The following is a 49,506-nucleotide window of genomic DNA, read 5'->3' on the forward strand; positions in this document are numbered from 1 at the left end:
GGCATAATCCCGTTCACCCTGTCCTGCCGAACCGGCGAAGCCGGGAGGCAGAACCAGGGGGGCGCGGGGGGAATTATTTCCCCCGCATGCCTTTCCTGCCTTTCTGTCTTTTCTGCCTTTCCTGCCTTTCTGCCTTTCCTGCCTTTCCTTGGGCTCTTCCGCTTGGAGGGGGATTAGGGTAGAGTTTTGGGGAAGGGCAGGAAGTTCAGCAAGGAGGTTGGTCATGGACTGGATGGACAGTTTAGGCACGGTTCTGATTATTGTGCTGGCGCTGGTGGCGACCATGGTGATTCGCTGGGGCGGGGGCACGACGTCGTGCTGATTCCGGGTTGATCCGCTGAGCATGCGTGACATGCGAAAGAACGACACGGAAGGAACGAAAAAGGACGAAGCGGGCAAGGGGAGCGGGCAAAAGCGCTGACTGCGCACTTGCTCTCACATGCAAGCTGATTTATGCTCAAGGCTCCGGGCGTTATGACGTTCGGAGTCTTGTTTTTCCGGATCGGCACCTTTCCGCTGTCGCGGCGGAACGGGGGGCGGGGTGCGTCTTTCGTTTGCGTTGCGGCTCGCCGTTCCGGCAATCCGGTGGGCCCGTTTGCCCAGACGAACAAAGGATACCGCCATGAAAGCCCGTTTTCGCCTTTTCCTTCTTCTTTCCGTGTGTCTTGCCATGCTTGTATCCGGCTGTTCGCTGCTGGAGAAGCAGCGTCTGCCGTTCCAGAGGCAGGACGAAGTCACGATGTGGATCAACAGCATTGCCGGGCTCCCAGGCGTGGAACAGGGGCGGCGCGCCGAAATCGTCTGGAAGAATCCTTCGTCCTCTCAGGCGCTGAAGATTCGCGCACTTTCCATTGCCGCGAGTCGTCCGGGCAGGCAGGGATATCCCGCCAGAAAGGAACTTGCCTCGCTCTACGCCTCCGCCACGGCCGATCAGCGCTCCACCTGGGAAACCATGTACTGGGCCGACCTCGACGCCATGGACAGCGATTCCCTCAGAAAGCTTGCCTCGTCCGTGTCCGCCGATCAGGAAAAGAGCTTCCCCTGGAACCTCGTCATGCTCAAGGCCGCGCGTCGCGGTCTGGTTTCCGATCCTTCGGCGGTGCTCTCGCGGCTGTCCAATCCCATGCTCTACGCCTCTCCCTCCCTGCTCGGACTCGGACAGGTTCCTGAAGTGAGTCAGAGCGGCCCGGTGAGCGTGGCGCTCGTCATTCCTCAGACGGGTTCCGCCTCGGCCCTCGGCCGTCAGGTGGCCGCAGGCGCGCAGGCCGCCGTGGACGATCTGCGCCTCTCCGGCAAAAACGTGGATCTGCGCATCATCGACACCGGCCTCACCGGATGGCAGCAGGCCGTGCAGTCGCTGCCGCCTCAGTTCGTGATGGTGGGCGGCCCGCTCATTCCCGGCCGCTACAAGGCCGTCAAGGCCGCCGCTTCCGGCCGCGCCCTCTTCTCCTTCACCGCGTCGCTGCCTTCCGGCGACGAAGGCGTGCGCGCCTGGCGCTTCTTCGCCAGCCCCGAAGATCAGATCAAGGCCCTGCTCGACGGCGCGTCCTCGCTCGGCATCACGTCGTTCGGTGTGTTCAGTCCCGGCGATTCCTACAGCAAGCGCATGGGCGGCCTGTTCATGCAGGAAGCCGCCGCCCGCGGCTACTCCGTGACCTCCGGCTCCTACACCGCCGGCCAAATGAACGCCTGGCCCAAGGAAGCCGGCGCCTTCGTGAAAACGCAGGTGGGCTCGCAGCGCGGCAGCATTCCCGTGGCCACCGCCGACTTTCAGGCCATCTTCCTGCCCGACAGCTGGAAAAACATGGACATGCTCGTCTCCAGCCTGCACTACAGCGGCGCGCAGAACCGTCTCATGATGGGAACCTCCATCTGGGAACAGAGCCTCGGCCCCACCAGCCGCAACAACGCCGCCACCTTCGCCCTCACCATTTTCCCCGGCGTGTGGAACGACAGACTTTCCGGCCCCGGCGTGAGCGCCTTCCGCAACGCCATGGCCGCCAAAAATCAGCGCACCGACGACTGGTCCGCCCTGGGCTTCGACTTCGTGCGCTTCGCCGCGGCCCTCAATCTGCAGCCCGGCTGGACTCCCGCTCAGCTCAACCGCGCCCTGGCCTCCGCGCCTTCCCTGGACTGGGCTTCCGCTCCCATGCGCTGGGACGCCTCGGGCAAGGCCAGCCGTCAGCTGTTCCTGTTCCAGCCTGCGTCCACCGGACACATTCCGGCCGACATGCAGACGATCAGAGACCGCCTCGCTTCCGGCGACCTCTCCGTTTCCGAACCCGCCGCGCCCGCCGCTCCTCAGCGGCCCGTGAGCTTCGATCAGCTCGTGGATTCCCTCAGCAAGTAACCATGTTCCGCGCAACGCCCACAGCGCTGCGCGGAACGTCCCCGCGCGAAACACTCAGCGCCCCCGACGCCGACGTCAACGCGCCAGTTTCGACAGAACAAACCACCCTGTAAAAGAGAAAAAACAGCATGTCTCTCGACAAAAACGACTTTCTGCACCTGTGCCGCCTCTCCCGGCTGGCCCCGGATCCCGCCGCGCAGGAGGAAATGGCGCAGCAGTGCTCCAGCATTCTTGCCTACATGGACAAACTTTCCGAACTCGACACCACCGGCGTGGAACCTTTGTATTCGCCCGTGATTCATGAATGCGCCTTCCGCGACGACGTTGCCGTGCGCCGCTGCGACCGCGCCGACATCCTCGCCGGAGCTCCCGCCACCGACGGCGCGTTCTTCATTGTTCCCCGTATCGTGGAGGGAAAATAAATGGCCGAACTGTTTGAACTCTCCCTCTGCGAGGCCCGCGACGCCGTGCGCCGCGGCGAAACCAGCGCGGAAGAACTCACCGCCGCCTGCCTCAAGCGCATCAACGAAACCGAACCCAGAATCAACGCCCTGCTCGCCCGCCGCGACGAAGAGGCCCTGGAACAGGCCCGCGACATGGACAAAAATCGCCCGGCCGACCTCTCCGACAAGCCTCTCTGGGGCGTGCCCATGACCGTGAAGGACGCCATTACCCTCAAGGGCCTCCCCACCACCGCCGCCTCGAAAATTCTGGAAGGATTCCTCTCCCCCTACGACGCCCTCGTGGTCGAACGCCTGAAACAGGCCGGAGCCGTCATTCTCGGCAAGAACAACATGGATGAATTCGCCATGGGTTCCACCACCGAGCACTCCGCCTACAAAACCACCGCCAACCCCTGGGATGTTGCCTGCGTGCCCGGCGGCTCCAGCGGCGGTTCCGCCGCCAGCGTGTCCGCCTGCCAGTGCTTCGCCTCCCTGGGCTCGGATACCGGCGGCTCCATCCGTCAGCCCGCCTCCCTGTGCGGCTGCGTCGGCATCAAGCCCACCTACGGACGCGTGTCCCGCTACGGCCTGCTCGCCTATGCTTCCTCCTTCGATCAGGTGGGCCCGCTCGCCCGCACCGTGGAAGACGCCGCCGCCGTGCTCCAGGTCATTGCCGGTCACGACGAACGCGACAGCACTTCCTCCCCCGTGCCCGTGCCCGACTACCACGCCGCCATGACCAGCCAGAACGACCTCTCCGGCCTCACCCTCGGCATGCCCCGCGAATTCTTCGGACACAAGGGCCTCGACGAAGGCGTGGCCGCCGCCTGCAACAAGGCCGTGGAAACCGCCAAAGAACTCGGCGCCAAGGTGGTGGAAGTCTCCCTGCCCCACACGGAATACTCCATCGCCAGCTACTACATCCTCGCCGCCGCCGAAGCCAGCTCCAACCTCGCCCGCTACGACGGCGTGCGCTACGGACACCGCACCGCCAATCCCAAAAACCTCGAAGACATGTACACGAGCTCCCGCACCGAAGGCTTCGGCCCCGAAGTGCAGCGCCGTATCCTGCTCGGCTCCTACGTGCTCTCCGCCGGCTACTACGACGCCTACTACCGCAAGGCCGCTCAGGTGCGCCGACTCATCCGGCAGGACTACCTCGACGCCCTCAATGCCTGCGACATGCTCCTCGCCCCCGTCTCCCCCGTCCCCGCCTGGCAGATGGGACACATGTCCGACGACCCGCTCCAGATGTACTTCATGGACATCTTTACCCTGTCCCTCAACCTCGCCGGCCTCCCCGGCCTCTCCATCCCCGTCGGTAAAAGCGGTCACCTCCCCGTCGGCATCCAGCTCATGGGCCGCGCCTTCGACGAAGGCCGACTCTTCCTCGCCGGCGACAAGCTCACCCGCGCCCTCGGCACCCATAACCAGCACGCCCCTGTGTAAAGGCAGAAAAGGCGGAAAGGCAGAAAAGACAAGAAAGACAGGAAAGGCATCGGGGGAGATAATCTCCCCCAAAAATGCTGCGGGACGAACCCTCGCGGGTCCGTCCCGCAGCATTTTTGGGGGAATCGGATGCGTTTTTCCCTCGTCTTCCTGCCTGTTTTTTGCCTTTCTTCTGCTCCGTTCCTCTTTCTGTCCGCGTTCCTCTCAGCATTGCTACACGCGCCGATTTCCCCGCTTTCAACATTTGAAAAGCACTTCCTTCGACACGGTCGGCCGGAAACCGCCAGCACAAGACACGCTGTACGGTCTGCGTGACTTGAACGACGGCGGCTGCGTTTAACGCCGGAAATGAATTCCGGCTACTTACCGCCGTCGGCGGAATCAGGGGGGCGCGGGGGGAATTATTTCCCCCGCATGCCTTTCCTGCCTTTCCTGTCTTTCCTCTCTTCCTGCCTTTCCAGAGCGGGGGAAGGGAAAGGGCCTTGACAGGGCGTGGGGTTTCCACGAAAACGCTTGTTATGTTTCAGGTACGGACGGAGGGATTCGTCCGGCGAATTCTCCCGGGAGGGAGGGGGCGGGGAAGGCAACCATGAGCGGAAAAGCGTCTTCTCCGTTCATGAGTTTGCTTTCCGCGCATGATATGAACAGCTTCAAGCCCTATGCGGCCATGCCTTTTTATCCCGGCCCTGTTTCCGTTCATCCCGATGTTGCCCGCGCGCTTTCGCGCGACTACGCTCCGCCGCGCATGGGCACGGAATATCTTGAACTTTACAAGTCGGTACGCGTGCGACTTCAAAAAGTGCTCGGCACGAAGGAAGACGTGCTCATGGGCACGGGCGAAGGCATGCTTGTGTTGTGGGGCGCGCTCAAGAGCTTGCTGAAGCCCGGCGACACGGTGCTTACGGTGGGCACGGGCGTTTTCGGCGACGGCTTTGCTGACATGGCCGAAGTCATCGGCTGCAAGGCCGTGCGTATTTCCGAGCCCTACGACCAGACCATTTCCGCCTCCACGCTGGAAAAGGTGAAGGACGCCGTCAAGGAGCATCATCCGGTGCTCATGACCGCCGTTCACTGCGAGACGCCTTCCGGCACGCTGAATCCGCTGGAAGAGCTCGGCCGTCTGAAAAAGGATCTCGGCGTTCCCTTCCTGGTGGTGGACACCGTGGCCAGCGCGGGCGGCGCGCCCGTACACGCCGACGCATGGAATGCCGACTGCGTGCTCGGCGGCTCTCAGAAGTGCCTGGCCTGCCCGCCCGACATGAGCTTCATGAGCGTGAGCGAGGCTGCGTGGGAACGCGTGCGCGAAGTGAACTACACCGGCTATGATGCCATTCGTCCTTTCGATCACGCCATCGAAGACCCCATGCGCTTCCCCTACACGCCCAACTGGTGGGGCGTGGCCGCGCTGGACGCTTCGCTTTCCGCGCTGGAAAAGGAAGGTCTCGAAAACGTGTTTGCCCGTCATGAAGCGGTGGCCCGTCAGTGCCGCGAAGGCGTGCAGGCGCTCGGTCTCTCGCTGTGGCCCGCCAAAGACGCCGTGAATTCCCCCACCGTGACCGCCATCCGCGTGCCCGAAGGCTGGGCCTGGAACGACTGGCGCGTTGCCCTGGCCGAACGCGGTCTGTACGTGGGCGGCAGCCTCGGCCCGCTCGCCGGCAAGGTGTTCCGCATGGGGCACATGGGAACCCAGGCCAACGCCGAAGCCATGACCTCGGCCCTCGCCGTCATGAAAGACATTCTCTCAAAATAACAAAGGATCAGATGCATGAGCTACACCAAGGAAGACGTGCGCCGCTATCACGGCCTGCCCCGCCCCGGCAAAATTGAAGTGATGCCCAGCAAAAAGGCCACCACTCAGGACGACCTCACCCTCGCCTACAGCCCCGGCGTGGCCGAAGCCTGCCGCGACATCGTGGCCGACGAAGCCGCAGCCGCCAAACTCACCGGCCGCAGCAATCTCGTGGCTGTGGTCACCAACGGCACCGCGGTGCTCGGCCTCGGCAACATCGGACCGCTTGCGGGCAAGCCCGTCATGGAAGGCAAAAGCATGCTCTTCAAGCTCTTTGCCGACGTGGACGCCTTCGACATCGAACTCGACTGCTCCGATCCCGATCGCCTCATCGACATCGTGAAGGCTCTCGAACCCACCTTCGGCGGCATCAACCTCGAAGACATCCGCGGTCCGGAATGCTTCTACATCGAGGAAGAGCTGAAAAAGTCCATGAACATTCCCGTGTTCCACGACGATCAGCACGGCACGGCGGTCATTACCGGCGCGGCGCTCATGAACGCTTCGCGCATCACGGGCCGCGACATTGCCGACATGAAAATCGTCGTCATGGGCGCGGGAGCCGCCGGCATGGCATGCGCCCGCTTCTACGCCTCCATGGGCGTGAAGAAGGAAAACATTTCCATGTTCGACATCAAGGGGCTAATCCACACGGGCCGCACCGACCTGTCCGACGTGCAGATGACCTTCGCCCAGAAGGAACCCGCCCCCGGCGCGTCCATTGCCGATACCCTCTACGCCGCCATGGAAGGCGCCAACCTCTTCCTCGGCCTCTCCGGCCCGGGAACCCTCAAGCCCGACATGCTGAAGGGCATGGCCGAAAAGCCCGTAATCTTCGCCTGCGCCAATCCCGTGCCGGAAATCGGCTATGAAGAGGCCAAGGCCGTGCGTCCCGACGCCATCATGGGCACGGGCCGTTCCGATTATCCCAATCAGGTGAACAACGTGTCCGGCTTCCCGTTCATCTTCCGCGGCGCGCTCGACGTGCGCGCAAGCAAGATCAACGAAGAAATGAAAATCGCCGCCGCCCGCGCTCTTGCCGATCTCGCCCTCGAACCCGTGCCCGAAGACGTGCGCGCCGCCTATCACGGCCGCGACTTCACCTTCGGCCCGGAATACATCATTCCCATGCCGCTTGATCCGCGCATCATCGAATGGGTGGCCCCGGCCGTGGCCAAGGCCGCCGTGGACAGCGGCGTGGCCCGCGGCAGCATGGAAGACATCGGCGGCAGCGTGGAAGCCTACCGCCTCATACTGCGCGAACGCATGAGCAAGGCCAAGGCCCGCATGGCTTCCTACTGGGAAAGCTACAACAAATAAATCGGACGGCGCGGAAACGTCCCGCCTCTCGTGAACCGGGGCGCGTCCGTCATGGGCGCGCCCTTTTTACTGTACGGAGCTTTCATGATCATACGCCTCATAGAACACCACAAAAAACGCTTTCTGCCCCTGCTTCTGGAAGCCGACGAACAGGAAAACATGATAGAGCGCTATCTTGAGCGCAGCGAACTCTTCGTGGCCTTCGACGAAAAGGATGAAGCCGTGGCCGCCGCCGTGGTCACGAAGGAAGACGACGGCCTGTACGAACTCAAGAACATCGCCGTCGCCCCGGAACTGCGGAGGCAGGGCCTCGGCCGGGACATGATCGCTTTTCTTTTGAACCGCTACCGCGGCAAAGGCATGCTGCAGGTGGGCACCGGAGAGAGCGAGGCTACGCTCGGCTTCTACAACGCCTGCGGCTTCACCTTCTCCCATGTGGAAAAGGACTTCTTTACCAAGAACTACGATCACCCCATCGTGGAAGACGGCAAGGTGCTCCGGGACATGATCTATCTCAGGCAGCACCTTCCGGACTGAGCGCGCCTTCCCCGTCCGCCTTTTCAGCAGCAGACGCGACCACCCGCGTTTTGGCGGAGCGTCTGCATTGCCTGCGGGGCGGATCACCTGCTTTTCCGCAGGCAGGGCGTCTGCTTTTCTGACGGCGGATGGTCTGCCTTTTCCGCTGATGTTTTGTCTGCGTTTTCTGCCGAGGGATCGCCCGTATTTTCCGCCAACGGCTCGTCTGCGGAGAGATGCCGTCACTCTTCGAGGCTTTTCACGCTCTCCCACGACAGATTGAAGGAACGCAGATACTTGTTGAGTCTCGCGGTATCGTCGGCGCTGGTTTTTCGGAGTCTTGAGCTGGCAAAGAGGAGGCGTCCGGCTTCGGAGCGGCGATTGCAGGAAAGGCAGACTTCAAGCACCTTTTCAAGCTGCACCTTGTCGAAAAGGTCGAGCTCCCGGTCTATGAGATGGGAGGCCCGCGCAATGAGCGGGAATTCCACGCCTTCCAGTTTTTCCATCCGCCGCCGCCAGAGGGAACGCAGATAGGCTATTTCCTTTTCCACGGTCTCCTTCGTTATGATGCCCTGAAAGGCGTAGGTGTGCATGCGCTCCAGACTGCTCGACAGCGTGCGGAAGTTGCCCGGCCACGCGGCTTCCGGCGAGCGGGCGAAATCGAGATAGAGTTCCCGCGCTTCGGGAAGAAAGTCCGCAAAAATGCCGCGCTTTTCCGAAAGCCGCTTGAGCTCGTAGTCAATGTTCGACTCGATGTCTTCCGGGCGCTCGCGCAGGCTCGGCAGGCGGAAATACCACAGATTGATGCGCGCAAAAAGATCGGTGCGGAACTTGCCGTTGCGGGCGTCGTTGAACAGATCCCGATTGGTCGCCGTGATGAGCTGAAAATTGCTGAACACCGGCTTGTCCGAACCGAAGGGGAAAAATCTCTTTTCCTCCACGGCCTTGAGCAGCAGCGCCTGCACGTCGGGGCCGAGTTCTCCCACTTCGTCGAGAAAAAGAATGCCCGAATGCGCCATGGCCAGCATGCCCTTGCGCTCGGACGTCGCGCCCGTGAAGGCCCCGCGCACGTGCCCGAACAGCGCCGACATGGCCGAATCGCCGCGGAAGGAGGCGCAGTTCACCTCCACCAGCGGCCCCGTGACCATGCCGGTCTGGAGCCTGAGCTCGTAAATGCGCCGCGCCATGATGGTCTTGCCCGTGCCCGTGGCCCCGTAAAGCAGAATGGGCGCCGTGGAATGACGCGCCACGTGCTCGATGTCCTTCACCAGCTGGTTGAACACCGGATTCTTCGTGCGGATGCCCCCGCGTATGATATCCTGCGACTGCTTGCGCTGTTCGATGTCGCCGATCTTGGATATCCAGTTGTTGATGGCGTTGTCGTAAATCTGAATGGTCGAATGGATGCGTCCGAAACGATCCTTGGAACTGCGCAGCTGAATGATGCGGCAACGTATGCGCTTGATGTTCACCAGCATCATGATCATGAACGAATGCGCAAACATGTTGCCCGGGCCGAAGTGCAGATAGTAGTCCTCCTCCTGCTCGTTGAAGGAAAAGGAACTGAAGAACTGATCGAAGAAAAGATAGTTCTCCGCAAAGGACTGCGGCGAAAAATTGCTTCTGGTGTCGATGACCACGGGCACCACTTCGGTGTGCGGGGCGAGCTCTTCGAGGTCCTTCTGCAGGGCGTTCAGCCTGTCCTTGAGCGACGGCGGAATGAAATAGTAGAGCCGGTGAATGAAAAATTTGCGCACCTGCACAAGTTCCACGAGCGGCCGCCAGAGCTTCCAGCGGGAATCGGCGTCCGCAATGTCGTGATCGATGGAAATGGTGCTGAACACCACGTTTTTTTTCATGCCGCCTCCTGGCGCGCGTTTCCGTTGTCCGGGCAAGGCTTCCGATGCGGAAGACGCCTTCCGTTATAGCACAGGACGGATCCGGGGGAAAACGGGCTTGCTTAAAACATCACAAGCAAAACGCCGTTTCATTAAATCTATTTTTCACGAACCGCATTTTTTATCAAAAAATCATCTTTTTCTCCGATAATCAAATATTTTTCTGAAATTCTCCTGAAATTCATCGAGCATCTTGCACAACATGGCGTTTTTCCAGCATATTATTTTTCGCGGATCTGGCACGATTCTTGCTCTTTTTTTGTCATGCAATCACGCATCTGTCACCAAGGAGCATATATGAAATCCGTCAAACACGATTGGGGTACTCTTTACGAGACCGATGTGCTTATTCTCGGCACCGGCGCTTCCGGCATAGGCGCGGCCCTGAACTCGGCCGGCAAGGGCCTCGACGTTCTCATGGTCGGCAAGGGCACGCTCGAAAGTTCCGGCTCCCTCGGCGGCGGCAACGACCACTTCATGGCCGTGCTCGACACCGACGAGCCCTACGACAACAAGGAAAGCTTTGTCGCCTTCTACATGAAGTCCGCCTACGGCTACCGCGAAAAACAGATCGAACAGTGGCACGACGCCCTCAAGCCCTGCGTCAAGATTCTCGAAGAGTGCGGCGTGGAATTCCTCCGTCGCGACGACGGCTTCTACTTCCGCTCCGTGGGCTTCGGTCAGCCCGGCGCCTGGTGGCTGCACATTCCCAACGGCAGAAAGATCAAGCGCGGCCTCGCCAAGCGCGTGCGCTCCCTCGGCGTCACCGTGCTCGACAACTTCCAGATCACCAGGCTGTTCAAGAAAAACGGCAAAATCGCCGGCTGCATGGGCTTCAACGTGCTCACCGGCGAAGTTTCCGCCATCCGCTGCCGCGCCGCCGTCAACAGCCTCGGCTGGCACGCCCAGCGCTGCACCAACAACTCTTCCCACAACCCCTACAACTGCTGGTTCACCCCCTTCACCACCGGCAGCTACTTCACCCTCGCCTACGACATCGGCGCGCCCATCGTCAACGCCGACATCTCCTGCCGCGGCACCATTCTCCCCAAGGGCTGGGGCGCGCCCGGCATGAACGGCATCAACAACATGGGCGGCCACGAACTCAACGCCCTCGGCGAACGCTTCATGTTCAAGTACGATCCCATGGGCGAAAACGGCATCCGCCGCAATCAGATGATGGGCACCAATCAGCAGCAGGTCGAAGGCTACGGCCCGCCCTTCTACATGGACATGCGTCACCTCAACGAACACGACGTGCATCATCTGCAGTACGTGCTCATGCCCGCCGACAAGGCCACCTATCTCGATTACTGCAAGGCCCGCGGCATTGAATTCAGCAAGTATCCGCTGGAAGTCGAAGTGGGCGAACTCAGCCTCTCCGGCATGCTGCTTGCCGACGACAATCTGGAAACCCCGGTGCGCGGCCTCTACGCCGGCTGCAACTTCACGAGCTTCTCCGGCGCCATGTGCGGCGGCTTCGTGGCCGGCGGTCACGCCGCCGAAAACGCTCCCTCCCTCGAAATGGCCGGCCCCTCCGACGAGGAAATTCTCGCCGAACGCGACCGCATTCTCGCGCCCCTCAACAACACCTCCGGCACCATGACCCACAGCGATTTTGAAGATCCCATCCGCCAGGTCATGGACTACTACGCCAAGTTCCGCCGCAACATGCCCGGCATGGCCGTGGCCCTCGATCGCCTCAACTTCATCAACGGCTACAGAGACCGCGTGCGCGCCGACAACCTGCACGATCTCATGCGCATTCACGAAGCCTTTGAAATTCTCGAACTGTGCCGCATCCACCTCGACGCCTGCCTCCAGCGCAAGGAAAGCGGACGAGGCATGTACGTGCTCACCGACTATCCCGAAAAGGATCCCGCCCTCGCCAAGGGGCTCGTGGTCGTCAAGGGAGACGAAGGCCCCGTCTTTTCCTGGCTCGAACCCGCCGGCAAATAATTCCTCTGCGCCCGGCTCCCCCTTCGCGCCGGAGCCGGGCCCGGACGCGCCGCTCATGCGCTTCCGACTTCCCCGGGTTCCTTTTCCCCGCCAAACGTCAACATCAGGAGATCACTCATGCCTCCCGTATTCCATGAAGAGAAATGCATCCGCTGCGGCATGTGCGTCAGAGACTGCCCCGCCTATATCCTGGCCCTCGACAAGGAACACGACAAAACTCCCCACGTCATCGAAGAATACAAACACGAATGCTGGCACTGCGGCAACTGCCGCATAAGCTGCCCCAAGGACGCCATCAGTTTCGAGTTCCCGCTCTACACCCTTGTCTGACCGGAGGAAACGCATGAACAGGCTCTCATCCCTTCTGCTCGGCGCCGCCATGATCCTGACCGCCGCCATTCCCGCGAAGGCCGCGGACTATGTGCTTTCCCTCAATCTCGCCATTCCGCCGGTCCACAACCGCTGGACCATGGCCATCAAGCCCTGGGCCGACGAAATCACCAAACGCAGCGAAGGCCGCATCGTCATCGAACCCTACTTCGCCCAGGCCCTCAGCAAGCAGGCCGAAGTGGTGGAATCCGTGCGCACCGGCGTGGCCGATCTCGGCGAAGCCACGTTCACCGTGGGCGGCCTCGGCCGCTACCCCTTCCATGAACAGATCCTCAACCTCGTGCGCCCCAGCCTCTGCACCGTGGACGCCGCCAACCTCGTGCGCTCCCTGCACGAAGCCTTCCCCAAGGAAGCCATGGAAGACGTGAAGGGCACGCATCTGCTCTTCGTGGAAGGCCACACCATGGGCATGCTCATCGGCACCCGCGACAAGCCCGTCAAGAGCCTTGAAGACCTCAAGGGCATGAAGATAGGCGTGTCGGGCGGCGGCATCCGTCTGGAACGCGCCCGCGCCCTCGGCGCCACCGTGGTGGGCGTTTCCCTGCCCGACATGTACATGTCCCTGGAAAAGGGCGTCATCGACGGCGCCGTGGTGGACTGCGAAGTGCTCGTTTCCCGCAAGCTCGGCGACATCATCAAGAACCTCACCCTCGTGAACCTCGGCGGCTCCGTGTTCTACTGCGTCATGAACCAGGACACCTACGACAGCATGCCCGCCGATCTGCAGAAGATCATCGACGACGTGTCGCGCGAATACGCGCCCAAGCTCTTCAGCGACTTCTGGAACGACATGCAGTACAACAGCCTTGAACGCTGGCAGAAGGAACAGGGCGGCAAGCTTCACATGCTCTCCGACGCCGACTACGCCAAGGCCGACACCCTCGCCGAACCCACCTACGCCGAATGGATCCAGTTCACCAAGGACAAGGGTCTGCCCGCCGAAGCCATTCTCGCCAAGTTCCGCGAACTCGAAAAGCGCGACATGACCCCCTGGGCCCAGTCCCGCGCCGCCCAGTACGTGGAAAAGTAACCCTTTCGCCTCAGCCGGGGGAATTCTTCCCCCGGCCCTTTCCCTCTTTCCGGGCCGAAACTTCCCGGCTCGTTCTCCAACAATACTCCCGCGTACTGCGGAAAAACGCGGTTTTTCCTTGTACCCGGATGCGGCCTTGCCGCATCCTCCAGAGCGTCATGCCGAAACACACTACGCTCATTGCATAACGTCCAGGAGTCTGTCATGGCATCATCAGCAACCAACCTCTCCCCCCGGCCCGCCGGTCTGGCGCCTGTGCGCGCATGCGTCGACATTCTGAAGCATCTGGAAACCGTGTGCCAGAAAGCCAGCGCCCTCGGCATGTTCTTCTTCCTGCTCATGGTGCTCATCACCACGCTGGACGTTCTGCTCCGCTATTTCCTTTCCAGGCCCCTCAGCGGCACCATGGAACTCACCGAGTTCTTCATGGTCATCGTGTTCTTCACTTCCGTGGCCTACGCCCAGTGGACCGGCGGTCACATCGTCATGGACGTGGTCACCGCCAAGCTCAGCGAAAAAACGCAGACCCTGCTCGCCGTGGTCACCACCTTCTGGTCCGTCACCACCGTGGCCGTGTGCCTCGCCGCCATGATGCGCTATGCGAGCACCTGCGAACTCTATTCCCCCACCCTCAACCTCCCCGTGGCTCCCTTCGTGTGGTTCGCCTCCGCAGGCTGCCTGCTCCTGCTGCTCACCCTCGTTCACGACTTCCTCGCCGCCATCCTCAAGGCCCACGACAACTACGGCACCACCGCCACCGTGCTCGCCGTCATCGTGGCCTTCGCCTCCACCGCCGCCTTCGTCTGGTTCGCCATGCACAGAATGCGCGGCGTTCCCAGCGTGGTGCTCGGCGTGTGGGGCTGCGTGTTCATGTTCTTCCTCTTCTTCTCCGGCATGCCCGTAGCCTACGCCCTCATGGCCTCCGCCGCCGTGTTCATCTCCAACATGCGCGGCACCATGGCCGCCTGGAACATGCTCGGGCAGTTCTGGTACAACACCGTGGCCAGCTACGACTGGTCGCCCCTCATGTTCTTCCTGCTCATGGGCTACGTCTGCTTTGAAGGTCAGTTCGGTCAGGATCTCTACCGCGCCGCACGCTCCTGGATGGGACACTGGCGCGGCGGCCTCGCCACCGGCAGCGTGTGCGCCTGCACCGCCTTCGGCGCCGTGGTCGGCGACTCCCTCGCAGGCAGCGTGGCCATGTCGGCCATCGCCCTGCCCGAAATGCGCAAGAGCCATTACGACGACGCCCTCGCCATCGGATGCCTCGCCTGTTCCGGCACCATCGGCAGCCTCATTCCGCCTTCCACCACCTTCATCCTCTACGGCGTGCTCGCCGAACAGTCCATCGGCGAACTCTTCATTGCCGGCGTCATTCCCGGACTTCTGTGCATGTTCTGCTTCATCGGCGTCATCGTGGTGTGGGCCCGCATCAATCCCGCGGCCGCGCCCGCCTCGCCCCGCGTCTCCCGCCTCGAAGCCGTCACCTCCCTGCGCTCCGCCCTGCCCATCATGGCCATCTTCATTCTGGTCATCGGCGGCATCTACGGCGGCATCTTCACCGCCACCGAAGGCGGCGGCGTGGGCGTGTTCGGCATGCTGGCCCTGGCCTACGCCCTGCGCCGCATGACCACCAAGAAGCTCTCCTCCGCCCTCAACGACGCCGGAAAGTTCACCGCCATGTGCTTCGCCCTGCTCGCCGGTGCCAACCTGCTCGGCAACTTCATGACCCTGAGCCGCATCCCCATGGTGCTCGCCAACTCCATCGCCGCCCTCGACCTCGCTCCCATGCTCGTCATGGTGGCCATCATCCTCGTGCTCTGCTTCCTCGGATGCTTCATCCCCGCCATTCCGCTCGTGCTCATCTGTGTGCCCATCTTCGTGCCCATCGCCAAGGTGTTCGGATGGAACCTCGTGTGGTTCGGCGTCATTTCCACGCTGGTCAAGAACATGGCCTGCATCACCCCGCCCTTCGGCATCAACCTCTTCGTCATGAAGGGCATTGCCGACGTGCCCATCGGCCTCATGTACAAGGCATCGCTTCCCTACGTGGTGGGCCTGTTCGTGTGCGTCGGACTCATCGTGGCCTTCCCGCAGCTCAGCCTGTGGCTGCCTTCCATGATGCACTGATTCTCCTCAACACGCTCCCTGAAGCTGCCACTCCCCCGGTTCGCGCACGGAAAACCCGCTGCGCGAACCGCCCCCAGGCCCTCCCCCACCGGAGGGCCTGCCTGCTTCCGGGCACTGGGGAAAACACCGCCGCTTTTCCCGACAAAACGCCGTGCCGGTTCCGGGAACGCTGCGCCTGACGCGGGGAACGCCGAGTCCGATGCCAACGCGCGGAACCTGATGCCGGAAACTCCGCCCGGCGCCGATGAGGCCGGAGCCGACACGGAAGACTTCGCGCCTAATTCCACGGATCCGCAACGCGCCGGGGCTCATGCGCTGCGCGCATTCTTTCCGCGGCGCACGAAAAACGACGGGCAAAATCGAGGAGTTGCCCGGAATCTTCGGCAACGCCCGACTGCGCCCGGCAAAACGCCGATCACTCCGCCGCGCTTCCGCCGCGTCTCCCCCCGCTTCCGCACACCTCCTTCGCTCTCCCCGACCGCGGAGCTCCCTATCGCCGCTCCCCGGGCCCCTATTTCCGGCAGACGATTCAGCGTGCCGCGCCCCCTTTTCCTGCCGACAGAGGGCAGACGGACAGTCCCGCCCCCCGGACAGCGTTCTCCGCCCGGCAAAGAACCGCTGCCGGAAAACTCTTCCGCCCCTTCCCCCGGACACGAAAAATCCCCGCGCGGAGTCGCCTCCGGCGGGGATGATTTCAGCGTTTATCGACGTTCGCACCGACCGCACGCACGGCCCGGCGCAAACGCAGCCGCGTCAGGATCAGGCAGAAGCCTCCCTTCTGTCGTGCAGCACGTTGAGCAGCAGAAGGAAGATCACCAGCAACGCGCCGCTCACGAGCAGGCAGATCCAGGGGCTCGAGCTCACGAAGCCCGCCACCAGATAGCCCACCGCGCTGCATCCTGCGGCGAGAAGCGCGTAGGGAAGCTGCGTGGACACGTGTTCAATGTGGCTGCATCCCGCGCCGGCGCTGGACAGAATGGTGGTGTCGGAAATGGGCGAACAGTGATCGCCGAACACGCTGCCCGCCAGCGTGGCGGAAAGCGCCACCACGAGCAGATCGGGGCAGATGGCCTGCGCCACGGGAACCACCAGCGGAATGAGAATGCCGAAGGAGCCCCAGGCCGTGCCGGTGGAAAAGCTGAGGAAACCGGCAATCACGAAAATGAGGAAGGGAAGCATGCCGCCCACCATGTTGCCGCTCGTGACCAGCGATTCCACGAACTTGTTGGTCTGAAGCATGTCCTGGCAGACGCCGCTGATGCCCCAGGCGAGCACGAGAATGAGGTTGGCGGTGAGCATGGCCTTCATGCCTTCCACCGCGCCGTGCATGAATTCGGAAAGGCTCATCAGGCGACGGGGCACGTAAAGCAGCAGCGCCACCACCAGACCGCCGAAGGAAGCCCACACCAGCGCAGGCGACGCGTTGCAGTTGCCGAGCGCGGCGCGGAATTCATGATAGGCCGGATCGGAACCCCAGTAGCCGCCGCTGTACATCATGGCGAGCACGGCGAACACGATAAGGCTGCCTATGGGAATGAGCATGTCGAACACATGGCCGTTCTTGGTTTCGAGGCCTATTTCGGACTTCTGCGCCATGACACCGAGATCGCCGTGTTCGGCGCGCTTTTCCGCCGCGCGCATGGGACCGAAATCCCACTTGAAGAGGCAGAGCAGCACCACGAGCGTGAGGGAAAGCAGCGAATAGAAATTATACGGAATGGCCGCAATGAAGGCTGCAATTTCGCTCTCAAACGCGCCAGTGGACTTCAGATTGCTGCCCACGGCCGCAGCCCAGCTGGAAATGGGCGCGATGATGCACACGGGCGCGGCCGTGGCGTCGATGATGTAGGCCAGCTTGGCGCGGGAAATCTTGTAGGTGTCGGTGACGGGCTTCATCACGGTGCCCACGGTGAGGCAGTTGAAATAGTCGTCGATGAAGATGAGGCCGCCGAGGCCGCAGGTGGAAAGCATGGCCGTGCGGCGGCTCTTGATGCGTGACGTAGCCCAGCGACCGTAGGCGCGGGAGCCGCCCGCCATGGAAATGACGTACACCAGCGCGCCGAGCGCGGAGCAGAACATCACGATGTCGAAGTTGAGCCGTTTGCCCATGATGGCAAAGGCCGACTCAATGGTGTTCATGATCACGAAATCGGCTCCGGTGCCCACGGAATAAATGAACGTGCCGGTCAAGATGCCGATGAGCAGAGAAGAAATAACTTCCTTGGTAATAAGCGCAAGCACAATGGCCGTGACGGGAGGCAGAAGCGACATCCAGCCAGCATAATAAGGTTCCATAAATCCCCCACAGAAAGCTAGGCGCTCCCCGAAGGAAGCGCAACACATACCGCGCGCCCGCGTCACGCTCCATGACAGGGCCGCGCCTCGGGCCGCGAACGCACAACGCTCGCGCTCCCGCAAGACACTCTTCACATTCTGACGAGACTACCAGATTATACAACGCTCTTCAACAGTTTTTCCGGACGAGTCCGAACCCGAGAAACATCGCCGTGCGCCGAGTCCTGCGCCTTCCGCAGAGCTTCAACATTGTTGCCGAATTTCACGATGCACAGCTTGTTTCAGCACTGTCCGCCGCGCGGAAAACGGCGCAGGTTGCCGCGCCCCGTCGCAGGGCCGCCGCCGGAAGGGATGGCCGCATCGTCGAACCCTTCCCCGCCCGCGCGGAGGACAGGAACAACACCGTCCGGCGCGCTCCCAGGACGCCCGCCGTCTGCCCGACATCGTCCCGCGGCAACGCCGTGGCCGCTCTCCCCGCCCCTCGGCAGCATTCCGCGCCGCAGCGCATAAAAAAGGGAAGAAGCGCGCCTCCGCCCTTCTTCCCCGTTTATTCGTTCCGTCCGATCCGCGGACGGGCCGCTTTACGCCTTCTGCGCGCGGTCTTTCAAAATGGCGTCCACCACATGATCGGCATAGCGTTCGTACACCTTTTCTCCGGTTTCCGCCGTGGCCGCCCGCGGATCGCCGAGATAGGCCAGCACCGCCCCGCAGCCGATGAAGTCGTTGCCCGCGGCCAGCCTTTCGGCAAAAAATTCGCCTTCCCAGTTGGGTTCCAAGGTCTGAAGCATGTCCATGTCCACAAGGTCGGGACGACGATTGAGCATGAGCGCGGTTTCGCTCTCCCCGGCGTGAATATCCCATTCCGGATGTTCACAGCGCAGAAGCTCCCCGATCCCCGAGCCGAGCAGCCAGTCGGAAACCTCAACGCGCATGGACGGATTGCGCTTCACGGCGTTTTCCGCCGCCTCCTTCAGCGCCTCGATGTTGCGCGGCTCCGCATGACCGCACATGAGAATCACATGCGTGAAGCCCCATTTGCCGAGTCCCACGCACACGTCTTCCACCACGGCCACCACGGTTTCGTAACGCAGCGTGATGTTGCCGACAAAACAGTTCACCGCGTCGGCCAGGGCATAGTTCACGGGCGGCGCAATCAGAGTTTCCACGCCGCGTTCGGCAAGCTTCCGGGCCGCGCGTTCGCACACGTCGATGGCGCTTTCGATGTCGGTTCCCACGGGAAGGTGCTGGGAATGCACTTCCGTGGGCCCCACAGGCAGAAAGGCGATATCCGTTTTCCGGGCAAGTTCCTGAATCTGCCGGGTGTTCATCTCATACATATAATTCAGCTTCATGTTTCCTCCACGCGGCGATGTTTCCGCCAGCAAAAATGTTTTATGACAAATTTTCTTTATACACTCTTCATTTTTCTGATCGTTTCTGATCATAAAGTAGTAACAATATCACATCTTTTACAGCAATATTTATCAATAAATAACTATAATAATTTATATAATATTAATACAAATTGTCCAATATTATTCTTTTATTAATAAATAATTTTATAATTAATTTATAATTAAATTAGTTCTGAATTCATAACAACAAGATATTTAGCATTTTTTTGATATTTATTTTCAAGTTCAGCTCTATCAATATGCGAACATATATTCAAAAAACAGCTTTCCTCATCCAATATTTCCAAAGCTACAGGAAGAGCTACCATGAACTTGTGAAGATAGCTGTTTGGATCTTTTTTTAAACGATAAATTTGAATAGCATCAGAAGTAGGAATAGAATTAAATAATTTATGAGTATAACTTTTAATAATTGTTTCCAGTTTAGCAAATAATGCCTGATAGCGTTTAATTATATCATAAATATTTTTACTTTTTAATAAATATGCAGAAAAAATATGACATTGCATCGTAGAACACAATATCTTAATTAAAAAAGAGCAAGCTTTTTCATCTGCCAATATTTTTTCTACCGGCATATTTTCAAAATAATTTTCAATGTCTGCACTACAGTTTCTAGCGTGTTTGAGAGCATCTTCATAATCTTTTTCCTGATAGGATGCACATGCCCGATAATACTCTTTTGCAAGATTAACTATATTTGATACATGCAGCAAATTAACAATATTTTTTATTTCATCAAGTGATTTTTGTACAATATCAATCTGCTTTTGTATATTAGCAATCTGACTACCTATATATACGAATCCAGCCATACATATCATAGATACACCGGCAAGCCCTCCCATTGTCAAAATTTGCATGCGTTCTACGCCTGCCAACTGGGCTCCAAGATCCTCTAAACCTTTTGACAGTTCTTCAATTTTATCTGTTGCATCGACTTCTTTAAGAAAGCAAACTATCTTTCCTGTACTAGTTTCACGTATTACTCCACCAACTTGACTAAGAACTCCAGTAGCCAGCCCCTGTTTTATCTGTTCAGGAAGCTCAAAATATACAGATATTATAGACATAGTTACTCTTCCGATTCTAGCTGTAATCTAATCATTGCAATACTGACAACTGAGGGAATCGTTTTTCGATATGCTGGTCCTGCGATATCAACCAAAAGCCATATTCCCATCAAAATATTCACAACTGGAATAAGCATTCCTAAAATAGTTCTAGTCCCCTGGATCACTGCCTGACGAGTAAGCATACTTCCCAGAACTTTTAATACTACTTGTTGTGTTGCTTTTATACCTATTTTAGATATAAGTATTGGTACAATATTACCCCCAAGCTTAAGAAGATTAATAAGAGATTTAGGATTTACAGCTATATCTTTTAATTTATGTATATTATTAATTATATCATCTCGTTCTTGTTCTGATAAATTTTTCCAAAAATCTTCAATTAACTTTCCTATAATCATTATTTCATTCTTTTGCATATTATTCTTATCAATATTCTCATCTTTTACACCAATTTTTTCTGCAACATCCCTCACAACTTCATCATAATGTACAGGTGTCCAACCACGAAAAATAGAAGCTATTGTATTTGATCCATCCAGACAAATTTCTTTTAACAAATCTTCTGGTGTATATTTATTATGTCTTTTATAAAGATCTTCAAGTAATATATAACACTCTAAGTTTTTATTGTTTGCCTTTTTCAATAATTCAAGAGTTTCTTTATCGTCTATTACAGACATATCGTCACTCCCAATAAAAAATTAAAAAATTCTAAAAATTTCAATGTGCTATAACAACTAATTGAATTATATCACAAAGTTATATATAGTCAATTCAGTGTTAAAAAAGTGATAAAAATATATTATGCAAACATTATTCTCAAATTCGATAGATAAAAAAAACTACATTAAACGACGAAAGGCCGGGGAAACCCGGCCTTTCAGATCCGCTCACCCTATCGGAGCGGGGCAAAAACATCCCAAATGCTACTTATTTTGGGCTTTGAGCTGTTCTTTGACGTAGTTGACCATGCCGCCCTTGTCGATGAGGGTCTGCATCATGGGCGAGAGGGGGGGAATACGGATTTCCGCGCCGTTGTCGAGGTCGCGGATGGTTCCGTGTTCGGGGCTGATTTCGAGGGTATCGCCGTCGTTGATCTTATCGACTTCGTCGCCGACTTCGAGGAGCATGAGGCCCATGTTGAAGGCGTTGCGGTAAAAGATACGGGCGAAGCTGTGGCCGACCACGGCGCGGATGCCTGCGCCGATGATGGCGAGGGGCGCGTGTTCACGGGAGGAACCGCAGCCGAAGTTGCGGCCCGCCACGATGATGTCGCCTTCGTGGACGCGCTTGACCCAGCCGGGTTCGAGGCCTTCCATGCAGGCTTCGCCGAGCTTGCGGGTATCGGTGGTGACGAGGAAACGGGCCGGGATGATGGCGTCGGTATCAATATGCGCGCCGACCTTATGAACTTTTCCGGTAAAGGACATGGATGACTCCTGTATTTCCCTTTCGCGCAGGGCGCAAAAGGCGCGGGGCACGCCCGCAGATATGCATGCAGGGCGGCTTTTTCCGAACGCGCCGGAAAGAGCCGCCGCGGGGCGCGGATTACAGCGCGTCGGGCCCGGTGATGACGCCGGTCACGGCGGAAGCGGCCGCCACGACGGGGCTTGCGAGGTAGAGTTCCGACTCCAGGCTGCCCATGCGGCCGCGGAAATTGCGGTTCGAGGTGGAAATGCAGCGCTCGCCGTCGCCGAGCACGCCCATGTAGCCGCCAAGGCACGGGCCGCAGGTGGGAGTGCTGATTACGCAGCCTGCGTCCGAGAACACGTCGAAGAGGCCTTCGTCCATGGCCTGACGCCACACGGCGGGCGTGGCGGGAATCACGATGCAGCGCACGCCCTTAGCCACCTTGCGGCCGCGCAGAATCTCGGCCGCGTCGCGCATGTCGGAGATGCGGCCGTTGGTGCAGGAACCGATGACCACCTGATCCACGGTCACGTCGGAAAGTTCGGAGACCGGACGCGTGTTTTCCGGCAGATGCGGGCAGGCCACCACGGGTTCCATGCCGGTGACGTCCATGGTCACCGTGCGCTCGTATTCGGCGCCCTCGTCGGCGGCAAGACGCATGGGATCGGGCGTGCCGTGGGCGCGGCAGTATTCGGCGGTCAGATCGTCGGAGGGGAAGAGGCCGCATTTGCCGCCCGCTTCAATGGCCATGTTGGCCATGCACAGACGCCCTTCAATATCCACGTCCTTGAGCGCGGAGCCGCCGAATTCCAGCGCGCGGTAGAGCGCGCCGTCCACGCCGATTTCGCCGATGAGGCGCAGAATGAGATCCTTGCCGCGAATCCAGCGGGGCATCGAACCTTCAATGTTCACCCGGATGGTGGCAGGCACCTTGAACCACAGCTTGCCGAGCACCATGCCGCAGGCGATGTCCGTGGAACCGAGACCCGTGGAAAACGCGCCGATGCCGCCGTAGGTGCAGGTATGGCTGTCCGCCCCGATGACGAGATCGCCGGGCTTGACGAGGCCCTTTTCGGGCAGGAGCGCATGTTCCACGCCCGCGCAGCCGCCTTCGTAGTAATGGGTGATGCCCATTTCCCTGGCAAAGCGACGGGACACGATGACCTGATTGGCCGAGGCGATGTCCTTCTGCGGGGTGTAGTGATCCATCACCAGAAACACGCGATCCTTGTCGAACACCTTCTTGGCGCCCATGGCGCGGAAGGATTTAATGGCCAGAGGGCCGGTGATGTCGTTGGCGAGCACGCCGGAAAGCGAACATTCCACGATCTGACCCGGTTCGCGAATCTCTTCGTCGGTGTGCATCTGAAGTATTTTCTGGGCAAGCGTCATTGCCATGATTCCATCTCCAGGAAAAAATGCGATTTGCGTTTCGCCCCTGCGGGGAAACGGGCGCTCTCCCTGCGCGGCGGCGGGGGCGCAATGTTGTGTGCGCTCTGCACCGACGCTTCGCGCGGCAGGGCGCGAGGCAGCCTTCGTCAGAACGCGGGCTCTGCAAACCCGCGCCCCGCTCCGAATCATCGTTGCGGGGCGCTCCGGAATGACCGGCCGTGAGCTTAGTCGACGGGGTTCTGCTTGTAGCTGATGACGTCCTTTTCCTTGTGTTCAAGGCGGTTCAGGGCGTCCACGTAGGCCTTGGCGCTCGCCACGATGATGTCGAGGTCGGAGCCGCGGCCCGTGGCGGAATACTTGCCGTCACGCAGATGCACGGACACTTCGCCCTGGGCGTCGGTGCCGCCGGTGATGGCGTTCACGGAGAACTTTTCGAGTTCGGCCTTGGTGCCGCAGATCTGGGAAATCACGTTGAAGGCCGCGTCGATGGGGCCGACGCCGAAGCCCGCCAGACGCACTTCGTTGTCGCGATCCTGCATGACCACGGCCGCGGTGGTGGGCATGGTGGAACCCATGGTGGTCTGCACGCAGATGTTGCTCAGACGGAAGCGATCCGGAATGCGCATGCGGTACACTTCGGAGAAGACGAGGGCTTCGAGGTCTTCGTCGTGAATGCGGGCCTTCTTGTCGGCAAGTTCCTTCATGGCGGCGAACACGGCGTTGACCTGATCGTTGTCGAGCGTGTATCCGAGCTCCTCAAGACGGGTGCGCACGGCGTTGCGGCCGGAATGCTTGCCGATGACGATGTCGGTGGACTTGCGGCCCACGGCCTGCGGGGTCATGATTTCGTAGGTGTTGCGGTTCTTGAGCATGCCGTCCTGATGGATGCCGGATTCATGGGCAAAGGCGTTGCTGCCGATGATGGCCTTGTTGGCCGGAATGGGACGGCCGATGATGAGCGAAAGCAGATGGCAGGACGGATAAAGCTGTTCGGTGACGATGGAGCATTCCACGCCGTAGTATTCGGGACGGAGCTTGAGCGCCATGACGAATTCTTCGAGGGAGGCGTTGCCCGCGCGTTCGCCGATGCCGCTGAGGCACAGTTCGGCCTGACGCGCGCCGTTCTTGACGGCGGCAAGGCTGTTGGCCACGGCCAGACCGAGGTCGTCGTGGCAGTGAACGCTGAAGATGGCCTTGTCGGAATTGGGCACGTTCTGGATGACGTAGCGGATGAGCGCGCCGAATTCGTCGGGCTGGGCGAAGCCCACGGTGTCGGGAATGTTGATGGTGGTGGCGCCGGCTTCAATGGCGGCGGTCACGATGCGCACGAGGAAGTCGGGATCGGAGCGGGAAGCGTCTTCGGCGGAAAATTCCACGTTGGGAGTGTAGGAAGCGGCGCGCTTCACGGCGGCGACGGCGAGATCCACGACTTCGTCGGGAGTCTTGCGCAGCTTGTATTCCATGTGAATGGGGGAAGTGGCGATGAAGGTGTGGATGCGCGGATTGCGGGCGAACTTCACGGCTTCCCAGGCGCGGTCGATATCCTTGGCGTTGGCGCGGGCAAGGCCGGCGACCTGCGCGTTCTCCACGCTCTGGGCAATGGCCTTCACGGCCTCGAAGTCGCCTTCGCTGGCCGCGGGGAAGCCCGCCTCGATGACGTCGACGCCCAGCATTTCCAGCTGACGGGCGATGCGGATCTTTTCACTGAGATCCATGGTGGCGCCGGGGGACTGTTCCCCGTCGCGGAGCGTGGTATCGAAAATAATGACGCGGTCGGACATGGTTTTCTCCTTGCGTTTTCAGGCCGTTATCCCGCGGCCTGCGGCGTTTCATCCCTGGGCCCCCGCCACTCGGCGGAGGCTATAAAAAAGGCTGCTCCGACTTCCGACGGAACAGCCTTTTGCCTGTCATTCGTCAGAAATCACGATATATCCGGGCACAGCAGCAGACCGGACAGTCGTCCACAAAGAAGAGCGCACAGCAGCAGAGAAGAAGCGAAGCGAACTTCGTTCTTCGGAAGAGCAGCGGCGGCATTGCGGACGTTCATCATGATTTCCTTTTCGCCTTTTCGGCGTCTTTTTTGGAAGAGTACGAAATGCGGATGCTTTTTTCAAGAAAAAATGTGAAGGAAGAGAAAAAAATCCGTTGCGGCGTCGGAAAAGCCCGGCATCAAGGAGAAAAGTTTCCGACAGAGAAGCGCTTCCGCACACGTCTTTTGCCTGCGGCCGGAGCGCCTCAGGCTCGACGCGCACGCATCGACAGTCTCTGCCCGGTGAGCGCAGCGATTCATCCCCGGCTTGCGGAGCGCGGCCCTGCCGAAAAACGGCGGATTCTGCGCCCTCCCGGAGAAAACGCGCCCTGCCCTATCCCTTTTCCGCGAGCTCCCGGGCCTTGCGGTAGTCGAACTTGCCCGAGCCCAGAAGCGGAGCCTGCTTCACGCTCACGATGCGCTTCGGCGTCCACAGCGGCGAGAGGCCGCGGCTGGCAAAGTGCGCCGCAATGCGGCTCGTGGTCACGTCTTCCGTGTCGATGACGAGCGCGAGCTGCTCGCCCTTGCGCGGATCGGGTATGGCCACCACACCGAGCACCGATTCGGGCCAGATTTCCTTGAGCGCGTCCTCCACGGCGGCAAGCGACACCATTTCGCCGCCTATCTTGGCAAAGCGCTTGGCGCGGCCCCGGATGAAGATGAAGCCGTCCTCGTCCATGTGAACGATGTCGCCGGTTTCGTACCAGCCCGAGCCGTCGTCGCCCTCGCCTGTGAGCGCAAAGCGTTCGGCAAGCGCTTCGTCCACGGGCGGTTCCAGCACGCCCGGCGCGGCAAAGCGCATGTAGCCGAGCATGACGTTGTCGCCCTTCACCCACAGAACGCCGGTATTCTCTTCCGTAATGCCGGGCACGGGCGCAAGGCGGCAGGCAAGGCCGGGAATGGGCCGCCCCACGCTCCCCTCCCTGCGGTAGGCGGGCGTGTTCACGGAAATGAGAGGCGCGGTTTCCGTGGCTCCGTAGCCCTCGAAAAGATCCACGCCGAACTTCTCAAGCCACACGCGGCGCGTGCTCTCGCGCATTTTTTCCGCGCCTATGATGACAAGCCGCGCGTGACAGAAGTCGTAGGGGCGGCCGTAGCGCGCGTAGCCCGCGCAGAAGGTGTCCGTGCCGCAGATGATGGTGGACTGGCTCTCGTAAAAGAGCCTGGGCACGATGCGGTAGTGAAGCGGCGAAGGATAGAGGAACACCCGCACGCCGGCGAGCACGGGCAGCAGCGTACAGATGCCGAGCCCGAAGGCGTGGAACATGGGCAGGCAGTTGAACAGCTTGTCGCCGGAGCCGATGGTGAGCATGCTGAGCGCCTGATAGCGGTTGGCGATGATGTTCACGTGACTGAGCAGCACGGCCTTGGGCACGCCTTCGGTGCCCGAGGTGAACATGACCGCGGCCGGATCGTCGGCCGGGGTGGACGGCGCCACGCGCAGCCACGCAAAAAGCGCGCCGAGGGCCTTGTCGCCGAGGGTGAGCCTTTTGGCCACGTCTTCAAGGTACACGATGCGCAGCCCCGCATCCTTGAGCGCCTGTTCCATGGCCGTGAGATCGGCAAGGGCCAGAAAGCGGCGCGAGGTGAGCACGGACGAAAGCTTGACCGTGCGGCAGCAGGACACCACCGAGGATATGCCCGACGTGAAGTTGAGCATGGCCGGCACGAGCCCCGCCGAATGCAGACCGAAGAAGGCCACAAGTCCGGGCAGGGACGTGGGCAGAAGAAAGCCCACGGTGCTCTCGCCCCGGAACAGACGCCGGAAGGCGCGGCCGAGCACCGAGAGCTTGAGCAGGAGCGAGCCGTAGGTGAGCACGTGCCTGTCCTGATCTTCGGCAATGGGGAAGCGGCGACCGGAAAGGCGGACGGCCTCCACGAGCCCCTGCATGAGATTGCAGTGTTCCATGCTCGAGCGGTACTCAAGTTCGGTCATGATGTCGTAAAGGCGCTCGCCCATGCGGCGGCGACGCTCCCGCGGCGTCACGCCTTCCGCGGAACGGAACTTCTGCACTTCGAGCACGCTCACGGTGACGCGCGGAAACCAGCGGCGGCGGCCCTTGTGGCGCAGATAGGAAAACACGGTGCTCGACGCCCCGTCGATGCGCACAGGCAGGAGGGTGGCGTCGGCCTTTTGGGCAATGACGCCCGCAGCCTCCAGAATGCGGATGTAGCGCGGATCGTTGCCGAGACTGCCGCTGTGAAACACCATGCAGCGGCCGTTTCTGGCCAGCGCGTGAACCAGCGACACCGTGGCCGCGGGACTGGAAAAATCAAAGAACTGCGTGTCGGCGAGCGCGCAGACCGGACGCATCCACCACTTGTGTTCGAGCGCCCTGTCGGCGAGCAGCGTGACGCGATGCGGCAGCACGGCGGCCAGAATCAGCGGATCGAGAATGGATCCGGGGTTGTAGATGATGAGCGTGCGCGGACCGGCGGCATCGTAGTGCTCGCGGCCGCGCAGCTCCACGCGGTAGATGATTCTGAGAAGAAATCGGACTAAGGCTCCAAGCATGCGGGCTCCTGGATTCTTCGGCACGTTCGTTCCGCCGGACGTCGCTCCGGCACATTCTTGTCATCATGCCCAAAGGCGCGGCCTTTGTCGAGAGCGGTCATCGTCCGGCGGGGAATCCGGAGCCGTCCGTTCTTGCGGATCGTGCATAAATATGGTAATGAATCCCCCCATGTTCGACTCAAGCATTGCAGCAAAGATATCGTATCTGGCCGTGGCGTTCGTGCCCGTGCTTCTGGGCATCATTCTGCACGAAGTGGCCCACGGCTGGGCCGCCCTGCGCTGCGGCGATCCTACGGCGCGCATGCTCGGCCGTCTCACGCTCAATCCCATCCCGCACATCGATCCCGCAGGCACGGGCATGTTCGTGTTCACGGCCCTGTTCTGCCCCTTCGTGTTCGGATGGGCCAAGCCCGTGCCCGTGAATCCGCGCTACTTCCGCGACTACCGCAAGGGCATGCTGCTTGTTTCCGCCGCAGGCCCCCTCGCCAACATGGTGCTCGCCATGGTCTTTGCCGTGTGCCTGCGCCTTCTGCTCTTCGCTCCTTCAGAATTTCTCATCGGCACTTCCGCGGGCAAGTTCCTGCTCCAGATGTTCCAGACGGGCATCGCCGCCAACTTCGCCCTTGCGTGGATCAATCTTCTGCCCATCCCTCCGCTCGACGGAGGACACATTCTGGAAACCCTGCTCCCCGGGCAGATCGCTCTTCAGTTCCAGCGCGTGGAGCGCTACGGTTTTCTCCTGCTCGTGCTGCTGCTTGCCAGCGGCGTACTGAGCTCCCTTCTCATGACTCTCGTCCGATGGTCGTGGAACCTCGCGCTTACGGCCGTGGGTCTTTGAGTTCTTCACCTTCACTTTTCTCATTTATCTCATCAGGAGACACGCCATGACGGCGAACGATCGCACAGTTTCAGGCATGCGGCCCACCGGGCCTCTTCACATCGGTCACTATTTCGGAGCCCTCAAGAACTGGGTCGAAATGCAGAAGACCCACGAGGCCTTCTTCTTCGTGGCCGACTGGCATGCCCTGACCAGCAACTACGCCGATACTTCCAAGCTTCCGCAGTTCGTCAACGACATGGTCGTCGACTGGCTCTCCGCCGGTCTCGACCCCGAACACTGCGCCATTTATCGCCAGTCCGACATCAAGGAAACCGCGGAACTGCATCTGCTGCTTTCCATGATCACCCCGCTCGGCTGGCTGGAACGCTGCCCCACCTACAAGGAACAGCAGCAGCAGATCACCGACAAGGATCTCGGCAACTACGGCTTCCTCGGCTATCCCGTGCTCATGACCGCGGACATCATTCAGCATCGTCCTCGCTGGGTTCCCGTGGGACAGGATCAGCAGCCCCACCTCGAACTCGCCCGCGAAATCGTGCGCCGGTTCAACACCATGTACAACACGGAAGTCTTCCCCGAACCCGAAGCCAAGCTCACCCCGGCCGCCAAGTGCCCCGGCCTCGACGGCCGCAAGATGTCCAAGAGCTACGGCAACGGCATCTTCCTGAAAGACACGCTCGCCGACCTTGAACCCAAGATCAAGGGCATGTTCACCGACCCGGCCCGCCTGCGCAAGAGCGATCCCGGCAACCCCGACGTGTGCAACCTCTTCCCCTACCACGTGCTGCTCGCCGACAAGGACACGCAGAACGAAGTGCGCGAAGCCTGCACCCACGCCACCATGGGCTGCGTGGCCTGCAAGAAAATCTTCATGAAGAATCTGCAGAACTTCCTCGAACCGCTGCATGAACGCCGCGAAGCCATTCTCGCCAAGCCCGGCCTCGTGCAGGAAATACTTGCAGACGGCGGAAAAAAGGCCAGAATGTCCATCAACGCCACCATGGAACTGGTGCGCGCCGCCATGCACATGGACTGATCCGCACGAAGGCCGACGCCTTCGCATAGATATCCGGAGTGCGGAAGACCGGGTCTTCCGCACTCCGCCCGTTTTCGGGGCCGGGCAGGAGACAACGCTTTCCCCGCCGCATGACGTTTCCGCCATCCTGCCGGAAACGCAGAAAAATCCGGGGAGCTCTCTGCGGCAGAACGGCGACGCCATGACGTCGCCGGAACATCGCCGGGAAAGCCGCTTCCCGGCGCTCGCAGGCGAACGCCCGCCGGTGCGCAGGAATCCGCGCACGGCAAGAAGGACGCGCCGCCCCGGCCTCCGGCAGTGCTCCGAAGGCGAACGCCGCGCAGGCCAAGCCTCCGCCCGTGAGCGCGTCCGGCATCTGCCGCAGAAGCGAGCGCCGCAACGCGCCGACTTTGCCGCGCAACGAAGGGTTCGGGCTTCGCCCGCGCAGAGCGGCGAAGAAATGCGCAGGAAGGCATGCCCGAAGCGCGCAGAGGGCCCGGTCAAGGCGCAAGGGACGGAGCCGACGCCCCCAATCCGCCGCGCAGGAGCCCCGCAGAATTTCGGCCGAGGCCGAGGGGCAACATGTGTCATCCGCAGAAGCCGGGCGTCCACCCCGCTCGAACCGGGCGTGAGCCCCCGCGCAGGATGACGAATATTTCTCAGGGCGCTTTGCATCGCCGCCCGCGCGGCCCTGCGGAAGAAGCGCCCGTTGCCGGAACGCGGCCGACGAGAAGCGCCGGACGAAAGACCGGCTCCCCGGACAGCGCTCCCTTTCGGGAGCCGCCGTGCGGGACAAGCCTTCAGTGAGGAACCATGCAGCCTGCCTTCGACATTCAAAAAACGCAGCGCACGATTGTTGTCCGGGCCTCGGGCTCCTGGTCGAGGCAGGACGTGGCCGCCGCTCCCCGAACGCCCGAAGCCATGATTGCCGCGGCCCTCGACGCCTTCGACGACGCCGACGCCGTGCGTTTTCTTGCCGACGTTTCCGCTTGGGACAGCATGCTGCTTGCCGCCTTCAACGCCGTTGCGCAGAAGGCCCGCGCCCGCGGTCTCGCCGTGGACGCCTCGGCCCTGCCGGACGGCATGGGCCCCATGCTCGACATGGCCCTCGCCGTGCCCCCCAGAGACGGCGGCGCAAGGCAGCAGGAACCGGGGCTTCTGGAAATCATCGGCGAAAAAACTCTCGCCTGGCCCGGCATCACGCGCAGCGTGGTGGAATTCGTGGGCGAAGTTTCGCTCAGCATGGCGCGCTTCTTTTCCGGCCGCGCCTCGTGCAGTTCCCGCGATCTCTGGAACGTGCTGCGCGAATGCGGCGTGGACGCCCTGCCCATCGTCACGCTCACCAGCCTGCTGCTCGGCCTCATTCTCGCCTTCGTGAGCTCCATGCAGCTCAAGCTCTTCGGCGCGGAAATCTACGTGGCCTCGCTCGTGGGCGTGTCCATGGTGCGCGTCATGGGGCCGGTGCTCACGGGCATCGTGCTCTCGGGCCGCACGGGCGCGTCGTTCGCCGCCGTCATCGGCAGCATGCAGGTCAACGAAGAAGTGGACGCCCTCACCGGCTTCGGCATTTCCCCCGTCGATTTTCTCGTGCTGCCCCGCGTGCTCGGGCTGGCCGTCATGACGCCCCTGCTCACCCTCTACGCCGACATCGCAGGCATCGCCGGCGGATTCCTCGTGGGCGCGCTCATGCTCGACATCTCCCCCGCCGCCTACATCAGCAACACCCTCCAGTTCATGACCCTCGGCTACGTCTGGACCGGCCTTCTTCACGCCTTCGTGTTCGGCTTCATCATTTCCCTGTGCGGCTGCTATCAGGGCATGCGCTGCGGCCGCAACGCCTCCGCCGTGGGCCGCGCCACCACCGCCGCCGTGGTCAATTCCATCGTGGGCATCATCGTGGCCACGTCCGTCATCACCATCATCCTCACGGTGCTCGACATATGAACTTCGTTCCGGACAACAACGCCGCCGTCACCGCACACAACGTCACCGTGGCCTACGGTTCCCGCGTCATCCAGAGCGGGCTCTCCTTCACCGTAAGAAAGGGCGACATCTTCATCATCATGGGCGGCTCGGGCTGCGGCAAAAGCTCCCTGCTGCGCGTGCTCATGGGCCTCACCCCTCCGGCCGAAGGCTCCGTGTTCTACGGCAAAACCGATTTCTGGGGCGCTCCCGCCGCCGAACGCGAAGCCGTCATGCGCCGCACCGGCGTCATGTTCCAGAGCGGCGCGCTCTGGACTTCCCGCACCCTCGCCGAAAACGTCGCCCTCCCCCTCGAATATTACACCAGCCTTTCCCCCCGCGACATCCGCGCCCTCGCCTCGTTCAAGCTCTCCCTCGTGGGACTCGCGGGCTTTGAAGACTTCTACCCCTCGGAAATAAGCGGCGGCATGAAAAAAAGAGCCGGTCTCGCCCGCGCCCTCGCCCTTGATCCCGACGTGGTCTATTTCGACGAACCTTCCGCCGGTCTTGATCCCGTAAGCGCGGCAAGACTCGACGAACTCATCCTGCAACTTCGGGACACCCTGGGCATGACCGTCATCGTGGTCACCCACGAACTGGCAAGCATCTTCGCCATCGCCAACAATTCCGTGTTCCTGGACGCCAAAACCAAAACCATGACCGCAAGCGGCGATCCGCACGAACTGCTCAAAAGCGGCCCCGACGAAGTGGTGGAATTTCTTACGCGCGGCAAGGGCCGCGTCCGCGGAGGAAATCAATGACGGAACGCAGCACTAAAACTTTCATCGGCGCCTTCGTGCTCGGCGCGCTGGCCCTGCTTGTAGGCTTCATCCTGCTCCTCGGCTCGGGCTCCTTCGGCAACAAGAATCCCACCTTCGTGCTCTACTTCAACACCTCGCTCAAAGGCCTCATTCAGGGCTCGCCCGTGTACTTCAAGGGCATACGCATCGGCAAGGTGAACTCCATCCAGATTCGCCCCGAAATCGGCACCGCCAAGTTCTATACCCCCGTCATCATCGAAATCGAACGCGACAAGGCCATGGCCCTGCTCGAAGACGGCAGCGAAAAGGATCTCTTCGACGATCCCGACATCATGAACCGCCTCATCAAGGCCGGTCTGCGCGGCAAGCTCGGCATCACCAGCATTCTCACCGGGCAGCTCTGCGTCGAGCTCGACATCCTGAGCAACGCCGCCCCCGTGGATCTCGCCTCCCTCGCTCCCTACAAGGGCTCGCCCCAGATTCCCACGCAGCTCTCCTCCCTCGACGCCGCCCTCAGCACCCTCGAAAACATTCCCATTCAGGAAATTCTCTACGACGTGGTAAGCAGCGTGAAAAGCATGAGCGAACAGCTCCGCGACATCGACGCCTCCGGCCTCGTGGCCAGCCTGCGCGAAACCAGCGACTCCATCCGAGAGGAAGTGCGCTCCTTCGGCGCGCTCAGACAAAGCGCCGACTCCACCATGACCGCCTACGCCTCCCTCGCCGGTTCCCTGAAAAAGGATATCCACAACACCCTCGCCGGCGTCAACGCCGCCCTCAGAAGCATCGACAGCCTCGCGTCTTCCTCCGAAGGCGTGGTCCTCGAAGCCCAGAACGCCATGAAAGGCCTGCGCCGCACCGCCGATACCGCAAACAGCCTCTTCAGCGAAGACTCCGCCCCCGTGCTCGAATTCAGCCAGACCATGCTCTCCCTCAGACGCGCCGCCCAGGCCCTCTCGGAACTCGCCACCCTGCTGGAAATCAAGCCCAACGCCCTCATCTTCGGGAGAAACAATTGATGAAACCCTTCCTCTGCGCCCTCGTCCTCGCCCTCGCACTCTCAGGATGCTCGCTCCCCGCGCAGCTCAAATCCTCCCCGACCGTGCGCTACTACGTGCTCTCTTCCCCCCTGCCCGCATCCTCGGCTTCCGACACCGCCAGCATCGGCGTGCTCCCCGTCACCCTGCCCGGATACCTCACCAGACAACAAATCGTCCTGCGCGAGGCCGACGGCGTGAACATCACCATCCATGAATTCGACCGCTGGGGCGAAAGCCTCGGTCAGGGCGTCTCCCGCGTCCTCTGCGACGCCCTCGCCGTCCGCGGCGTCTCCGCCCTCCCCCTCCGCACCGGCGCCAAAGTCGACGATAAACTCATGCTCGATATCCGCAGACTCGACGGCCCCCTCGAAGGCAACGTCACCCTCGACGTCGTCTGGAGACTCCAGAGAGACGGCTCCGTCCTCAACTCCGGCCACCTCGTCAAATCCAGACCCGCCGGCGACTCCATCCAGTCCATGGTCGAAGCCCAGTCCCTCCTCGTCCAGGACCTCGCTTCCCATATCGCCAACGCCCTCAAAAGATAGGAAAGGCTGAAAGGCAGAAAAGACAGGAAAGACAGGAAAAGCAGAAAAGGCAAGAAGACAGGAAAGGCATCGGGGGAGATAATCTCCCCCGAACCCCCATAATTTGCGGGACGACCCCTTCCGGGGCCGTCCCGCAGCATTTTGGGTGTACGTGAAAATTCCCCGCCCGTCGGGTTTGAAATCGTTTTTCCCTGGTCCTGAGCCCTTTTTCCACCCCAAAAATCTTAAAATCCGTAAGAGTGGACAATCCGGCCGCGCGTGCCACAAAATTTTTCAAAGAAATCTGGAAATCCCTTCCTTGCTCACGAGAGCCCCTGCTCCGCCACGTCCCCACGCGGTGCAGTCTGCATTCTGACGTCGCCCGGGGCCCCGGAGCGTTGAGAGAATGCCTTCCGGAGGCACGCCCCCCTTCGCCCTTCGCTTCGGGCATAATCTTCCCGTTCACCCTGTCCTGCCGAAGCAGCTTTAGCTGCGAGGCAGAAACAGGGGGGCGCGGGGGGAATTATTTCCCCCGCATGCCTTTCCTGTCTTCTCTGCCTTTTCTGCCTTTCCTGCCTTTGCGGTTATCCGAAGAGGAGGTGGGTGCCGTTGGCGAGGATTTCGTCGATTTCGTTGTCGGAGAAGCGGGTGCGTTTCTGGAGGGCGTCGATTTCGTCCTGGGGGTCCATGATGGGGTAGTCGGTGCCGAAGACGAGGCGATTGCGGGGGTGTTTTTTCAGGATGGCCTTGAGGGTATCGTCGGAGATTTCCTTCATACAGGAGGAGGTATCCATCCAGACGTCGCGGCCGGCGAGGGCGTCGAGGGCGTAGGACCACTGGCGGAAGCCGCCGAGGTGGGCGGCGACGACGTTGAGGTGGGGGAAGTCGTCGAGGATGGCGGCCATTTTATAGGGGCAGGAGGGATTTTTCTCCGGGGGGAGGCTGTCGCCTATGTGTATCATAAAGATAAAATCCCTCTGTGCTTCCTCGAAGATGGGGTAGAGGCGGGGATCATTGAGCCAGAAGTGCTGGAAATCCGGGTGGAGCTTGATGCCGTGGACGCCCATGGAGCGGAGCCAGTCGAGCTGCTGTTTCCAGTCCGTGCAGTCGGGGTGGATGGAGCCGAAGGCGGTGATGCGCGGATAATTGTGCTGGAGGTAGCCTGCGTAGGCGTTGCAGGGGCGCACCTGGAGGGCGCTCGTGGCGGCGCAGAGGGCCACGCAGTGATCGATGCCCGCGCGGCCTGCGCGCAGGAGCAGGTCGTCCGGGGTGCCTTTGCAGTGACAGAAGAGCTTGTAGTGTTCCGCGAGCTTCATTTTCGCCTTTTCGGCGATGCGCGGATGAAAAACATGAGTATGGCAGTCAACGAACATGAATGAACCCCATCGGCCGGGCGGGCCAAAAATGCGGCGGGAGAAGGCGTTCGTCCGCGTTTTTGGAGGGCGCGCAAAAGCGCGGACGGGCCGCGGGCGGACGTGATTTTCCGCATCGGCGGATGCTAGCCCAAGGCGGGAAGTCTGGCAAGTTCGGACGGTTCCGAAAGAAAAAAAGCGGGGCGCAACTCATTTCAATTCGGCACGATTCTTGCAGAAAAAAGTTCCCGGAGCGGAAAAACCGGCCTGCACATCATTGTCAAAGTCGGCAAGTGGCATTACAAATATAAAAAACGACAGGGGCGACGCATCGTCGCCTGCGGAGCCTGCCGTTTCACCTGTGGCAGCCCGGCAAGCCGGGCCCTCTCCGTCACTTTGAGTGCGTCATCATAAGCAGCCATGGAGGCAGCTTTGAACCAGTTTTCCCGCAATATCCTGCTGTGGAGCATCATAGCCGTTGCCATGATCTCCCTGTTCAGCCTGTTCAACGAAAACGGCGGAACCCCGCAGAACTCCGCCGCCTACAGCACTTTCCTCTCGCAGGTCGACAACGGGGAAGTCAGTCAGGTGGTGATCGAAGACAGAAACATCACCGTCGTCACCAACGACGGCCGCACCTACAGCACCTATGCCCCCAACGATCCGAACCTCGTTCAGGAACTCAAGAACAAGAACGTGGTCATCGACGTCAAGAAGCCCGAAGAAACGCCGCTTGCCATGTCGGTGTTCATTTCGTGGTTCCCCATGCTGCTGCTCATCGGCGTGTGGATCTTCTTTGCCCGTCAGATGCAGGGCGGCGGCGGAAAGGCCATGTCGTTCGGCCGTTCCCGCGCGCGCATGCAGGATCAGAATCAGGTGGGCAAGGTCACGTTCGCCGATGTGGCAGGCGTGGACGAAGCCAAGGAAGAACTTGCCGAAGTTGTGGAATTTCTTTCCAATCCGCGCAAATTTACGCGCCTTGGCGGCCGCATTCCCAAGGGCGTGCTGCTCGTAGGCCCTCCCGGAACCGGCAAGACCCTGCTGGCCCGCGCCGTGGCCGGTGAAGCCGGCGTGCCGTTCTTCTCCATTTCCGGTTCCGACTTCGTGGAAATGTTCGTGGGCGTGGGCGCTTCGCGCGTGCGCGACCTCTTCGCGCAGGGCAAGAAGAACGCCCCCTGCCTCATCTTCATCGACGAAATCGACGCCGTGGGTCGTCAGCGCGGCGCAGGTCTCGGCGGCGGTCACGACGAACGCGAGCAGACCCTCAACCAGCTGCTCGTGGAAATGGACGGCTTTGAGTCCAACGAAGGCGTCATTCTCATCGCGGCCACCAACCGTCCCGACGTTCTGGATCCCGCGCTGCTGCGTCCCGGCCGTTTCGACCGTCAGGTCGTGGTTTCCACGCCCGACCTGCGCGGCCGCGAACGGATTCTCGAAGTCCACACCCGCCGCACGCCCCTCGCCAGGGACGTGGATCTCACCACCATCGCCAAGGGCACGCCCGGCTTCTCCGGCGCCGACCTTGAAAACCTCGTGAACGAAGCCGCGCTTCAGGCCGCCAAGCTCAACAAGGACCGCCTGAACATGTCCGACTTTGAATACGCCAAGGACAAGGTCCTCATGGGCAAGGAACGTCGCAGCCTCATCCTGAGCGACGAAGAAAAGAAGATCACCGCCTATCACGAAGGCGGACACGCCCTCGCCGCCAAGCTCCTGCCCGGCACCGATCCGGTTCACAAGGTGTCCATCATTCCCCGCGGCCGCGCCATGGGCGTGACCATGCAGCTGCCCAATGAAGACCGCCACGGCTACTCCCGCGACTTTCTGCGCAACAACCTCGTGGTGCTGCTCGGCGGCCGCGTGGCCGAAGAGATCATCATGGGCGACATCACCACCGGCGCGGGCAACGACATCGACCGCGCCACCAAGATGGCCCGCAAGATGGTGTGCGAATGGGGCATGAGCGACAAGATCGGTCCGCAGACCGTGGGCGAACATGAAGAGGAAGTCTTCCTCGGCCGCGAATGGGGCCACACCCGCTCCGTGAGCGACGACATGGCCCGCCTTGTGGACAGCGAAGTCAAGGCCCTCATCGACGAGGCCCGCGAACGCTGCCGCACCCTGCTCACCGAACACATCGACATGCTGCACGCCATCGCGCACGCCCTGCTGGAACGCGAAACCATTTCCGGCGAGGACATCGACATCCTCATGCGGGGCGAAAAGCTGCCCCCCTTTCAGATCAACGGGCAGAACGCGGGCGAATTCCATCTTGAGGAAGAACACTCCGCAGACGAAAAGAACAACGCCGGGAACAGCCAGTCCAACGCGACGCCCCCTGCGGAGACCGCGGCCCCTCAGCCTGAGGAAAAAGCCGCAAGCGACTCTTCCGCCTCCGGCGAAGGAGCCGACAGGGGAGACAAATAACGATGAATAAGGACACGGTCTGGATGCTTCGCCACGGGGCATTCAGCCCTGTTTCCACCGAAAAACAGGGCGGTACGCCGTCGCGCTTCACGCTGTGGGGCGTGGTGAACGTAACGCCCGACTCCTTTTTCGACGGAGGCAGGCACCCTTCTTTTGAAAGCGCGTTTTCCCACGCCAGACGCCTCGCCGCAGACGGAGCCAGAGTGCTTGATCTCGGCGGGGCTTCGTCGCGTCCGGGCGCGCAGGACGTTCCCCCCGACGACGAAATGCGCCGCGTGCTGCCTCTCGTGCGCGCCCTCTCCGAAGGTCGCGGCAGACGCACCCCGCCCGACACCCTGCTCTCCGTGGACACCTGGCGCACGTCCGTTGCCGCCGCCGTGCTCGAAGCCGGCGCCGACATCATCAACGACATCTCCGCCGGCGTGTGGGAGCCCGAAATCACCGACGTGCTCGCTCAGTACCGCCCCGGCTACGTGCTCATGCACTGCCGCCCCGGCATGACCCCCGGCACCATGCAGAACGATCCGCGCTACGAAAACGTGCTCGACGAAGTCATCGCCTTCCTCGAAGCGCGCATGACCGCCCTGGTCAAGGCCGGTCTGCCCGAGGAAAACATCATGCTCGATCCGGGCATAGGCTTCGGCAAAACCGCGGAACACAACTGTCAGATACTCGCCGGCATCGAAAGACTCCTCGCCCTGGGGCGTCCCGTGCTGCTCGGCGTTTCCAACAAGAGCATCTTCGGCGACCTGCTCGGCCTCGACGTGACAAGACGCATCGAAGCCACCAGCGTCTGCACGGCGCTGCTCGCCGCGCGCGGCGTCTGCCATCACCGCGTTCACGACGTGGCCTCCGCCCGGCGAGCCCTCACCCTCGCGGAACACTTCACCCCCTGGAAAGACTGACATGTTCGCACTGGGACAGTTGACATTCGGCTGGCGAGACCTGCTGGACATACTCATAGTAGCCATCCTCTGCTACTACGGCATCCGCTTCGTGCGGGGCACGCGCGCCATGGCCGCCCTGAACGGCCTGCTCCTGCTGCTCATCCTGTTCGCGGCCGCCCAGTTCCTCGGCCTGTTCACCCTCGTGTGGCTGCTCCAGAACGTGTTCAGTTCCCTGTTCCTCGTGGTGGTCATCCTGTTCCATCAGGACATCCGCCAGGCGCTCTCCAACATGAACTTCCGGCATCTTTTCCGACGCAAGGCCAACGTGCGCACGGAAATGATAAGCACCGTGAGCCGCACCGCCTGCGCCCTCGCCGCCCGCCGCATCGGCGCCATCATCGTCATCGAGCGCAACGTCGCCCTCGGCGACATGACCGAAAAGGGCGTCACCATCGACGCCGTGGTCTCGCAGGATCTGCTCGCCACCATCTTCTTTCCCAACACGGCGCTCCACGACGGCGCCGTCATCATAGGCCACAACGACCGCATTACCGCGGCAGGCTGCGTGCTGCCGCTCGCCAACGTCGCCCGTCAGCACTTCGGCACCCGTCACCGGGCCGCCATCGGCATCACCGAAGTGAGCGACGCCATCTCCATCGTGGTGTCGGAAGAACGCGGAGAAGTGACCCTAGCCCAGGACGGCCACCTCTCCAATCCCCTGAATCAAGAACGCCTGGAACGGATACTGGCCAATGTCCTCAATCAATAACAGCCGGTTGCAGACCGTTCTTTCCGTACTGCTCTCCCTCGTCATCGCCACGGGGCTGTGGTATCTCGTCGTCGGTCGCGATCACGTGGAAACGCAGGTCGAACTGCGCGTGGAATACCGCGGCCTGCCCGACGGACTCATCATCCGCGAGGGCATGGTCAATCACATTTCCGTGCGCCTGCGCGGTTCCGCAGAACTTCTGCGCAATCTGCACTCGCGCGACCTCGTCTATACCGTGGATCTCTCCGGCGTGCAGCGCGGCGCCACCGCCCTGCCCCTGGCCGTGGATTCCATGCCCGACTTCAAGGCCTTTGAAATACTCGAAATCATGCCGAGCCGACTCGTGCTTGAGGCCGACGCCCTCACCGAACGCGTGGTGCCGCTCGAGAACAAGATGCTGCCTCTGCCGGCAGATTCGCCCTACCTTATTTCCCACGCCATTCTTGAGCCGTCCTTCGTCACGGTGAAGGGCCCGGAAACCCAGGTCAACTCCCTCGACCGGCTCATCGTGGTGTACGATCCCACCAAGAACGCCAGCGAAGGCCCCCATGAGGCCAACGTGGCCATCGTGGCCCCGCCGCAGGTGGAAATCACCCCGCCCGTGACCACCCTGCGCTACTCGCTCGACCTCAAGACACAGAACGTCACCCTCTCGCGGGAAATCCAGCTCGACAACGACGACGAAGGCTACAGCGTGCGTCCCGATCAGGCCAGCGTGGAAATCTCCGTGCCCGAAGCCCTCGTGGAAGACCGCGACTACCTCGACGCCGTGCGCGTCATCGTGCGCCAGCCCGCCGACTTCACCCCCGGCGACAGCGCGGAAGTCACCCCCATCGTCATGCTGCCCTCGGGCGCGGGCCTCATTGCCATCGAGCCGCCCACCGTCATGCTCTTCAGCCGCACCGACATCGGCGCGGAAAGCCGCAACTGGGCCCCGGCAGAAAGCATATTCACCCTGCCGACCAACACCTTCGGCATGAAGCTGCCCGATCAGCGGGTGTCCGGAAACTTTTCGCTGAGCGACGTCGTGCTGCCTTCGGCCTCGCTGCCCCAGCCCAACGACCTCAAAGTGCCGCCCGCCCTCTCCGGCGACGACAAGCCCGCCGATCAGCCCCCCGCGTCCGGAACAGACTCCGCCGCACCCGCCAAAGTGACCGTGCCCGCCAAGGTCGCCGCTCCGGCAAGCATCGCCGTACCGGCAAAAGTCGCCGCGCCCGCCGCTTCCGCCTCCCCGGCCGGAACCGCGACCGCCGCGACCTCCGTCAGCGCCGACGGCAAAGGCGGAACAACCGCTCCCAAAGCACCCATCGAAACACAGGATTAGCCATGTCTGAACGTCTTTTTGGCACCGACGGCCTGCGCGGCCGGGTCAACACCTATCCCCTCACGGCCGAAATGGCCCTGCGCCTCGGCCTCGCCGCGGGCACCGTGTTCCGCTCCGACGAATGCCGCCGCAAGGTCATCATCGGCAAGGACACCCGCCTCTCCGGCTACATGTTTGAATCCGCGCTCACCGCGGGCCTGTGCGCCTCCGGCATGGACGTGTATCAGGTGGGCCCCCTGCCCACTCCCGCCATCGCCTTCCTCACCCGCAACATGCGCGCCGACTTCGGCGTGGTCATTTCCGCCTCGCACAATCCCTATCACGACAACGGCATCAAGTTCTTCGACCGCGAAGGCTTCAAGCTTCCCGACGAAGTCGAAGACAAGATGTCCGAGCTCATCCTCGACAAGGACTACGAATGGGACTACCCCGCCTCCAACAAGGTGGGCCGCGCCTACCGCATCGTGGACGCCTCGGGCCGCTACATCGTGTACCTCAAGAGCAGCTTTCCCCAGCAGCTCACCCTCGACGGCCTGCGCGTGGTCATCGACTGCGCCAACGGCGCCAACTACAAGGTCGCGCCCCTCGCCCTTGAGGAACTCGGCGCCGAAGTCTTCCGTCTCGGCACCTCGCCCGACGGTTTGAACATCAACTATCAGTGCGGTTCGCTCCATCCCGAAAACCTTCAGGCCAAGGTGCGCGAAGTGCGCGCCGACGTCGGTCTCGCCCTCGACGGCGACGCCGACCGCCTCCTCGTGGTCGATGAAAAGGGACGTCTGCTCGACGGCGATCAGATCATGGCCATCTGCGCCGACGACCTCATGAAAAAGGGCAAGCTCAACAAGAACATTCTCGTGGGCACGGTCATGAGCAACATGGCCCTCGAAGTGTTCATGAAGGAACGCGGCGGCCAGCTTCTGCGCACCAAGGTGGGCGACCGCTACGTCATCGAAGCCATGCGTCAGCACAACGCCATGCTCGGCGGCGAACAGTCGGGACACCTCATTTTCCGCGAATACGGCACCACCGGCGACGGCCTGCTCGCCGCGCTCCAGATTCTGCGCATCATGCGCGAAACCGGACGCCCCCTCTCCGAACTGGCCGACCGGCTCAAGCTCTATCCGCAAAAGCTCATCAACGTGAGCATTTCCCGCAAGATTCCCTTTGAAAAGTGCGAAAAGCTCATGGCCGCCCAGAAGGACATCGAAGAAAAGCTCGGCGCTCACGGCCGCGTGCTGCTGCGCTACTCCGGCACCGAAAACCTCTGCCGCGTCATGGTGGAAGGCGAAGACGAAGACTTTGTGCGTCGCGCCGTCCGCCGTCTGGCCGACGTGGCTTCCGAAGAACTCCGCTGAACCTGTCGCGGCACGGAATTACCGCTCCGTGCCGCGTTTTGTCGCCCGTGCCTCCCCTTTCAACCGTCACCAGGAGAAATTATGGCCTTTGAAATCAAACAGCAGTTCAAACTGAGCCAGCAGCTCCACATGACGCCCATGCTCAAGCAGGCCATTTCCCTGCTTCTGTTCTCCCGTCAGGAACTGGTGGAAGCGGTGCAGCGGGAACTGCTGGAAAATCCCTTCCTTGAGGAGCGCGAAACCGACAACGCCGCATCCTCCGCTCCCGACGCCGCGGCCGATTCCCGCAAAAGCGCCGAACAGGACAGCCCCTGGCCTCAGGAAGAAGTGGCCCGCAGCGCCGAATGGGAAGAATACCTCGGAGAATTTTCCAGTCAGTCGCGCGTGGCCCAGCAGGAATTCGAGGCCGCCGAAGAGGACGGCAATCCCCTCGAAGCCTGCCACTCCGCCGAACCCAACCTCGAAGCCCATCTCATGGGACAGCTTCTGCTCTCCCCCCTCACCGAAAAACAGAAGTCCATCGGCGAGTGCATCATCGGCAACCTCGACGAAACCGGCTACCTCACCGCCACCGACGAAGAAATCGCCTCCCTCGCCGGCGCGGATCCCTCCGAAGTGCCGCCCGTGCTCTCCGCCATCCAGAATTTCGATCCCGTCGGCGTGGCTGCGCGCTCCCTTTCCGAATGTCTGCTCATCCAGCTGCACGCCCGACGCGACGACCGCGACCCCATCCTCGTCGATCTCGTTCAAAATCACCTCGAAGACCTTGAAAAACAGCGCTATAAGCCGCTGTTGCGCCATTTTCACATCGACCTCGACACCCTCAAGGAATACATAGGCATCATCCAGAGCCTGGAACCCCGCCCCGGCGGCAGCCTCGGCAGCAGCACGCCCTGCTACGTCAGCCCCGACATCTTCGTGCGCAAGGTGAACGGAGAATTCGTCATCCTCATGAACGACGAAGACCTGCCCCACCTCCAGCTTTCCCCCCTCTCCGAAGAGCTCGCCGAGAAAAACCGCTCCAGCGAGGAAAAGGACTACATGAACGACCGGCTGCGCTCGGCCGTGTGGATCATCCGCAGCCTCGAAGAGCGGCAGCGCACCCTCTATCAGGTGATGGAAAGCATCGTGAAGCATCAGCACGACTTCTTTGAATACGGCGTGTACAAGCTCAAGCCTCTGGTGCTCAAGGACATCGCCGAAGACATCGGCCGCAGCGAATCCAGCATAAGCCGCATCACCACCAACAAGTACGTGGGCACTCCCCACGGCATCTTCGAGCTCAAATACTTTTTCAACAGCGCCCTCTCCTCCAGCGACGGCAGTCAGGTGGGCTCCGAAAGCGTCAAGGCCCGCATCCGCGCCCTCATCGACGCCGAAGACCAGTCCCACCCTCTGTCCGATGAAGACATCAGCTCCCGTCTCAACGAGGGCCTCGGCGTCAAAATCGCCCGGCGCACCGTGGCCAAGTACCGCGAAGAGCTCGGCATTCCGTCGTCGTCGCGCAGAAAGAAGCATTTATGATGAGAGGAAGGGGACAAGTCGGAGCACCAGGGGCTCCGCCCCTGACCCCGCCGGGACAAGCCCCGATCCCCCCCCTGATTCGCTTCGCGATTCCGCCCGAATGGCCCCGGCTTTCCGGCGTTCCCCGGGCTTTGCCCGGATGACTCCGGCGTTGCAGGATCTGTCCCGGCCCGCCCGATTTTCCTCGGCTCCGCCCACTTTCTCCGGCTCCCTGTCGTGCCTCCGAGGTTGCCGGGTTTGCCCTGCCCCTGACGTGCCCGGCATTCCGGCGTGCCCGCGGTTTTGTCTGTGCCGTCCCCTCCGCCTCGCCCGGGATTCCACGATCCGGCGGAGAACGCGTGCCGGCACCGGCAGGAGCGCCGCGCCGTGCTCTTTCGGCAATATTGCGAGCCCTTCCCCGCGGCGGAGGATCCCGTCGTGTCCCCGGTCATGACTCCGACGGGCCGCAACAACATACGCGATTCCTTCCGTGCTTCGGCACGAAGGGCGCGTTTTTTTTTGACCGATGCAAAAAGCGTCGCCGCGAGGAAAACACATGGTGCGCCGATGCGTGCAGCATCCTTGCCGGTCACCGCCTGCATGAAGCCCACGAGGCAGCGTCCCGAAACACGCAGCCATCCGAATCCGCGCCCCCATCCCCCCAATTAAAAAGTTTTGGAGATGGGGATGGGGGCGCGGGGGAAGGGCCTTTTTCAAAAGGGCCTTCCCCTTCCCCCGCATGCTCTCTTTCTCCCCCTCGTTCCCCACAACGGAAAAAGGCACAAATATTTTCCACATTTTTGCGCTTTTGTAAACACAAAATTGGCAAAAGCTCTTTTTCTTTTACAGGAGAGAAGAAAAATCATTTTTGTCGACACGGCGACAACTTATTGTATTCAATTGATATACCTTTTAAAAACACTGTATTTGTCCTGCATTTCGCGGCATTTTCCCGTCGCTTCATGATTGCACACAATCGTAAGATTCTATAAGATTCCCTCCATATCTCTTACACGAACCTGAGTTTCTTAATCGGAGGATCGTTATGAAGCTTTCCCGTGTGTTCGCCTCTGTGGCCATGGCCGCTCTGGCCTGTGGCCTCGCCTTCCCGGCTGCCGCCGCCGAACCCGTCAAAATCGGCGTGTATCTGCCCCTCACCGGTCAGAACGCCTTCGGCGGTCAGCTCGAGCTCGACGGCATCAAACTGGCCCAGCAGGCCAATCCCAAAGTGCTCGGCCGCGACGTTGAACTCGTCGTCGTGGACAACAAGTCCGACAAGGTCGAAGCCGCCAACGCCGTGAAGCGCCTCGTGGAACGCGACAAGGTTTCCGCCTACATCGGCACCTACGGCTCCTCCCTGGCCATGGCCGGCGGCGAAGTCGGCGAAAAGGCCGGCGTCCCCGGCGTGGGCACCTCCTGCACCAGCCCCCTCGTCACCCAGGGCAAGAAGTACTACTTCCGCGCCTGCTTCATCGATCCCTATCAGGGCGCTGCCGCCGCTTCCTACGCCTACAAGACCCTCGGCATGAAAAAGGCCGCCATACTCATGGACGTCGCCAACGACTACTCCGTGGGCCTGTGCAGCTTCTTCAAGCGCTCCTACAAGAAGCTCGGCGGCCAGATCGTCGCCGACATGAAGTACAATTCCGGCGACCAGGACTTCACCGCCCAGCTCACCGAAATCATCAATCAGAAGCCCGACATCGTGTTCATGCCCGCCTACTTCGCTGAAGGCGCCATCATCATGAAGCAGGCCCGCGAACTCGGCGGCACCTTCGTCATGATGGGCGCCGACGCCATGGACAACCCCGACACCGTCAAGATCGGCGGCAAGGCCGTGGAAGGCTTCCTGCACACCACCTTCCCCTATGACGTCAACATGCCCAACATGAGCCCCGCCGCCAAGGCCTTCACCGACGCCTGGAAGGCCGCCTATCCCGACAAGGATCCCAACGTGAACTCCGCCCTCGGCTACGTGTGCTACAACCTCATTCTCGACGCCATCACCCGCGCCGGCTCCGACGATCCCGAAGCCATCACCAAGGCCCTCGCCGAAACCAAGAACTTCGCCACTCCCCTCGGCACGCTTTCCATCAACGCCTCGCATGACGCCGAACTGCCCGTCGGCATCATTCAGTACAAGAACGGCAAGCGCTCCTACATCGGCGAAGCCATCGCCGACTAATCTTCTCTGATCGAACGGCCGGAGCCTGGTCTCCGGCCGTTTCCGGCGCTCAGCGCCTCTTCCGCCCCACACGCATATTTCACCGCGCCCCGCTCCGTCCCCGACGGGCCGGCGTATTTTTATGAAGCCTCGCCGCACGGATACTCGTCCCTGCGCGGCGGCGCGGCCGGAAAGGGTTCCCTATGAGTCTGGAATTATTCCTCCAACACTTTTTCAACGCGCTGACGCTCGGTTCGCTGTACGGCCTCATCGCCATCGGCTACACCATGGTGTACGGCATCCTGCGCCTCATCAACTTCGCCCACGGCGACATCCTCATGCTCGGCGCGTACTTCGTCTTCTACGGCACCACGCTCTTCTGTCTGCCCTGGCCCGCGGCCGTGGTGGTGTCCATTCTGGGATCCGCCGCCCTCGGCGTCCTCATGGACAAGATCGCCTACCGCCCCCTGCGCGACGCGCCCCGCATTTCCGCGCTCATCAGCGCCATCGCCGTTTCCTTCTTCCTTGAAAGTCTGGCCGTGGTGGTCTTCACCGGTCTGCCCAGACCCGTGCATCAGCCCGAGTGGCTCATCAGCATCATCACCATCGGCGGCGCGCGCCTCATGCCCCTCACTCTCCTCGTGCCCGGCGTGACCGCCATTCTCGTCGCCGCCCTGCTCTACGTCGTCTATCACACCAAGCCCGGCCTCGCCATGCAGGCCATTTCCAAAGACATCGAAACCACGCGCATGCTCGGCGTGTCCGTGGACAAAATCATAGCCCTCACCTTCGCCATCGGTTCCGCCCTCGCCGCGGCTTCCGGCATCATGTGGGCGCTGCGCTATCCGCAGATCAACCCCTACATGGGCGTGTTCCCCGGCTTCAAGGCCTTCATCGCCGCCGTGTTCGGCGGCATCGGCTCCATCCAGGGCGCGGTGATCGGCGGCCTCATGCTCGGCTTCATTGAAATCATGGCCGTCGCCTTCTTCCCGGAACTCTCCGGCTACCGCGACGCCTTCGCCTTCATTCTGCTGGTCGTTGTCCTTCTGGTGAAGCCCACCGGCCTGTTCGGTGAAAAACAGAAGGAGAAGATCTGATGACGCTCTCGAAAGACTCTTCCTCCGCCGCGCGCAACAACACCCTGACCGTGCTGGCCATCGCCCTGCTGTTCCTCTTCCTCTGGTGGGCCGACGGCAGCATGGCCGAAGACACCGGCCTCACCTTTCTGCCCTCGCCCCTCAACGGCTATGAAGTGCAGATTCTGAACCTTGTGGCCGTGTACGGCATTCTCGCCATTTCGCTCAACATCATTTACGGCTTCACCGGCATGTTCTCGCTCGGCCACGCCGGATTCATGGCCATAGGCGCCTATGTCTCCGCCCTGTGCGTGCTCACGCCCGATCAGAAGGAAATGATGTGGATCATCGACGAAATCCTGCCTTCCCTCGCCGCCCTGCACACGCCCTTCTGGTTCTCCGTGATCCTCGGCGGACTCGTGGCCACAGTGTTCGCCCTCGTCATCGGCATTCCCGTGCTCAGGCTCGGCGGCGACTACCTCGGCATCGCCACTCTGGGCTTCTCGGAAATCATCCGCGTGCTCATCGTGAACGCCACCCCCATCACCAACGGTTCGCTCGGCATCAAGGGCATTCCCTGCCACACCGACCTGTTCACAAGCTTCATCTGGCTGCTCGTGGTGGTGTTCTGCACCGTGCGCCTGCTCTCCAGCAACTTCGGCAACGTGCTCAAGGCCGTGCGCGACGATGAAATCGCCGCTCAGGTCATGGGCATCAACGTGTTCCACACCAAGCTCTTCTCCTTCTGCCTCGGCGCCTTCCTCGCCGGCGTGGGCGGAGCCCTGCTCGGCAATCTCCTCACCACCATCGACCCCAAAATGTTCACCTTCCTGCTCACCTACAACATCCTCATGATCGTGGTGGCGGGCGGTCTCGGTTCCATTACCGGCAGCATCATCGGCAGCGTCATCATCACCGTGCTGCTCGAATGGCTCCGCGTGGTGGAAGAACCCATCGACCTCGGATTCGTGGAAATTCCCGGCATTCCCGGCATGCGCATGGTGGTGTTCTCCGTATGCCTGCTGCTCATCATTCTCTACCGCCGCGAAGGCATCATGGGCATGCGCGAAATCACCTGGAACAGTCTGGCCGCCTTTTTTTCCCGCCTCGGCCGCAAGAAGGAGCGTAAGGCATGAGCCGGAAGAACATCATTGAAGTAAGAAACGTCACCATGCGCTTCGGCGGCGTCACCGCCGTGAGCGAACTTAACATGGACATCCCCGAAGGCAGCATCGTGGGCCTCATCGGCCCCAACGGCGCGGGCAAAACCACCGCCTTCAACGTGATCACCGGCTTTTACCGCCCCACCGAAGGCGAGGTGGTCTTCGCCGGACGCCGCATCACCGGCATGGATCCGCACCGCATCTGCGCCCTCGGCATGGCCCGAACCTTTCAGAACATCCGGCTTTTCTACAACGAAACCGCGCTGGAAAACGTCATGATCGGCCGTCACGTGCGCCGCAGCGGCCACTGGTGGGGCGCCGTGCTCGGACTGCCGGGAACACGCCGCGAAGAGCGCGACATCCGCGACAAGGCGCTTGAGCTTCTGCGCCGCGTAGGCCTCTCCGCCCACGCCGACGAAACCGCCTCGTCCCTGCCCTACGGCGCACAGCGCCGCCTGGAAATCGCCCGAGCCCTGGCCACGGAACCGAAATTCCTGCTGCTCGACGAACCCGCCGCAGGCATGAATCCGCAGGAAAGCCTCGAACTGATGAAGTTCATCCGGCAGATTCGGGACGAATTCCACCTGACCATCCTGCTCATCGAGCACGACATGAAGGTGGTCATGGGCGTGTGCGAACATATCTGGGTGCTGGAATACGGCAAGCTCATCGCCGAAGGCGACGCCGAGGCCATCCGTTCCAACCCGCGCGTTATCGAAGCCTACCTCGGCGAGGATGTGAACAATGTTGCAGATTAATGATCTTCATGTGCATTACGGCGGCATTCACGCCGTCAAGGGCGTGTCGCTCTCCATTCCGAGGGGAAGCGTGGTCACGCTCATCGGCGCGAACGGCGCGGGCAAAAGCAGCATCATCCGTTCCATAGCCGGGCTGGTCAAGGGCGCAAGCGGCGAAATTCTGCTCACCCGCCACGAAGGCGACAAGCCCGTGAACCTGCTGGGCATGCCCGCAGAAAACATGGTGCGCCACGGCATAGCCCTGAGCCCCGAAGGCCGCCGCATACTGCCGCACCTCACCGTGGCCGAAAACCTCACCCTCGGCGCCTGGTGCCGCAAGGACGAAGACGGCATCGCCCGAGACATGGAACTCGTCTACAACCTCTTCCCCCGCCTGCGCGAACGCAGCTGGCAGAAGGGAGGCACCCTCTCCGGCGGCGAACAGCAGATGCTCGCCGTGGGCCGCGCCCTCATGAGCCGACCCGACCTCATCATGCTCGATGAACCTTCCCTCGGCCTCGCCCCCATCCTCGTGAAGGAAATCTTCGACATCATCCGCCGCATCAACGAAGACGGCAAAACCGTGCTCCTCGTGGAACAAAACGCCTACGCCGCCCTCTCCATCGCCGACTACGCCTATATCCTCGAAGTCGGCTCCGTCGTCCTCGAAGGCCCCGGCAAAGACATGCTCAAAAACCCCAAAGTCCGCGCCGCCTACCTCGGCGGGTAGAAAAGGCAGGAAAGACAGAAAGACAGAAAAGGCATGCGGGGGAAATAATTCCCCCCGCGCCCCCCTGTTTCTGCCTCCCGGCTTCGCCGGTTCGGCAGGACATGGTGAACGGGACAATTATGCCCGAAGCAAAGGGCAAGGGGGGAGCGCAGGCCGGAAGGCCGTTTCTCAACGCTCTGGGGCCCCGGGCGACATCAGGAGCCCGGCCGACGGGCATAAGCAGGCGGAATTCACTTCCGGCGTTAAACGCAATGCCCGTCGTGCAAGTCGTGCAGGCCGTACAGCGTGTCCTGCGTAAACGGGACTGCGTGTTCTTCGGGAGAGGACAAGGTCGAACGGGAAAATTATGCCCGGAGCCAGAGCGAGGGGGAGTGTGCAGGCAAAAGAAACGCCTCTCAACGCTCTGGGGCCCCGGGCGACATCAGGAGCCCGGCCGACGGGCATAAGCAGGCGGAATTCACTTCCGGCGT

Annotated in this window: 37 protein-coding genes; 27 read left to right on the forward strand and 10 right to left on the reverse strand. The window is 61.2% G+C overall.

From position 1 onward, the window contains the following. Positions 1–622 precede the first annotated feature (622 nt). The 6 genes from Q0K02_RS09975 (at position 623) to Q0K02_RS10000 (ending at position 7,888) form a co-directional block, all read left to right on the forward strand. Positions 623–2,350, forward strand: coding sequence for a penicillin-binding protein activator (locus Q0K02_RS09975; RefSeq protein WP_294488223.1), 1,728 nt, complete (start codon positions 623–625; stop codon positions 2,348–2,350). Between the two features lie 128 nt (positions 2,351–2,478). Then, on the forward strand, positions 2,479–2,772 hold the full coding sequence (gatC, locus tag Q0K02_RS09980; protein ID WP_294488225.1) for an Asp-tRNA(Asn)/Glu-tRNA(Gln) amidotransferase subunit GatC: 294 nt from the start codon (positions 2,479–2,481) through the stop codon (positions 2,770–2,772). Next, positions 2,773–4,242 carry an Asp-tRNA(Asn)/Glu-tRNA(Gln) amidotransferase subunit GatA gene (gene gatA / locus Q0K02_RS09985; RefSeq protein ID WP_294488227.1) on the forward strand — a complete coding sequence of 490 codons (1,470 nt, stop codon included), beginning with the start codon at positions 2,773–2,775 and terminating at the stop codon, positions 4,240–4,242. It abuts the gene before it with no gap. A gap of 640 nt (positions 4,243–4,882) precedes the next feature. After that, complete coding sequence (locus Q0K02_RS09990) at positions 4,883–5,992, forward strand: alanine--glyoxylate aminotransferase family protein (protein ID WP_294488230.1); 1,110 nt, start codon at positions 4,883–4,885, stop codon at positions 5,990–5,992. A gap of 15 nt (positions 5,993–6,007) precedes the next feature. Further along, positions 6,008–7,351, forward strand: a complete 1,344-nt coding sequence (locus tag Q0K02_RS09995) for a malic enzyme-like NAD(P)-binding protein (protein WP_294488232.1) — start codon at positions 6,008–6,010, stop codon at positions 7,349–7,351. Positions 7,352–7,435: 84 nt separating this feature from the next. Continuing rightward, entirely contained in the window at positions 7,436–7,888 is a 453-nt protein-coding gene (locus Q0K02_RS10000) for a GNAT family N-acetyltransferase (RefSeq protein WP_294488235.1), read from the forward strand. 221 nt (positions 7,889–8,109) lie between these two features. Here the strand turns inward: Q0K02_RS10000 and Q0K02_RS10005 are convergent, their stop codons facing one another. After that, positions 8,110–9,726, reverse strand: coding sequence for an RNA repair transcriptional activator RtcR family protein (locus Q0K02_RS10005; protein WP_294488237.1), 1,617 nt, complete (start codon positions 9,724–9,726; stop codon positions 8,110–8,112). Between the two features lie 336 nt (positions 9,727–10,062). On the opposite strand from Q0K02_RS10005, the gene Q0K02_RS10010 reads away from it, so the two are divergent. The 4 genes from Q0K02_RS10010 to Q0K02_RS10025 all read left to right on the forward strand — a co-directional run bounded on the left by Q0K02_RS10010 (position 10,063) and on the right by Q0K02_RS10025 (position 15,274). Beyond that, positions 10,063–11,724: an FAD-binding protein gene (locus Q0K02_RS10010; protein WP_294488239.1), complete on the forward strand. Its 1,662-nt coding sequence runs from the start codon at positions 10,063–10,065 to the stop codon at positions 11,722–11,724. A gap of 117 nt (positions 11,725–11,841) precedes the next feature. After that, positions 11,842–12,054 carry a 4Fe-4S binding protein gene (locus tag Q0K02_RS10015; protein WP_294488241.1) on the forward strand — a complete coding sequence of 71 codons (213 nt, stop codon included), beginning with the start codon at positions 11,842–11,844 and terminating at the stop codon, positions 12,052–12,054. Positions 12,055–12,067: 13 nt separating this feature from the next. Further along, on the forward strand, positions 12,068–13,144 hold the full coding sequence (locus tag Q0K02_RS10020; RefSeq protein WP_294488243.1) for a TRAP transporter substrate-binding protein: 1,077 nt from the start codon (positions 12,068–12,070) through the stop codon (positions 13,142–13,144). Positions 13,145–13,348: 204 nt separating this feature from the next. Beyond that, entirely contained in the window at positions 13,349–15,274 is a 1,926-nt protein-coding gene (locus Q0K02_RS10025; protein WP_294488246.1) for a TRAP transporter large permease subunit, read from the forward strand. 759 nt (positions 15,275–16,033) lie between these two features. On the opposite strand, the gene Q0K02_RS10030 is transcribed toward Q0K02_RS10025, so the two are convergent. The 8 genes from Q0K02_RS10030 to Q0K02_RS10065 form a co-directional block, all read right to left on the reverse strand. Then, positions 16,034–17,569: a Na+/H+ antiporter NhaC family protein gene (locus Q0K02_RS10030; RefSeq protein WP_294488249.1), complete on the reverse strand. Its 1,536-nt coding sequence runs from the start codon at positions 17,567–17,569 to the stop codon at positions 16,034–16,036. 581 nt (positions 17,570–18,150) lie between these two features. Next, positions 18,151–18,921, reverse strand: coding sequence for a creatininase family protein (locus Q0K02_RS10035; RefSeq protein ID WP_294488251.1), 771 nt, complete (start codon positions 18,919–18,921; stop codon positions 18,151–18,153). Between the two features lie 224 nt (positions 18,922–19,145). Then, a complete protein-coding gene (locus Q0K02_RS10040; protein WP_294488255.1) occupies positions 19,146–20,057 on the reverse strand; it encodes a hypothetical protein in 912 nt (303 codons plus the stop codon). Positions 20,058–20,059: 2 nt separating this feature from the next. Continuing rightward, positions 20,060–20,740 (reverse strand): hypothetical protein, encoded by a 681-nt coding sequence (locus tag Q0K02_RS10045; protein ID WP_294488257.1) that lies wholly within the window; start codon positions 20,738–20,740, stop codon positions 20,060–20,062. Between the two features lie 246 nt (positions 20,741–20,986). Then, positions 20,987–21,490, reverse strand: coding sequence for a 3-isopropylmalate dehydratase small subunit (locus Q0K02_RS10050; RefSeq protein ID WP_294488260.1), 504 nt, complete (start codon positions 21,488–21,490; stop codon positions 20,987–20,989). A 118-nt stretch (positions 21,491–21,608) separates the two neighbouring features. Beyond that, a complete protein-coding gene (leuC, locus tag Q0K02_RS10055) occupies positions 21,609–22,868 on the reverse strand; it encodes a 3-isopropylmalate dehydratase large subunit (protein ID WP_294488261.1) in 1,260 nt (419 codons plus the stop codon). A gap of 218 nt (positions 22,869–23,086) precedes the next feature. Beyond that, positions 23,087–24,643: a 2-isopropylmalate synthase gene (locus Q0K02_RS10060; RefSeq protein WP_294488263.1), complete on the reverse strand. Its 1,557-nt coding sequence runs from the start codon at positions 24,641–24,643 to the stop codon at positions 23,087–23,089. A gap of 582 nt (positions 24,644–25,225) precedes the next feature. Next, entirely contained in the window at positions 25,226–27,406 is a 2,181-nt protein-coding gene (locus Q0K02_RS10065; protein ID WP_294488266.1) for an AMP-binding protein, read from the reverse strand. 151 nt (positions 27,407–27,557) lie between these two features. On the opposite strand from Q0K02_RS10065, the gene Q0K02_RS10070 reads away from it, so the two are divergent. From Q0K02_RS10070 to Q0K02_RS10095, 6 genes are all read left to right on the forward strand, one after another. After that, a complete protein-coding gene (locus Q0K02_RS10070; protein ID WP_294488268.1) occupies positions 27,558–28,244 on the forward strand; it encodes a site-2 protease family protein in 687 nt (228 codons plus the stop codon). A gap of 46 nt (positions 28,245–28,290) precedes the next feature. Then, complete coding sequence (gene trpS / locus Q0K02_RS10075; protein WP_294488272.1) at positions 28,291–29,283, forward strand: tryptophan--tRNA ligase; 993 nt, start codon at positions 28,291–28,293, stop codon at positions 29,281–29,283. Between the two features lie 792 nt (positions 29,284–30,075). After that, positions 30,076–31,206: an ABC transporter permease gene (locus tag Q0K02_RS10080; protein WP_294488275.1), complete on the forward strand. Its 1,131-nt coding sequence runs from the start codon at positions 30,076–30,078 to the stop codon at positions 31,204–31,206. Beyond that, on the forward strand, positions 31,203–31,985 hold the full coding sequence (locus Q0K02_RS10085) for an ATP-binding cassette domain-containing protein (RefSeq protein WP_294488278.1): 783 nt from the start codon (positions 31,203–31,205) through the stop codon (positions 31,983–31,985). The genes Q0K02_RS10080 and Q0K02_RS10085 overlap by 4 nt, the downstream gene beginning before the upstream one ends. Then, the gene (locus Q0K02_RS10090) at positions 31,982–33,004 is read left to right on the forward strand and encodes an MlaD family protein (protein WP_294488282.1); all 1,023 of its coding nucleotides are present in this window, start codon (positions 31,982–31,984) and stop codon (positions 33,002–33,004) included. Before Q0K02_RS10085 ends, Q0K02_RS10090 begins: the two co-directional genes overlap by 4 nt. Beyond that, positions 33,004–33,570, forward strand: coding sequence for a PqiC family protein (locus Q0K02_RS10095; RefSeq protein ID WP_294488285.1), 567 nt, complete (start codon positions 33,004–33,006; stop codon positions 33,568–33,570). The genes Q0K02_RS10090 and Q0K02_RS10095 overlap by 1 nt, the downstream gene beginning before the upstream one ends. Before the next feature lie 563 nt (positions 33,571–34,133). Here the strand turns inward: Q0K02_RS10095 and Q0K02_RS10100 are convergent. Then, a complete protein-coding gene (locus Q0K02_RS10100; RefSeq protein ID WP_294488288.1) occupies positions 34,134–34,922 on the reverse strand; it encodes an amidohydrolase family protein in 789 nt (262 codons plus the stop codon). Between the two features lie 411 nt (positions 34,923–35,333). Here Q0K02_RS10100 and ftsH point away from each other — a divergent pair, with 411 nt between their 5' ends. From ftsH to Q0K02_RS10155, 11 genes are all read left to right on the forward strand, one after another. Then, the gene (gene ftsH / locus Q0K02_RS10105; RefSeq protein ID WP_294488291.1) at positions 35,334–37,328 is read left to right on the forward strand and encodes an ATP-dependent zinc metalloprotease FtsH; all 1,995 of its coding nucleotides are present in this window, start codon (positions 35,334–35,336) and stop codon (positions 37,326–37,328) included. Positions 37,329–37,330: 2 nt separating this feature from the next. Next, positions 37,331–38,233 carry a dihydropteroate synthase gene (folP, locus tag Q0K02_RS10110; protein ID WP_294488294.1) on the forward strand — a complete coding sequence of 301 codons (903 nt, stop codon included), beginning with the start codon at positions 37,331–37,333 and terminating at the stop codon, positions 38,231–38,233. Between the two features lies 1 nt (position 38,234). Next, on the forward strand, positions 38,235–38,984 hold the full coding sequence (gene cdaA, locus Q0K02_RS10115; protein ID WP_294488297.1) for a diadenylate cyclase CdaA: 750 nt from the start codon (positions 38,235–38,237) through the stop codon (positions 38,982–38,984). Then, a complete protein-coding gene (locus Q0K02_RS10120; RefSeq protein WP_294488300.1) occupies positions 38,968–40,308 on the forward strand; it encodes a hypothetical protein in 1,341 nt (446 codons plus the stop codon). Before cdaA ends, Q0K02_RS10120 begins: the two co-directional genes overlap by 17 nt. Before the next feature lie 2 nt (positions 40,309–40,310). Further along, entirely contained in the window at positions 40,311–41,663 is a 1,353-nt protein-coding gene (gene glmM, locus Q0K02_RS10125; RefSeq protein WP_294488302.1) for a phosphoglucosamine mutase, read from the forward strand. 81 nt (positions 41,664–41,744) lie between these two features. Next, positions 41,745–43,187, forward strand: a complete 1,443-nt coding sequence (gene rpoN / locus Q0K02_RS10130; protein ID WP_294488304.1) for an RNA polymerase factor sigma-54 — start codon at positions 41,745–41,747, stop codon at positions 43,185–43,187. A 1,024-nt stretch (positions 43,188–44,211) separates the two neighbouring features. Then, positions 44,212–45,351, forward strand: a complete 1,140-nt coding sequence (locus Q0K02_RS10135) for an ABC transporter substrate-binding protein (RefSeq protein WP_294488306.1) — start codon at positions 44,212–44,214, stop codon at positions 45,349–45,351. A 182-nt stretch (positions 45,352–45,533) separates the two neighbouring features. Further along, on the forward strand, positions 45,534–46,427 hold the full coding sequence (locus Q0K02_RS10140) for a branched-chain amino acid ABC transporter permease (protein WP_294488308.1): 894 nt from the start codon (positions 45,534–45,536) through the stop codon (positions 46,425–46,427). Then, a complete protein-coding gene (locus tag Q0K02_RS10145; protein WP_294488311.1) occupies positions 46,427–47,542 on the forward strand; it encodes a branched-chain amino acid ABC transporter permease in 1,116 nt (371 codons plus the stop codon). The genes Q0K02_RS10140 and Q0K02_RS10145 overlap by 1 nt, the downstream gene beginning before the upstream one ends. Continuing rightward, positions 47,539–48,327, forward strand: coding sequence for an ABC transporter ATP-binding protein (locus Q0K02_RS10150; RefSeq protein WP_294488314.1), 789 nt, complete (start codon positions 47,539–47,541; stop codon positions 48,325–48,327). The genes Q0K02_RS10145 and Q0K02_RS10150 overlap by 4 nt, the downstream gene beginning before the upstream one ends. Further along, complete coding sequence (locus Q0K02_RS10155) at positions 48,314–49,036, forward strand: ABC transporter ATP-binding protein (protein ID WP_294488317.1); 723 nt, start codon at positions 48,314–48,316, stop codon at positions 49,034–49,036. Before Q0K02_RS10150 ends, Q0K02_RS10155 begins: the two co-directional genes overlap by 14 nt. Positions 49,037–49,506: the final 470 nt, after the last annotated feature.

It is taken from the genome of uncultured Mailhella sp. (assembly GCF_944324995.1).
Classification (GTDB): domain Bacteria; phylum Desulfobacterota; class Desulfovibrionia; order Desulfovibrionales; family Desulfovibrionaceae; genus Mailhella.

Excerpts from the sequence above, each read along its gene's own strand:
- Q0K02_RS09975 (WP_294488223.1), top strand. The coding sequence starts at position 623 with ATGAAAGCCCGTTTTCGCCTTTTCCTTCTTCTTTCCGTGTGTCTTGCC.
- gatC (WP_294488225.1), top strand. The coding sequence starts at position 2,479 with ATGTCTCTCGACAAAAACGACTTTCTGCACCTGTGCCGCCTCTCCCGG.
- gatA (WP_294488227.1), top strand. The coding sequence starts at position 2,773 with ATGGCCGAACTGTTTGAACTCTCCCTCTGCGAGGCCCGCGACGCCGTG.
- Q0K02_RS09990 (WP_294488230.1), top strand. The coding sequence starts at position 4,883 with ATGAACAGCTTCAAGCCCTATGCGGCCATGCCTTTTTATCCCGGCCCT.
- Q0K02_RS09995 (WP_294488232.1), top strand. The coding sequence starts at position 6,008 with ATGAGCTACACCAAGGAAGACGTGCGCCGCTATCACGGCCTGCCCCGC.
- Q0K02_RS10000 (WP_294488235.1), top strand. The coding sequence starts at position 7,436 with ATGATCATACGCCTCATAGAACACCACAAAAAACGCTTTCTGCCCCTG.
- Q0K02_RS10005 (WP_294488237.1), bottom strand. The coding sequence starts at position 9,726 with ATGAAAAAAAACGTGGTGTTCAGCACCATTTCCATCGATCACGACATT.
- Q0K02_RS10010 (WP_294488239.1), top strand. The coding sequence starts at position 10,063 with ATGAAATCCGTCAAACACGATTGGGGTACTCTTTACGAGACCGATGTG.
- Q0K02_RS10015 (WP_294488241.1), top strand. The coding sequence starts at position 11,842 with ATGCCTCCCGTATTCCATGAAGAGAAATGCATCCGCTGCGGCATGTGC.
- Q0K02_RS10020 (WP_294488243.1), top strand. The coding sequence starts at position 12,068 with ATGAACAGGCTCTCATCCCTTCTGCTCGGCGCCGCCATGATCCTGACC.
- Q0K02_RS10025 (WP_294488246.1), top strand. The coding sequence starts at position 13,349 with ATGGCATCATCAGCAACCAACCTCTCCCCCCGGCCCGCCGGTCTGGCG.
- Q0K02_RS10030 (WP_294488249.1), bottom strand. The coding sequence starts at position 17,569 with ATGGAACCTTATTATGCTGGCTGGATGTCGCTTCTGCCTCCCGTCACG.
- Q0K02_RS10035 (WP_294488251.1), bottom strand. The coding sequence starts at position 18,921 with ATGAAGCTGAATTATATGTATGAGATGAACACCCGGCAGATTCAGGAA.
- Q0K02_RS10040 (WP_294488255.1), bottom strand. The coding sequence starts at position 20,057 with ATGTCTATAATATCTGTATATTTTGAGCTTCCTGAACAGATAAAACAG.
- Q0K02_RS10045 (WP_294488257.1), bottom strand. The coding sequence starts at position 20,740 with ATGTCTGTAATAGACGATAAAGAAACTCTTGAATTATTGAAAAAGGCA.
- Q0K02_RS10050 (WP_294488260.1), bottom strand. The coding sequence starts at position 21,490 with ATGTCCTTTACCGGAAAAGTTCATAAGGTCGGCGCGCATATTGATACC.
- leuC (WP_294488261.1), bottom strand. The coding sequence starts at position 22,868 with ATGGCAATGACGCTTGCCCAGAAAATACTTCAGATGCACACCGACGAA.
- Q0K02_RS10060 (WP_294488263.1), bottom strand. The coding sequence starts at position 24,643 with ATGTCCGACCGCGTCATTATTTTCGATACCACGCTCCGCGACGGGGAA.
- Q0K02_RS10065 (WP_294488266.1), bottom strand. The coding sequence starts at position 27,406 with ATGCTTGGAGCCTTAGTCCGATTTCTTCTCAGAATCATCTACCGCGTG.
- Q0K02_RS10070 (WP_294488268.1), top strand. The coding sequence starts at position 27,558 with ATGGTAATGAATCCCCCCATGTTCGACTCAAGCATTGCAGCAAAGATA.
- trpS (WP_294488272.1), top strand. The coding sequence starts at position 28,291 with ATGACGGCGAACGATCGCACAGTTTCAGGCATGCGGCCCACCGGGCCT.
- Q0K02_RS10080 (WP_294488275.1), top strand. The coding sequence starts at position 30,076 with ATGCAGCCTGCCTTCGACATTCAAAAAACGCAGCGCACGATTGTTGTC.
- Q0K02_RS10085 (WP_294488278.1), top strand. The coding sequence starts at position 31,203 with ATGAACTTCGTTCCGGACAACAACGCCGCCGTCACCGCACACAACGTC.
- Q0K02_RS10090 (WP_294488282.1), top strand. The coding sequence starts at position 31,982 with ATGACGGAACGCAGCACTAAAACTTTCATCGGCGCCTTCGTGCTCGGC.
- Q0K02_RS10095 (WP_294488285.1), top strand. The coding sequence starts at position 33,004 with ATGAAACCCTTCCTCTGCGCCCTCGTCCTCGCCCTCGCACTCTCAGGA.
- Q0K02_RS10100 (WP_294488288.1), bottom strand. The coding sequence starts at position 34,922 with ATGTTCGTTGACTGCCATACTCATGTTTTTCATCCGCGCATCGCCGAA.
- folP (WP_294488294.1), top strand. The coding sequence starts at position 37,331 with ATGAATAAGGACACGGTCTGGATGCTTCGCCACGGGGCATTCAGCCCT.
- cdaA (WP_294488297.1), top strand. The coding sequence starts at position 38,235 with ATGTTCGCACTGGGACAGTTGACATTCGGCTGGCGAGACCTGCTGGAC.
- Q0K02_RS10120 (WP_294488300.1), top strand. The coding sequence starts at position 38,968 with ATGTCCTCAATCAATAACAGCCGGTTGCAGACCGTTCTTTCCGTACTG.
- glmM (WP_294488302.1), top strand. The coding sequence starts at position 40,311 with ATGTCTGAACGTCTTTTTGGCACCGACGGCCTGCGCGGCCGGGTCAAC.
- rpoN (WP_294488304.1), top strand. The coding sequence starts at position 41,745 with ATGGCCTTTGAAATCAAACAGCAGTTCAAACTGAGCCAGCAGCTCCAC.
- Q0K02_RS10135 (WP_294488306.1), top strand. The coding sequence starts at position 44,212 with ATGAAGCTTTCCCGTGTGTTCGCCTCTGTGGCCATGGCCGCTCTGGCC.
- Q0K02_RS10140 (WP_294488308.1), top strand. The coding sequence starts at position 45,534 with ATGAGTCTGGAATTATTCCTCCAACACTTTTTCAACGCGCTGACGCTC.
- Q0K02_RS10145 (WP_294488311.1), top strand. The coding sequence starts at position 46,427 with ATGACGCTCTCGAAAGACTCTTCCTCCGCCGCGCGCAACAACACCCTG.
- Q0K02_RS10150 (WP_294488314.1), top strand. The coding sequence starts at position 47,539 with ATGAGCCGGAAGAACATCATTGAAGTAAGAAACGTCACCATGCGCTTC.
- Q0K02_RS10155 (WP_294488317.1), top strand. The coding sequence starts at position 48,314 with ATGTTGCAGATTAATGATCTTCATGTGCATTACGGCGGCATTCACGCC.